Annotated in this window: 58 protein-coding genes (2 of these 58 cut by a window edge); 36 read left to right on the plus strand and 22 right to left on the minus strand. The window is 50.0% G+C overall.

All coding sequences use genetic code 11. The features are described 5' to 3' along the window. The 6 genes from QEH59_RS08950 to QEH59_RS08975 form a co-directional block, all read right to left on the minus strand. Positions 1-705 carry the 5' portion of a PfkB family carbohydrate kinase gene (locus QEH59_RS08950; RefSeq protein ID WP_308985023.1) on the minus strand. It extends 393 nt beyond the left edge of the window, so 705 of the gene's 1098 nt are visible here — the first part of the coding sequence; the start codon lies at positions 703-705; the stop codon falls past the left edge of the window. A 109-nt stretch (positions 706-814) separates the two neighbouring features. Next, positions 815-1423, minus strand: a complete 609-nt coding sequence (locus tag QEH59_RS08955) for a LutC/YkgG family protein (protein ID WP_308985024.1) — start codon at positions 1421-1423, stop codon at positions 815-817. A 7-nt stretch (positions 1424-1430) separates the two neighbouring features. Then, complete coding sequence (locus tag QEH59_RS08960; protein ID WP_308985025.1) at positions 1431-2822, minus strand: lactate utilization protein B; 1392 nt, start codon at positions 2820-2822, stop codon at positions 1431-1433. A gap of 3 nt (positions 2823-2825) precedes the next feature. Continuing rightward, complete coding sequence (locus QEH59_RS08965; RefSeq protein WP_308985026.1) at positions 2826-3599, minus strand: (Fe-S)-binding protein; 774 nt, start codon at positions 3597-3599, stop codon at positions 2826-2828. 35 nt (positions 3600-3634) lie between these two features. Further along, positions 3635-5107: a rhamnulokinase gene (locus tag QEH59_RS08970; RefSeq protein WP_308985027.1), complete on the minus strand. Its 1473-nt coding sequence runs from the start codon at positions 5105-5107 to the stop codon at positions 3635-3637. Between the two features lie 58 nt (positions 5108-5165). Continuing rightward, on the minus strand, positions 5166-5924 hold the full coding sequence (locus QEH59_RS08975; RefSeq protein WP_308985028.1) for a DeoR/GlpR family DNA-binding transcription regulator: 759 nt from the start codon (positions 5922-5924) through the stop codon (positions 5166-5168). A 105-nt stretch (positions 5925-6029) separates the two neighbouring features. Between QEH59_RS08975 and pduL the strand changes: the two genes are divergently transcribed. From pduL to QEH59_RS09035, 12 genes are all read left to right on the plus strand, one after another. Continuing rightward, complete coding sequence (gene pduL / locus QEH59_RS08980) at positions 6030-6701, plus strand: phosphate propanoyltransferase (RefSeq protein WP_308985029.1); 672 nt, start codon at positions 6030-6032, stop codon at positions 6699-6701. Positions 6702-6801: 100 nt separating this feature from the next. Continuing rightward, entirely contained in the window at positions 6802-7071 is a 270-nt protein-coding gene (locus tag QEH59_RS08985) for a BMC domain-containing protein (protein WP_308985030.1), read from the plus strand. Positions 7072-7097: 26 nt separating this feature from the next. Next, on the plus strand, positions 7098-7376 hold the full coding sequence (locus QEH59_RS08990) for a BMC domain-containing protein (RefSeq protein ID WP_308985031.1): 279 nt from the start codon (positions 7098-7100) through the stop codon (positions 7374-7376). A gap of 81 nt (positions 7377-7457) precedes the next feature. Next, on the plus strand, positions 7458-8642 hold the full coding sequence (locus QEH59_RS08995) for an acetate/propionate family kinase (RefSeq protein WP_308985032.1): 1185 nt from the start codon (positions 7458-7460) through the stop codon (positions 8640-8642). 64 nt (positions 8643-8706) lie between these two features. Further along, positions 8707-9012, plus strand: a complete 306-nt coding sequence (locus QEH59_RS09000; RefSeq protein WP_308950880.1) for a BMC domain-containing protein — start codon at positions 8707-8709, stop codon at positions 9010-9012. Positions 9013-9018: 6 nt separating this feature from the next. Further along, a complete protein-coding gene (locus QEH59_RS09005; protein WP_308985033.1) occupies positions 9019-9333 on the plus strand; it encodes a EutN/CcmL family microcompartment protein in 315 nt (104 codons plus the stop codon). Between the two features lie 19 nt (positions 9334-9352). Beyond that, a complete protein-coding gene (locus tag QEH59_RS09010; RefSeq protein WP_308985034.1) occupies positions 9353-10795 on the plus strand; it encodes an aldehyde dehydrogenase in 1443 nt (480 codons plus the stop codon). Between the two features lie 68 nt (positions 10796-10863). After that, entirely contained in the window at positions 10864-11127 is a 264-nt protein-coding gene (locus QEH59_RS09015) for a EutN/CcmL family microcompartment protein (protein ID WP_308985035.1), read from the plus strand. Continuing rightward, positions 11124-11429 carry a EutN/CcmL family microcompartment protein gene (locus QEH59_RS09020; RefSeq protein ID WP_308985036.1) on the plus strand — a complete coding sequence of 102 codons (306 nt, stop codon included), beginning with the start codon at positions 11124-11126 and terminating at the stop codon, positions 11427-11429. Before QEH59_RS09015 ends, QEH59_RS09020 begins: the two co-directional genes overlap by 4 nt. Before the next feature lie 121 nt (positions 11430-11550). Then, the gene (locus tag QEH59_RS09025) at positions 11551-12648 is read left to right on the plus strand and encodes a class II aldolase/adducin family protein (RefSeq protein WP_308985037.1); all 1098 of its coding nucleotides are present in this window, start codon (positions 11551-11553) and stop codon (positions 12646-12648) included. A gap of 104 nt (positions 12649-12752) precedes the next feature. After that, positions 12753-13751 carry a malate dehydrogenase gene (locus QEH59_RS09030; RefSeq protein WP_308985038.1) on the plus strand — a complete coding sequence of 333 codons (999 nt, stop codon included), beginning with the start codon at positions 12753-12755 and terminating at the stop codon, positions 13749-13751. A gap of 107 nt (positions 13752-13858) precedes the next feature. Continuing rightward, positions 13859-15082, plus strand: coding sequence for a zinc-dependent alcohol dehydrogenase (locus tag QEH59_RS09035; protein WP_308985039.1), 1224 nt, complete (start codon positions 13859-13861; stop codon positions 15080-15082). Positions 15083-15346: 264 nt separating this feature from the next. Here the strand turns inward: QEH59_RS09035 and QEH59_RS09040 are convergent, their stop codons facing one another. After that, positions 15347-16729, minus strand: coding sequence for an SGNH/GDSL hydrolase family protein (locus QEH59_RS09040; protein ID WP_308985040.1), 1383 nt, complete (start codon positions 16727-16729; stop codon positions 15347-15349). A 148-nt stretch (positions 16730-16877) separates the two neighbouring features. Between QEH59_RS09040 and QEH59_RS09045 the strand changes: the two genes are divergently transcribed. The 4 genes from QEH59_RS09045 to QEH59_RS09060 all read left to right on the plus strand — a co-directional run bounded on the left by QEH59_RS09045 (position 16878) and on the right by QEH59_RS09060 (position 20275). Then, a complete protein-coding gene (locus QEH59_RS09045) occupies positions 16878-17723 on the plus strand; it encodes an SCO family protein (protein WP_308985041.1) in 846 nt (281 codons plus the stop codon). A 203-nt stretch (positions 17724-17926) separates the two neighbouring features. Further along, on the plus strand, positions 17927-18835 hold the full coding sequence (locus tag QEH59_RS09050) for a hypothetical protein (RefSeq protein WP_308985042.1): 909 nt from the start codon (positions 17927-17929) through the stop codon (positions 18833-18835). Positions 18836-18854: 19 nt separating this feature from the next. Next, complete coding sequence (locus tag QEH59_RS09055) at positions 18855-19388, plus strand: hypothetical protein (protein WP_308985043.1); 534 nt, start codon at positions 18855-18857, stop codon at positions 19386-19388. A gap of 41 nt (positions 19389-19429) precedes the next feature. Further along, the gene (locus QEH59_RS09060) at positions 19430-20275 is read left to right on the plus strand and encodes a hypothetical protein (protein WP_308985044.1); all 846 of its coding nucleotides are present in this window, start codon (positions 19430-19432) and stop codon (positions 20273-20275) included. Here the strand turns inward: QEH59_RS09060 and QEH59_RS09065 are convergent. From QEH59_RS09065 to leuS, 4 genes are all read right to left on the minus strand, one after another. Beyond that, positions 20272-20766, minus strand: a complete 495-nt coding sequence (locus QEH59_RS09065; protein ID WP_308985045.1) for a type II secretion system protein — start codon at positions 20764-20766, stop codon at positions 20272-20274. The genes QEH59_RS09060 and QEH59_RS09065 overlap by 4 nt on opposite strands. A 39-nt stretch (positions 20767-20805) precedes the next feature. Beyond that, entirely contained in the window at positions 20806-21660 is an 855-nt protein-coding gene (locus QEH59_RS09070; protein ID WP_308985046.1) for an LpxI family protein, read from the minus strand. An 86-nt stretch (positions 21661-21746) separates the two neighbouring features. Beyond that, a complete protein-coding gene (locus tag QEH59_RS09075; RefSeq protein ID WP_308985047.1) occupies positions 21747-22559 on the minus strand; it encodes a hypothetical protein in 813 nt (270 codons plus the stop codon). Between the two features lie 115 nt (positions 22560-22674). Further along, positions 22675-25254 carry a leucine--tRNA ligase gene (leuS, locus tag QEH59_RS09080; protein ID WP_308985048.1) on the minus strand — a complete coding sequence of 860 codons (2580 nt, stop codon included), beginning with the start codon at positions 25252-25254 and terminating at the stop codon, positions 22675-22677. A 34-nt stretch (positions 25255-25288) separates the two neighbouring features. On the opposite strand from leuS, the gene QEH59_RS09085 reads away from it, so the two are divergent. From QEH59_RS09085 to QEH59_RS09140, 12 genes are all read left to right on the plus strand, one after another. Then, positions 25289-26071: a thioredoxin domain-containing protein gene (locus tag QEH59_RS09085; protein WP_308985049.1), complete on the plus strand. Its 783-nt coding sequence runs from the start codon at positions 25289-25291 to the stop codon at positions 26069-26071. Positions 26072-26093: 22 nt separating this feature from the next. Then, entirely contained in the window at positions 26094-28724 is a 2631-nt protein-coding gene (locus QEH59_RS09090; protein WP_308985050.1) for a hybrid sensor histidine kinase/response regulator, read from the plus strand. 95 nt (positions 28725-28819) lie between these two features. Next, complete coding sequence (locus tag QEH59_RS09095) at positions 28820-29365, plus strand: hypothetical protein (RefSeq protein ID WP_308985051.1); 546 nt, start codon at positions 28820-28822, stop codon at positions 29363-29365. Positions 29366-29455: 90 nt separating this feature from the next. Further along, positions 29456-31792 carry a putative monovalent cation/H+ antiporter subunit A gene (locus tag QEH59_RS09100; RefSeq protein ID WP_308985052.1) on the plus strand — a complete coding sequence of 779 codons (2337 nt, stop codon included), beginning with the start codon at positions 29456-29458 and terminating at the stop codon, positions 31790-31792. Further along, positions 31789-32235: an MnhB domain-containing protein gene (locus QEH59_RS09105; RefSeq protein ID WP_308985053.1), complete on the plus strand. Its 447-nt coding sequence runs from the start codon at positions 31789-31791 to the stop codon at positions 32233-32235. The genes QEH59_RS09100 and QEH59_RS09105 overlap by 4 nt, the downstream gene beginning before the upstream one ends. Continuing rightward, the gene (locus tag QEH59_RS09110; RefSeq protein WP_308985054.1) at positions 32235-32582 is read left to right on the plus strand and encodes an NADH-quinone oxidoreductase subunit K; all 348 of its coding nucleotides are present in this window, start codon (positions 32235-32237) and stop codon (positions 32580-32582) included. Before QEH59_RS09105 ends, QEH59_RS09110 begins: the two co-directional genes overlap by 1 nt. Next, complete coding sequence (locus QEH59_RS09115; protein ID WP_308985055.1) at positions 32579-34096, plus strand: proton-conducting transporter transmembrane domain-containing protein; 1518 nt, start codon at positions 32579-32581, stop codon at positions 34094-34096. Before QEH59_RS09110 ends, QEH59_RS09115 begins: the two co-directional genes overlap by 4 nt. A 50-nt stretch (positions 34097-34146) precedes the next feature. Next, positions 34147-34419 (plus strand): Na+/H+ antiporter subunit E, encoded by a 273-nt coding sequence (locus QEH59_RS09120; protein WP_308985056.1) that lies wholly within the window; start codon positions 34147-34149, stop codon positions 34417-34419. After that, positions 34409-34699 carry an MrpF/PhaF family protein gene (locus tag QEH59_RS09125; RefSeq protein ID WP_308985057.1) on the plus strand — a complete coding sequence of 97 codons (291 nt, stop codon included), beginning with the start codon at positions 34409-34411 and terminating at the stop codon, positions 34697-34699. Before QEH59_RS09120 ends, QEH59_RS09125 begins: the two co-directional genes overlap by 11 nt. Continuing rightward, positions 34696-35022, plus strand: a complete 327-nt coding sequence (gene mnhG, locus QEH59_RS09130) for a monovalent cation/H(+) antiporter subunit G (protein ID WP_308985058.1) — start codon at positions 34696-34698, stop codon at positions 35020-35022. Before QEH59_RS09125 ends, mnhG begins: the two co-directional genes overlap by 4 nt. A gap of 44 nt (positions 35023-35066) precedes the next feature. Next, positions 35067-36701 (plus strand): putative Na+/H+ antiporter, encoded by a 1635-nt coding sequence (locus tag QEH59_RS09135; protein WP_308985059.1) that lies wholly within the window; start codon positions 35067-35069, stop codon positions 36699-36701. Between the two features lie 6 nt (positions 36702-36707). Next, positions 36708-36905, plus strand: coding sequence for a hypothetical protein (locus QEH59_RS09140; RefSeq protein WP_308985060.1), 198 nt, complete (start codon positions 36708-36710; stop codon positions 36903-36905). A 108-nt stretch (positions 36906-37013) separates the two neighbouring features. Here QEH59_RS09140 and QEH59_RS09145 read toward each other — a convergent pair whose 3' ends face one another. The 3 genes from QEH59_RS09145 to metF all read right to left on the minus strand — a co-directional run bounded on the left by QEH59_RS09145 (position 37014) and on the right by metF (position 39189). Further along, the gene (locus QEH59_RS09145; protein ID WP_308985061.1) at positions 37014-37883 is read right to left on the minus strand and encodes a UDP-2,3-diacylglucosamine diphosphatase; all 870 of its coding nucleotides are present in this window, start codon (positions 37881-37883) and stop codon (positions 37014-37016) included. A 106-nt stretch (positions 37884-37989) separates the two neighbouring features. Beyond that, entirely contained in the window at positions 37990-38292 is a 303-nt protein-coding gene (locus QEH59_RS09150; RefSeq protein ID WP_308985062.1) for a gamma-butyrobetaine hydroxylase-like domain-containing protein, read from the minus strand. A gap of 3 nt (positions 38293-38295) precedes the next feature. After that, positions 38296-39189 (minus strand): methylenetetrahydrofolate reductase [NAD(P)H], encoded by an 894-nt coding sequence (gene metF, locus QEH59_RS09155; protein WP_308985063.1) that lies wholly within the window; start codon positions 39187-39189, stop codon positions 38296-38298. Between the two features lie 309 nt (positions 39190-39498). Between metF and QEH59_RS09160 the strand changes: the two genes are divergently transcribed. The 7 genes from QEH59_RS09160 (at position 39499) to mraY (ending at position 47630) form a co-directional block, all read left to right on the plus strand. After that, positions 39499-39960 carry a division/cell wall cluster transcriptional repressor MraZ gene (locus tag QEH59_RS09160; protein WP_308985064.1) on the plus strand — a complete coding sequence of 154 codons (462 nt, stop codon included), beginning with the start codon at positions 39499-39501 and terminating at the stop codon, positions 39958-39960. A gap of 48 nt (positions 39961-40008) precedes the next feature. Next, positions 40009-40968, plus strand: coding sequence for a 16S rRNA (cytosine(1402)-N(4))-methyltransferase RsmH (gene rsmH, locus QEH59_RS09165; protein ID WP_308985065.1), 960 nt, complete (start codon positions 40009-40011; stop codon positions 40966-40968). 12 nt (positions 40969-40980) lie between these two features. After that, positions 40981-41358, plus strand: coding sequence for a hypothetical protein (locus tag QEH59_RS09170; RefSeq protein ID WP_308985066.1), 378 nt, complete (start codon positions 40981-40983; stop codon positions 41356-41358). A gap of 240 nt (positions 41359-41598) precedes the next feature. Then, positions 41599-43413, plus strand: coding sequence for a peptidoglycan D,D-transpeptidase FtsI family protein (locus QEH59_RS09175; protein ID WP_308985067.1), 1815 nt, complete (start codon positions 41599-41601; stop codon positions 43411-43413). A gap of 46 nt (positions 43414-43459) precedes the next feature. Continuing rightward, positions 43460-44977, plus strand: coding sequence for a UDP-N-acetylmuramoyl-L-alanyl-D-glutamate--2,6-diaminopimelate ligase (locus QEH59_RS09180; RefSeq protein ID WP_308985068.1), 1518 nt, complete (start codon positions 43460-43462; stop codon positions 44975-44977). 99 nt (positions 44978-45076) lie between these two features. After that, complete coding sequence (locus tag QEH59_RS09185; RefSeq protein WP_308985069.1) at positions 45077-46450, plus strand: UDP-N-acetylmuramoyl-tripeptide--D-alanyl-D-alanine ligase; 1374 nt, start codon at positions 45077-45079, stop codon at positions 46448-46450. 79 nt (positions 46451-46529) lie between these two features. Beyond that, positions 46530-47630: a phospho-N-acetylmuramoyl-pentapeptide-transferase gene (gene mraY, locus QEH59_RS09190; RefSeq protein ID WP_308985070.1), complete on the plus strand. Its 1101-nt coding sequence runs from the start codon at positions 46530-46532 to the stop codon at positions 47628-47630. Positions 47631-47641: 11 nt separating this feature from the next. Here the strand turns inward: mraY and QEH59_RS09195 are convergent, their stop codons facing one another. The 8 genes from QEH59_RS09195 to QEH59_RS09230 all read right to left on the minus strand — a co-directional run bounded on the left by QEH59_RS09195 (position 47642) and on the right by QEH59_RS09230 (position 55963). Beyond that, a complete protein-coding gene (locus tag QEH59_RS09195) occupies positions 47642-49279 on the minus strand; it encodes a hypothetical protein (RefSeq protein WP_308985071.1) in 1638 nt (545 codons plus the stop codon). 107 nt (positions 49280-49386) lie between these two features. Next, complete coding sequence (locus QEH59_RS09200; RefSeq protein ID WP_308985072.1) at positions 49387-50658, minus strand: glutamate-5-semialdehyde dehydrogenase; 1272 nt, start codon at positions 50656-50658, stop codon at positions 49387-49389. Between the two features lie 30 nt (positions 50659-50688). Further along, positions 50689-51669, minus strand: coding sequence for an adenosine kinase (locus QEH59_RS09205; protein ID WP_308985073.1), 981 nt, complete (start codon positions 51667-51669; stop codon positions 50689-50691). Between the two features lie 125 nt (positions 51670-51794). Next, complete coding sequence (locus QEH59_RS09210) at positions 51795-52181, minus strand: DUF3568 family protein (RefSeq protein WP_308985074.1); 387 nt, start codon at positions 52179-52181, stop codon at positions 51795-51797. Positions 52182-52221: 40 nt separating this feature from the next. Continuing rightward, positions 52222-53397, minus strand: a complete 1176-nt coding sequence (locus QEH59_RS09215) for a hypothetical protein (RefSeq protein WP_308985075.1) — start codon at positions 53395-53397, stop codon at positions 52222-52224. A 170-nt stretch (positions 53398-53567) separates the two neighbouring features. After that, positions 53568-53873 carry a hypothetical protein gene (locus QEH59_RS09220; RefSeq protein ID WP_308985076.1) on the minus strand — a complete coding sequence of 102 codons (306 nt, stop codon included), beginning with the start codon at positions 53871-53873 and terminating at the stop codon, positions 53568-53570. A gap of 70 nt (positions 53874-53943) precedes the next feature. Continuing rightward, positions 53944-55290 (minus strand): exodeoxyribonuclease VII large subunit, encoded by a 1347-nt coding sequence (xseA, locus tag QEH59_RS09225; RefSeq protein WP_308985077.1) that lies wholly within the window; start codon positions 55288-55290, stop codon positions 53944-53946. Continuing rightward, positions 55280-55963 carry a TVP38/TMEM64 family protein gene (locus QEH59_RS09230; protein WP_308985078.1) on the minus strand — a complete coding sequence of 228 codons (684 nt, stop codon included), beginning with the start codon at positions 55961-55963 and terminating at the stop codon, positions 55280-55282. Before QEH59_RS09230 ends, xseA begins: the two co-directional genes overlap by 11 nt. Before the next feature lie 198 nt (positions 55964-56161). On the opposite strand from QEH59_RS09230, the gene QEH59_RS09235 reads away from it, so the two are divergent. Beyond that, a protein-coding gene (locus QEH59_RS09235) for a LysM peptidoglycan-binding domain-containing protein (protein WP_308985079.1) crosses the window boundary here: on the plus strand, positions 56162-56522 show its 5' portion. It continues 281 nt past the right edge of the window; 361 of the gene's 642 nt are visible here — the first part of the coding sequence; it begins with the start codon at positions 56162-56164; the stop codon falls past the right edge of the window.

Raw genomic sequence — 56522 nt, forward strand, 5'->3', positions numbered from 1 at the left:
AAAGGTCATGGGGATCTTGCTGTTATAGGACTCGATCAGTTTGAGTGACTTAACGAAGGACTCACTGGATTTTTTCTTGATATCAGCGAAGTCAAAAAACATGCGCCGCGGTGGCGTGAGTGTTTCATACTGCTTCATGAATCCTTGGAAGAATCCGTCAAAGTCGGCGGTGAGGGACCAGTAGCCGAGGCCTAAAAGATCTACGTCGGAGAATAATTCTTTGAGCTGTTCTTGGCTGAAGTGCTGTTCAAAGTCTGCCCAAGTGAGACTGGAGACCGCTTCGAGGTTGGTCATCAGTAATTTTCCATCGCCAAACTCGATGGCAATTGTCAATGCGGGGTCTCCGAGTGAGTGCAGTTCACAGATGGCTTCAAATTCTGCAAATGCCGGATCGATATTGGCTTTGCCATACAGGCCGGGCAGGCGAGGTTTGAGACCTAATATCGCAGCGATACGCCCTGAATTGATCCCGAATCCGCCTTCGCAGCGGCGTTTAGGGACGAGTTCGACGCCCACGCCTCCGTCGGCACGATCGACCAGCAGTTCGCCGAATTGTTTTAAATGTTCAATTGCAGTAAATTCGGTCAGACTTTTGCGCTCTTCGACGATCTCGTAGGTTTCGTCGACGAAACCGTCGCATCCGAGCAACACGTTTCCGCTGAGGTTGTTAAGATATTCGGCGTATTTCTGTATATCACTGTTCATAGTACTCTCCTGTTGGATGTTTAGTTACTTGTTTTCTATTGGTAGAAAAGGGGGATGGTTAGTAACTGGGCTGTGGTAGTCAGCAGAGGATGAGTCGAACCTGTGGTAGTCAGGGCAATACGAGCGCAATTTGAATGCCGGGCCCGTGTACACCTTCGATCAGGATGCCTTCTACGTCGGCTGTTTTGGAAGGGCCGGTCGCAAAGATGATCGACGGATCGTCGCCAAAGCGTTCGATGGCAGCGGGAATGTTGGGAACGATGTCAGCTTCCTTGAGCACGGCGATATGAATCCATGGTGCTAGAGCGCCGAGGCGAGCGGAGGTCTGCGTGTCCTTCAGCATGATGGTACCGCTTTCAGCGATGCCAGCACTGCCTTTAGTGATGCCAAAGGCATAATCATTGATCTTCGCATGGTCGAACTCGGTGTCGAATGCGATAGCTTCGCTGCCCTCGAAGAGAGCGGCGAGTGCAGGATCGCAATAGCCGTAAGTGCTGCCTTCTTTGACGAGGAATGCGATGAGGGCATCGACTTGGTCGAAAAAGCGGCTGCTGGCAAACGTAAGCTTGTCGGCAAACTGTGCAGTTAAACTATCAAACTCGCCGGAAGGATTACAGATTACCAGGGATGGGTCCCAATCAGGTTTGGCTGTGCGTTCGGGCAATGGATCGAGTGCCGCACGTATGGCGGAAAAGATTTTTTCTCTATCAGAACTCATGGTGAAATTACTTTCTATTTTTAAACCATTTACGGAATTCACCGCCTTGGAATTTAGGCAGTTTACGAGCGCCTTGCCAGGATTTAGCGGAAGGGTGGGGCACTAATTCGGTAGGAATATAGTTCATGGTATGCCCCATCGACAGTGCTGTTTTCCACATGGTTGGTTGCGAGCAGAGTGTCGCCCACATCACCAGTGAAGGGGTGCCCTTCATTGCTTCTTTGGCTCCTTCGCGCTTCGCTTTGTCGCGCAGGCGCAGTAACAGATCGGGAATGGGAATGTTGACTGGGCAGACTTCATTACACGCGCCGCAGAGACTGGAGGCTTTGGGCAAGTCGGCTAGTTCAGGGAAGCGATTACCAGCGAGTAATGGGCTGAGCACCGCGCCGACAGGACCTGGATAGACGCTGCGGTAGGCGTGTCCACCTGACTGACGATAGATGGGGCACACATTCAGGCAGGCTCCGCAGCGAATGCAGCGCAAGATTTCCCGACAGTCGCTGGCCAATACTTCGGTGCGACGATTGTCGACGAAGATGACGTGCATCTGTTCAGGACCATGAGGTTGACCGGGATGCTTGGGGCCTTTGATAAATTGATTATAAACAGTCAACTGTTGACCGGTGCCGGAGCGCCCGATCAGGTTCAAGAAAAGGCCAAGGTCACGGTCGGTAGGCACTAGCTTTTCAATGCCGATCACTGCGATGTGAATTTTGTTGGCCGCCATACAGAAGCGTGCGTTGCCTTCGTTTGTTACCAAGACAATGCGTCCACTTTCGGCGGAGACGAAATTGCCGCCAGTGAGGCCGACATCAGCGTCGATGTATTTTTGACGCAGGTGCTTGCGTGCGCGGCGTGTGATGGTTTCCGGATCGTCATTGTAGTCGCCGAGGCCTTCGCGCTCAAAGCTCTTGGCGATACCGCGGCGGTTCTTGTGCACGATGGGCGTGACAATGTGAGAAGGGTGGTCGTCGTCGATTTGTAGAATGAATTCGCCGAGGTCGGTTTCGATGACTTCTTTGCCATTCTTCTCGAGAAACTTCAGCATGTGCGTCTCTTCAGTCAGCATGCTCTTGGACTTTACCATGCTGTGTGCGCCTGCCTCGTTCATGATGCTGAGTACCTTGGCATTGACGGCATCGTCATCAACTGCGAAGTGTACCTGAGCTCCGTTGCGTTTGAACGAGGCTTCGGCTTGTTCTAGATAGGTGTCTAGATGTTCGAGTGTGTGTTGTTTGACCAAGCCTGCAGTCTCACGCAGCTTATCCGGATCGTCGTAGTCCCGTTGGAGCGTGGCATAGCGGCGTTCAGACTTGAGCTTTGCGCCCATGAAGTTGGAGTCGTGGACCTCGGAGTCGAGGTCGCGCGCGGTGCGGTCGATTTGTTGCTGAGTCTTCATGGCTTAGATTTTACCGGCGTTCTTTAAGGAGTCGCGGAGGATTTGAGCGACGTGCATACGCTTCTGTGGGAAGCCTTGTTTTTCCATCATACCACCGAAGTGCATCATGCAGCCCATGTCAGCTGCGGCGACGATATCGGGTTTGCAGGCGGTGAGTTTCTCAATTTTGAGCGTGCCCATGCTGTTGGAGATATTGGGAAAACTGACCGCGAAGGTGCCGCCGAAACCGCAGCACTGTTCGGTTTCGTCGATCGGTTCTACCGTGAGACCCTCGATGGTGTTCAAGAGCGTGGCCATCGCCTCAGGGCTACGTGAGCCGCGTAGGTGACAACTTCGGTGCACTGTAATCTTCGCGTCAAACTTGCCGGGCCATTCTGTGACGCCGAGGCCGAACACGATAAAGTCGAGCAGTTCCCAGGTGCGATTGGCGAGCGCTTGAATATCGGGGAGATCGGCTTCTTTTTCGAATTCAAGCGGGGCCCCATGGTAAATCATGGCGGCGCAAGAGCCCGATGGAATCACGATCGGTTTATCGCCGGCAAAGACTTTTGCGGTATGGCGAACGACCTTGCGAGAGCTAGCCCAATCCCCCGCATTGAATGCAGGTTGCCCACAGCAGGTCTGGCCATCCGGGAGCTCGATGTCGCATCCGAGGAACTCGAGCACTTCAACAGTGGCTTGTGCGACGTCTGCGTAAAAAGCATCGCACAGGCAGGTCGACATCAATTGAATCGACTTGCCCGTGGGGCGATTGGAGGGGGTGTGGAGCATGCTCATATTTCTATATAATGTTCAAACGTGGATATTGGGCACTAAAGTGCTGCAAATCTCTCTTTGGCGCCGTCCCAGGCGGCACTGTCTTCTGGCTGATAGATTTGGGTGGGGAAGGATTGGTCGACGATCGTACGTCCTTCATTAAGTGTGTTAATGGTGCCGTCTGCGAGCATTTGTGCCATTATATTGCCTAATCCGGTCGCTTCGACTGGGCCGGCTTTGACCGTCGCACCGATCGCACAGGCGGTGAATTGATTGAGTAGCTTATCTTGGCAGCCGCCTCCTACGATGTGTAGGCAATCGGGAGTTTCGTGGGCGTAGTGACTGAGCTTGCTCCATATTTCGGCGTAGCGCAGGGCGAGACTTTCGTAGATGCAGCGAATGACTTCGCCCGGTGTTTCGGGCACTTGCTGTTTGGTTTCGCGGCAAAATGCCTGAATCTTTTCTGGCATGCGGCCGGCTTCAGCGAAGCATGGGGCGTCGGGATTGATTAGGGAGCGAAAGGGGGTGACTTTTTCAGCGAGGCCTGCCATTTCGGCATAACCATAGTCGTGCCCGTTGTTGAGCCAATAGCGGCGTGATTCCTGAATGAGCCAGAGGCCACAGATGTTCTTCAAGAAGCGCACGGTGCCGTTGACTCCGATTTCATTGGTAAAGGCATCGGCGAAAGACTGTTCCGATATAATTGGCTCGGCCAATTCCAGCCCCATTAGTGACCACGTGCCACTACTGAGGAATGCGGGTGTCTTGGCTTGGCTGGGGACCGCCGCAACTGCGCTAGCAGTATCATGTCCACCGACGGTAACGACTTTGAGTTTTTTTAGACCAGTGTAATCTTGCACGCTGGTGCGTAACTGCCCGAGACTATCGCTTGCATCACTGATTTTCTTGAAGAGTTGCTTTGGTAAGTTGAGGCGTTCGATTAGTGAGTAATCCCAGTCTTTCTTGGTTGGGTTATATAGCTGTGTGGTGCTGACGATGCTACGCTCTTGCGTCTTTTGACCGGTCAGCCAGTAGCCGAGTAAGTCAGGGATAAATAGTAGGTCTTCGGCGATGTTGATGGCTGGATTCCGCTTTTCAACCTCAGAGAGTAATTGAAAGATGGAATTAAAAAACATGAATTGGATGCCGGTGGCTTCATAAATTTCTTTCTTCGATACCTTCTCAAAGGCGGACGCCATCATGCCGTCGGTGCGGTTGTCACGATATTGGTAAGGCGTTCCGATCAGGCGGCCGTCAGCGTCCAGAAGGCCATAATCGACGCCCCAAGTGTCAATGCCTACACTGATTGGTCGATTGCGGTATTTCTTTGCAGCTGCCTTCAGGCCATCAAGTATATTTTGGTAGAGGTCTGTAATGTTCCAATGCCAGCCGTCAGGTAACTCGATTGGTTTATTTTCGAAACGGTTTAGCTCGTGGAGTTCGATGCGTTGACCGTCAAATTCTCCAGCAAGGACGCGTCCGCTGCCGGCCCCGAGGTCGACGGCGAGATAGATTTTTTTCTCTGACATGTTAGTGTGATGTATCGTTTGGCAGTTGTGGGTAGCTTTGGACCGCAATTGTGAGTGTTTAGGCAATTGTAACAGTGCAACCTTGCGTACGAAGGGCTTGGATGAATTGCGGGTTGGCATCTCCATCGGTAATGATTTCGGAGATGTCATGTAGATTCGCGAAGAAATATTCGGAGCTCTTGTTGAGTTTAGTTGAATCAACGAGCAGTACGGTTTGCTGCGCCATTGTTATTAGGCTTTCTTTGAATACTGCTTGCTGTTCAAAGCCTTCGGATGGGCCGCGATTGATGTCGAGTCCAATGCAGGATACAAAGGCGCAGCTGATGTTATGTCGACGTAGCATATTATAACTGTCGCCGCTAATAAAGGTCTGTGTTTTTGAATGATAGTTGCCGCCTGTGGAGATTAGGTCGATTTGTTCCATCCCAACCAGCTGGTCGATCACAGCATAGGCATTCGTTAGTACGCGGTAGGGGAGGTCGGGGAGCATCGTTACTAGTTGAAAGCTAGTCGTGCTACTGTCGAAGGCGTAGGTCTGTCCTGGTTGAATTCGTTCCAGTGCCGCTTTGGCGATGGCATCCTTTTTCGCAACTTCCAGTAAGCGTCGTTCCGTAAAGGATTGAAGCTTCGGGCGGCCGTTGAGACTGCTGGCGCCGCCATGCACTCGGCTTAACTGCTGGTTCTCAGCCAGAACTTGCAGGTCGCGGCGGATTGTTTCGTCGGTCACTTGAAACTCTTCTGCCAAGTCGATTGTACGTACGGTGCCGCGTTCTTCTAGGAGCGTGAGTATTTGCTGTTGGCGTTCGGGGGCGAGCATGGTTGTTAATTTTTGTTTTATTTGGGAAAATGCAAGAAATATGTTGACTTATGTGGGTAAAAAGTGGATTTCTAGCTTAAATTCCAACTTTATAAAGATATTTGTATGAGTCAATCACCCCTAAATCGTGCTCAAGTTGAGCAATTGGTGCGTCAGAGCCTTGCCCGTTTTGTTGGTCAGGGTAGTTCCCAGTCGGGCCAAGGTCCGAATCCTTTAGTGGTTAATATTAGTGCGCGTCACTGTCATTTGTCGCAGAAGTCGGTTGAAGTTCTCTTTGGTAAAGGGCATCAACTTACACCTAAGAAATGGTTGTACCAGGAGGGGCAGTATGCCGCTGAGGAGTCTGTGACGTTGATAGGGCCGCGCAGTCGAGTGATCTCTAACCTTAGAATTCTCGGCCCTTGTCGGGACTTTGATCAGGTGGAATTGGCGGCAACGGATGCGATTTCACTTGGTTTCGATATCCCCGTTCGCAATTCTGGTGACATTGCTGGAACACCTGGCTGCATGTTAATGGGGCCTGCAGGTTTTCTTGAAATGAATGAGGGCGTGATTCGCGCTGCCCCGCACGTTCATATGGCGCCAGAGGATGCTGCGTATTACGGCGTCGAAAATAAGTCTTTCATGAAGCTGCGGATAGGCGGAGACCTGGGCCTAACATTTGATAAGATTTTTGTCCGGGTAGATCCTTCATTTAAGTTGGAGGTCCATATTGATACGGATGAAGGCAATGCATGTGGCTTTACGCAAAAAACTCCCTGTGAACTTATTAAATAAGTGCTTGTATCATGACTTTATTGGTCATGTGTCAGCATTTTCCCACTTTTCGCTTTTGTAGCGTTTAATTCAAACACAACACAACCAACCCACACATATTATGAGTGAATCCATCGGATTAGTAGAAACAAAAGGTCTCACCGGCTCAATCGAAGCCAGTGATGCTATGGCTAAGGCAGCTTCGGTTAGCCTTGTGAAGCAAATCTCTATCGGCGGCGGTTTTTTGACCGTTCTCGTTAAAGGAGATGTCGGCAGTGTAAAAGCAGCTGTTGAAGCGGGAGCCGAAGCGGCAAACCGCGTTGGCGAACTCGTCGCCTCCCATGTGATCGCGCGTCCGCACGATGACTTGATGAAATACTTTGAAGCTTAACCCTTAAAATCGGGAGATAAAATATTATGGCAAAACAAGCAATTGGAATGATCGAATGTAAAGGGCTCGTGAGCCTTATGGAAGCATGCGATGCCGCACTTAAATCAGCCGACGTCACTATGACAGGCTACGAAAAGATTGGTTCTGGCCTGGTTACTGGCTTTTTCACGGGCGATGTTGCTGCTGTTAAGGCTGCTGTTGAAGCCGGTGCAGATGCTGCTGGTAGTATTGGTGAAGTGGTCGCTGTGCAAGTGATCCCACGTCCACACGACGACCTTAGCAAGCTCGGCAACTGGATTGCCTAAGCTTCGCCGTTCTTCAGTGATCGGTTTTTAGTTTAACAACCGAAAACTTGTTAACTGGAAACTAGTAAACTCCTTCTCCTTATGAAGATTCTTATCGCAAACCTTGGTTCCACTTCATTCAAGTATCGTCTATTCGATATGGATGATAGTAACGCTGCGCAACTCGCCAGTGGTGGCTACGAACGCGTCACCGACTATACTAGCTGCATCGAAGCGATGCTGGAAACTTTAGTCGGGGAGGGACATCTTCAATCGGGTGAGGAAATCGATGCCGTCGGTTTTAAAACCGTTCTGGGCAAAGACCTCAGTGGTTGTGTTACAGCGGATGCGCGCGTCCTTGAAGCCCTTGAAGGTTTCAAGGAGGTCGCGCCCGCCCACAATCCTGCATATGCAGCAGGGATTCGTTGCTTTGCAGAAAAATTACCTTTGGTCCCGCGGGTCGCGCTCTTTGAGACGGCCTTTTATCAGTGGATGACTCCGGCCGCTTATAACTATGCCATCCCGCAAGCTTGGCGCGATTTGGGCATTCGTCGTTATGGTTTTCACGGAGCCAGTCACAAATTTGTGGCGGAGCGCTCGGCGGAAATGCTAGGTAACGAAGGTGTTGCCGACCGCGTGCGCCAGCTCTATGTAGACGGCCCCGGCCAATATGAGGGCGCTCCCTTGCGCGTGCTCTCTTGCCACCTTGGCGGTAGTAGCTCCGTAACCGGGATTCAGAATGGCGTCGCCATCGGAGCTAGCATGGGCTTTAGCCCACAAGGCGGCTTGCCACAGAATAATCGTGTCGGCGATCTTGATTCGATGGCCATCCCTTACGTTTGTAAGATGTTGGGCATCTCCGTCGAAGAAGCGGAACGTCAACTCAACAAAGAAAGTGGTTTGCTTGGGCTCTCAGGAGTGAGCAATGACGCTCGTGATATCTGCGAAGCGATTGAAGCGGGGAACGAGAATGCGCAACTTGCGATCGACGTCTTGATCGATAGCATTCGCCATTGGGCAGGTTCTTTCTTCTTCAAAATGGGCGGTGCCGAAGCGATTGTATTCACCGCAGGTATCGGTGAGAATGATGCCGATCTGCGTGCTTCGGTTTGTGCGGGGCTTGAAGATCTTGGCGTACGGATTGACCCGGTCGCCAATGCCGCAGCAATACGTGGTGCCGAGGGTATTATTAGCAGCCCGGATTCAAAAATTAAAGTGCTTGTGATTCCTGCCAACGAAGAACTCGTCATTGCACGGGAAGTTTTTCGCAAAGTAAAAGCCAGCTAACTTTATTACCTAAATTTTTTATCAATCTAAATTCAGACAATTAACATTAACCTACAAAAATATTATGGCAAAACAAGCAATTGGAATTCTCGAAACTAAAGGACTCATCGGTCTCGTTCAAGGCACAGACGCTATGCTCAAGTCAGCAAACGTCGAACTCGCTGGCCCTATGAAGGGTGTCGGTAGTGCACTGGTCAGTGCCGTCGTCACTGGCGATGTCGCTGCTGTAAATGCTGCGATCGAAGCAGGCGCCGAAGCGGCTGGCCGTTACGGTGAAGTCGTGAGCGCACACGTGATCGCTCGTCCTCACGAAGATGTTGAAAACGTCGTGCCTGCTCTTAAGTCCGCTCCTAAGCGCGCTGCTAAGTAAACTCCGATGTACCTCGGAAAAGTCATAGGATCCGTCGTCTCGACGAAAAAAGATGAGTCCATGCGGGGGCGTAAGCTCCTGATGGTTCGCCCCATGTTAGTCGATCCGGAAGATCCCTCTAAATTCAAGCCCGGTAGCAATACCATCATTGCGATCGATACGCTCGGCGCAGGTGAGGGGGAACTCGTCATGCTTGCGCAAGGCAGTTCGGCCCGTCAGGCAGAGGGTTTGAAGCAACTCCCCGTCGATGCTGCCATCGTCGGCCTTATCGATACGGTCAGCATCGGAGGTAAGAAGACTTACGAAGCCAAGAACAGTTAATAAATAGAAAGAATTTTATATGAGTCAGTTGAATGAAGCCGCAATACGCGATGTGGTGAGCGAAGTGCTCGCACAGCTCCAGTCTAAAGGATCGCTTGGAATGCCGACGATCCAAGTCCGTCCCGGAAAGCATGGTGTTTTCGATGATGCCGACCAAGCCGTATCCGCTGCTCGCAGCGGCTTTGAGCAGCTGCAGAAGAAGGGATGGGGTGCACGCACTCAAATCGTTAATATTGTTAAGAAGATGTGTGTCGACAACGCAGAGCGTTGGGGCGATATTGAGTATAACGAAACAAAGATTGGACGTCGTGCGCACAAGCCTTTGAAGTTGCAGGGCGTTCAGAATGTGCTGGGACCAGAGTATCTGGTGCCACAGGGCATGAGCGGTGATTTCGGTATCACGATGGATGAAGCGGCTCCTTGGGGCGTAATCGTAGGGGTGACACCCTTGACACACTCCGTGCCGACTATTGCGGGTAATATCATCAACATGGTGGCCGCAGGAAACTCGGTGGTCTTCAACCCACACCCGGGGGGCGCTGCGGTGGCTGCATTGGCAGTCAATGAAATCAACGAGGCGATCCAGGCAGAAACAGGTATTACCAATTTGGTTTGCACTATTGAAAAGCCGACGCTGGATTCTTTCAATGCACTGTGCTCGCATCAGGATGTTGACTTGCTCTGCATCACGGGGGGCCCTGGTGTGGTGGATGCGGCCATGAAAACTGGTAAACGCGCAATTTGTGCAGGCCCGGGCAATCCTCCGGTTGTTGTCGATGATTGCAGCGCACTTGATTTCGATCGTGTCGCGCGTGACATCATCACTGGCGGTGGCTTTGATAACAACCTTCTTTGTATTGCTGAGAAGCAAATCATCGCAGTGGCAGACTCTTATAAAAAGACGCTGGATGCAATGATTCGTCAAGGTGCGGTCTTACTGAATGCTCAGCAGCTCGAAGCTATCAAAAAAGAAGTCTTCGACTTCAAGGATGGTGTTGGCTGTGGCAGTGCGGTTCTGAACCGCAAGTGGGTGGGTGCGAATCCAGATGCATTAGCTCGCATTGCTGGTCTCAACCTAGATTCCAGTGTTGAGATGCTGATTGCGGAAACAGATGCCAACGACCCATTTGTTCAGGAAGAGCAAATGATGCCTTTGCTTCCAATTGTTCGTGCCAACGACTTCAGCCAAGCGCTGAGCATCGCTAAGCAATCCGAGCACGGTGATAAGCACTCTGCTATGATCCACTCTATGAATGTTGAGCGCTTGACACAGATGGGGCAGGAAATGGATACCACGATCTACGTGAAGAACGGCCCCTGTGTGGCCGGTCTCGGTATGGGCGGTGAAGGCTTTATTAGCTACTCCATCGCCACGACAACCGGTGAAGGTATCACGACACCACGCACCTTCACACGCTATCGTCGCTGCACATTGGTTAACAACCTCAACATTGTAAGATAAGGTCAGCTCTCCTTTCGCAAGTTTCCCTTCTCAAGTCTCAAGTCTCAGGTCTCTAAAATCTCTAAACTATGATACTCGCCCGCGTAGATGGCCATGCTGTGATCAGTATCGGTCACTCCAGCCTTAAGGCTCAGAAGATCGTGCTGTGTACGCCGATAGATGAGCACGGGGCGGACGCGGGATCGCCTTTCGCCGCACTCGATCCGATCGGAGCTGGGCAGCATACACGAGTTTTCATTACCACCGATGGTTCGTGGACGCAAAATTCTGTTCACGATGATACTTCACCCATACGCAACCAAGTCATGGGCTTGGTTGACGACGCAGAATGAAAGTAGGTAAAGTCATCGGTAATGTAACACTCAGCCATGCGGACTCTGGTCTACGTGGCGGACGTTATCTTGTGGTGATGCCTCAGGGGGCCAAAGAGTTGACTGGGCAAAACCCAAGCGGCCTTTCCGACGCCTGGGCGCTGGTTGCCTATGATAACCTTGGGGCCGGAGTCGGGGATGATATCCTCTATGTTGAAGGCGCCGAAGCTATGCAGCCTTTTGAGCATCGCACGCCGCTTGACGCGATCAGCGTCGCACTTCTCGACACTTATCGCTATGAGCCGCCGCAAAGCGGAGGATAGCAGCCCTTTCATGGCCAGCGCACGCATTCTCAATTCCAGCAAGTTATCCTGATAAATAATTAACTTTAACGATATTTAACCGAAAACCGACCAACTAAACACTGGTCAACCCATTATAATTATGAGCAAACTCTACACCGCAAAAGATCTCGAAAAAATGATCAAGCAAGGCCAGTGCCTCAGCACTGTTCCAGAAAATGCAAAGCTCACGCCGATGGCGCGCGACATTCTACGCAAAAATAAGGTAAAGCCGGGGGCCGTTGCAGCACCTTCAGCAGCACCAGTGGCGTCTGCTTCAGGTACGCCACGTATTCATAACCCGGAGTTGCCGATTGCCGAATATAACTGGAAGCCAGGCGGGGATCCCAAGACTGCGGCGGAGCTTGAGAAATTCTTCTACTCTCCGGAGATACAAGCGATTAAAGAGCGCATGTGTGGTATCGGTAAGCGGATTTGGAGTAAGGGCTATGTCGATGGCAATGGTGGTAACATCACTGTTCGCGTAGGCGATAATATGGTGCTTTGCACACCAACACTTATTTCCAAGGGCTTCATGACAGCTGATGATATCTGCATGGTCGATCTCGATGGAAATCAAATCGCAGGTACACGTCCACGTACTTCTGAGGTCAATACACACCTAGCAATTATGAAGGCTGAGCCTAAGGCAAAGTCTTGTGTGCATGCGCACCCAGTTTATGGCACTGCATTTGCAGTGGCTGGTGTGGTGCCTCCAGCTTGTTTGATTCCTGAGCCTGAAGTTTTCTTGGGTGTCATCGGTCTCGCTAGCTACCAAACTCCAGGTTCTCCCGAAAATGCTCGCGAAGTCGGCGCACTCGCAAAGAAACACCAGTCTATTCTCATGCAGAATCACGGTGTGATCTGCTGGGGGAAGGATGTGGAAGATGCCTACTGGAAGATGGAAAACACAGATGCCTTCTGCCAGACTGTTGCCATCACGATGCAAATCGGTGGTCCTAAGCAATACGGTCCCGATAAGTTGAAAGAGCTCATCGAAATCCGTAAGAAGTTGGGCATGCCAGATTCTCGCCTCGACGAGTTTAAGGAGTGCGAACTTTGTGACGCGGGTGAAATTACCGTGCACACTCAGCCTCAACCCTCTGCCTGTAGCTGCAACCCAGGCAGCGCTTCGACAGCAAATGCGGACGAGGCTTTGGTCCAGAAGATCACTGATATGATCATGCAAAAACTCGGTTAGAGGAGAGCGGTTCTATCTGTTACCGGTTGTTCTGTTCTCAATTATACAACCTGCTGGATTAACTGCCCCCTCATCAAGCGAAAACCACACAAATAATTCTTCTTATGAAATCAAAAGCACCTATTCGTGTCGCCGTTACCGGCGCGGCTGGTAATATCGGCTACGCACTTCTCTTCCGCATTGCATCTGGTCAAATGTTTGGTCCGGATCAACCTGTTGCGCTGAACTTGATTGAAATCGAACCTGGTATGGCTGCACTTAAAGGTGTTGCGATGGAATTGGATGATTGTGCATTTCCCTTGTTGACTGAAATTGTCCAGACCTCCGATCTTGCGGTAGGTTTTAAGGATGTCGATTGGGCGCTTCTAGTCGGCTCCGTGCCGCGTAAGCAGGGAATGGAACGTGCTGATCTACTTGGTATCAATGGCAAGGTCTTTGTCGGTCAGGGGAAAGCGATTAACGACAATGCCAAGCCAAGCGTGCGTGTGCTCGTGGTCGGTAATCCCTGCAATACCAACTGCCTGATTGCGATGAAGAGTGCGCCGGATATTCCAAACAATCAATTTTTTGCGATGACTCGATTAGACGAGAATCGTGCCAAGACACAGTTGGCACAAAAGGCGAGCGTGTCGGTTAAGGAAGTTTCCGAGCTTTGTGTTTGGGGCAATCATAGCCCCACAATGTTCCCCGACTTTTATAACGCCAAGATCGGTCGTCTCAAAGCCACTGATGTCATCACAGATAAGGCTTGGTTGACAGACACCTTTGTGCCTGTCGTTGGACAACGAGGTAAAGCGATTATTGAAGCACGTGGTGCATCGTCCGCTGCTTCGGCTGCGAATGCAGTGGTGGATACTGTGCGTGATTTGTGCACACCTACCCGTGGTGATTTTCACAGCGTCTGTGTGATTTCCAATGGTGAATATGGCACGCCTGCAGGTCTGATTACATCCATGCCCATCAAAGTCGATGCGATTGGTAAGTGGCGTGTTGTCGAAGGCGTTAACCTGACAGATTATGCGAAGGAGAAGATTGCCGCTTCCAATCAAGAGCTACTGGATGAGCGTGAGATGGCCTTTGGTCAACTTGGCCTCAGCATCTAGCGGTTTCGTGCATATAATTTGATACCAGGCACCTTTTATCAGGTGCCTGTTTTGTTTCCACCTGAATATTCAGTGTATATCAACTGAGCTAGCATAACTTTTTTTGTATGAATGTAAGTAAAGAGCAAATTGATCGCATTGTGCGTGATGTCATCGCAGGTGTTGGCGCGCAGAATAAAGCACCACAAGCTGCGCCCGTCGCATTGAGTTCCGCGGCTAAGACAGCCCGGGCTGCGGTGCTGGTCGAGCCGCGCAAATTTGAGATTAAGGAATTTCCGATTCGTGAGATCGGTGAAGATGAGATATTGGTCAAAGTCGAAGCATGTGGGGTATGCGGCACCGATGTACACTGTTATAAATCGGATCCCTTTGGTCTTACGCCGAACGTGCTCGGGCACGAAGGCACGGGAGAAGTCGTCAAGGTCGGTAGCGCCATCAAGATGGATAGCGTCGGCAAGCCGGTGAACCCTGGTGATAAGATTGTCACCAGTTTGTTGGAAACCTCGCCCGACTGCTTGGTGGCCAAATACAATCCTGCTAAAGCCAACTTAAGTGATGACCTCAAAGTCTATGGCTTGCTACTCGATGAGCCGGATAATCATTTGAACGGCTACTTTGCGGAGTATATGATTATACGTCCTGGTTCCTCCTTTTTCGTGGTCAATGATATGAGCGTTGAGCTACGTTGTCTGATTGAGCCTGCCGCTGTCGTCTGCCACGCCTTGGAGCGTGCTAAGAGCTGTGGCAACAATCGGTTGAATTTCCGCACCCGCGTGGTGGTGCAAGGCTGTGGGCCCATCGGTTTGTTGATGATTGCAGTGCTGCGTGCACATGGCGTGAATAATATTATCGCACTCGATGGAAATCCCGAGCGCCTCGAAATCGCTCGCAGCATGGGAGCCGACGAAGTGATCAACTATAAGGAGTATTCCGGCATCGACGAGATCGCTGAGAAGGTGAAGAGCCTGACTAAAGGACTCGGTGCACACTGGGGCTTTCAAGTTACTGGTGTGCCTGCGGCGCATGCGAATCTCTATAAGTTGATTCGTCGCGGCGGTGGTATCTGCGAGGTCGGTCACTTTGTGGATGGTGGCGAGTGTGCGATCAACCCGCACCGCGATATCTGTGCTAAGGAGATCTCACTGGTCGGTAGCTGGGTGTATAACAGTTTTGAATATCCCAATGCCTACCATTTTCTGCAGCGTGCCGAGCGTATCGGCTTGCCTGTTTCTACTTTGATCACTCACAAATTTCCGCTGGATCAAATAGACGAAGCGATTCAAGTGAACTTGCGCCAAGAAGGCATAAAGGTAATCGTTGAGGCGAAGTAATATAAATTCGCCATTTTCTCGGATATTACGCGCGGTATCTTTGGGGACTCCCGCAGTTCGGTCTCCGGGGGCAAAGGCAACTAGCGGAGGATTCGAGCCAAATACATTAAAAAAGCTAAAGGGAGCTGCTTAGGAAGAGCGTGTTTCGATATACATCCCGAAGGCACACGTGGGTGCGCTTCGCGATAGAGCAACTACAGCCAAAACTGGGAAGGTTCAACTTTGAATGTTGAATGATGAATGAAAGTGCACGCACGGCGCGATTTACTCGACTAGTTCGCCGACGATAAAAATCGCACCTGCATACCAATAATGAGGGGTATATTTTGCTGGATTCTTGTCGTAGTCAGCACGATTTCGTTCGAATAAAATGTCGCGTTTATCCAGTTCTGTGTCGAGCACTCGAATGGACACCGTGTGAATGCGGTCTTCGAGGTTATTGCCGACTGATAACCTGGCTAGGCGCTGGTAGGTGCAGTAGCCGTCCATACGAGTACGAATGCTTGTTTGACCATCGAGGGTGATTTCGATCTGGCTGCTATCGTAGCCAAGCCAGTCGTAGATGGCGACTTCTGTTCCCTTGAATTTGAAGGAGAGCGTGGCTCCGGGCGCTAGGCGATAGAGTTGCTTCATTTCCTTCTGGAAACGCTTGGAGCCTTCGCGGCGCATATCGGTGTAATCGCCTGAAAGATATTCAGAGATGAGTGGTATTTGCTGCGCGTTTTCTAAATTGTCTGCACGCATGGGAGTCATCAATTTGTGTTGAACTTTACCGGTAGTTTTTTGGATTTTTTTTAAGGATCGAATGAGTGCATCTGTGTAGAGTATATGGCCAGTTTCCACGTAGGGGTGCACGCCATCTTTTGAGAAAATGATGCGGCCTTCTTCATCGGTGGCGAGTTCGGCTGCCTCGTTGAGTTCGTCGCCGGAGACACGTGTCATCGGGGCATCTGTTTTCATGATTAGCTTACCTGCTTTTTCTAATAAAGCGGCTTGATAGCCCATGTGGACGCTGGGGATGTCGTAGTGATCGGCAATTTCTTCCATGACACTTGCAGAGCGTTTCATTGCGCCATCTGCCAGGGTGGTTGAATCCCGAAATGTCATAGTATATACGAAGCAGATGTCTGTTTGAGGGTTGGATTGCCAGGTTTTACGGACGATCCCTTCCATCGCTTGTATTATTTTTGTCGGCTCGGCATTCGCATCATTGACCGCAAACTCGATAAAAAGTAGGTCTGGCTTGTGGGCCAGTGCATCATTTTCGACACGGAATACGCCGAGATCGGAGCCGGTGCCACCGATGGCGGCGTGGATGCCCTTGATGTTGGCTTTGGGATATTCTTTTTCAAGCCACTGTTGGCTTAGAACGCGCCAGCCCGCCTGGGCAGTAATACTGCCGCCGAGATAGGCGATCGTGAGGTCTTCGCCTGCATCGAGTTTTTTAAAGAAATTGGGTAATCCACCACGCGCAGTAAACTCGGTTGAACTGCGTTGAGGATAGTCGGCTGCCAAGCTCATTTGAGGTTGTAATAAGGCTACGACTAGCAAGGTATAAATCCAAGTTTGGCAAGTATGCCAAGTCTGTGGAGTGAGTAACTGAAACAGTGATGATTGTGAGGTGGGGTGACAGTTGCGGCTGAACATAGTCGTGAATTTGTAATATATTTTTAATTTGTTCCAGCTAATAGACACTCAATTTATGAGTCTGGAGAACACATTGACAATTGCTGTTGGATGCGGGTTTCTTGTGTCTGAAGCTTGCATACTCGTAAGCTTTGTTCTCACTGAGGGGATGCGTATTCTGTTTATCACATCCGTGTTTTCCATACTGTTAGCTCTGTCTGCCGATGCGGCAGCCGTTCAAGGGCGTGTTCTTTCTGTATTATCGGACACGCGTTCAATTGAAGTCGAGCTGACTGAATCGGAGGACATAGAGCTCGTGACAGGAACGAAGCAGACTTTTCGTGTGGGTGCAGGAGATCTTACAATTGGTTATCAGGGGCGTCTGATTAAGGGTAATGCTGCTTATTATGGTAAGCAATGGCATCTGGAGCAGGTTTTCCCTCTGGATGGGCAAGGTGCCAAGGCCGCCCGTGATGTGAATCAGCAGTTGCATCAGGCTACAGCGAGTATGAGCCGTCGTAAATATGTGAAACAGGGAGATTACATTCCCAACTTTGCGATGATTGATCAACACGGGAACTTTCTTCAGGCACGTCAATTACAAGGGAAGCCTTTTATACTAAATTTTATTTTTACCCGTTGTACGGTGCCAACGATGTGCCCGGCATCGAGTACTCGTATGTCAGCGATGCAAGATGCCGCAGGTGAAGTCGGCCTCGATGAGCTTCAGTTTGTCACGATTACCTTTGATCCTGCTTTTGATTCTCCAGGTATTCTTAAGCAGTATGCAGCAGGCTATGGGATGGAGCCGGAAAACTTTTATCTTTTAACTGGTGAGCCCTTGGTGGTGGAGGATTTACTGCGCCAGTTTGGCATTCTGACTATGGATGAAGAGGGTACCATCAATCACACGATGGCGACCCTGCTAGTAGATGCCAACGGACGGGTTGCGTATCGTAAAGAAGGCGCTACTTGGAGCACTCAAGAATTCCTTGAAGCAGCGAAGAAGCTGTAGACAGGGACTATTCTATAGTTTCCACAGTTTCTCTCCTGGAGGTTTATTAGGGGATTTTATTGTTTACGATCGGTTTCATTTTCGCACTCGACGTGGATGTTTTGGGTGACGGTTTCATTGAACATTCCACTTGCGCCGAGTTGTTGTTTCGGCACATTGAAAGAGTATCGCTTATGCCCAAACCTACTACTCCATCGCTTTCTATGAATACCTGTCTCTCTGTGGGAGTTCTCAGCGTATTTTTTGTCGCGGCATATTTCGTTTTACGTGCTTTGCCTACTGCACAGTGCGGATTCTTGCACTATGAAGAGATTGTGAATGCGGAAGGCGAAATTGAGCTTTGTGCCACCAATCATGCAGGATTCATTGATCTGACACGTTTCACTTACCCACTGGTCGCACAGATCGGGATTGAATCTCCAATATCACTAGGATCTGAAACTCAGGTTCGGTTGAGCTTAGAGACCCCTGGTGGCATGGAAATCGCTCCGCATGAGTTAGCAGTGACACATACTGAGAAAATGCATGTGATGGTGATTGACCCCTCTCTCGAAGATTACCACCATCTGCACCCAGAGGCGGTTGGTATCGGTGGAGATTACCAATTTAATTTCAAGCCAACACGCTCTGGTAATTATCGTGTGTTTACCGAAATTGTGCCATTGAGGAGTCGCAGACAAGCGATTGCGCTCTCGCAACTTGAAGTTACAGGTGAGTCAGAGATGCCTGAGTTTGCGCGTTCGACTGAGAGTATCGTCCATGGCGTGCGCTTTGAGCTATTGGACGCGCCTGAGGTTTTACAGACGGGGCGTGATTATCGTTTGGAGTTACAGGTGACTGCTACGGCAGGAGACGAGATCGTGCTAGAGACTGTAATGGGGGCGAAGGGGCACATGGTGGCCTTTGATGGTGAGGGCAAAGGATTTGCTCATATGCATCCGATTGATAGCGTGGCATCGGTGCGTACGGCAGGTTTAGGAAGTGCAGCCGCAAAAAGCACTGGCTTAGCATTTTTATTTAATGTGCCGAACCCAGGCTGGTATCGGCTTTTTGCACAAATACAAGTGAAGGGGGAGCCAGTGTTCGGGCGTTTTGATCTCAAGGTAGAATGATCTCAAGGTAGAATGATTTATGGACGATTTTGATACATTCAAGGCTTCACGTGAGAAGATGGACCCGACTGCGCGAAAAATGTCAGAGCATCAGTGGGAGCAAGCTTATGTTGCCTATCGAAATGCGCGAGTAAGAGTGAGTGGAAGCGCCCGCAGTTCATCAGGCGAACGGACAAAGAAACGCCGTGATTCGAAATCGCAGTCTTTCCGTAGTGGAAGCGCGCGTGATACTTATGTGTCTACGCAATCCTCGGATATGAAAGCGCTGCGCCAGCAGGTGAGAGGACAGTCTGCTTACTCAGATGTTAGGTTGCTTATCGATGTTCTAGCTTGGATTGCGATTGCGGTGGTGGTCTTGGCTGGGGTGTTAACACTTTTTTATTACACTTCGGTACCGGCGACTCTGGCCTCGGTTATGGATACTTTGGCTCAGGTGATTGGTATTGTTGCAGCTCGGTTGCTGGTGCAAGTGTTAGTGGATATTCCTGATATTGCCCTGTTTCGTGCACAGCAAGAAACTGTAAGATCTAGTTCGTCAGAGGCTAATGGTTAGTCCCACAAATTGACTGCAGCGGACTTTTTTATCCCATAAGAATGGAATATTCAGTTACATTTAAGCACATCGACCGAAATTTCGGCTTTGATCAGTTAGATTCTGGTAACTGGAGTGAGGAGTTTGAAGACGAGGCGAGCTTTGCGCGTGCGCTTCATAAAATGGCTTTAGCGAGCTCTCAGCATACGGTAATTGATTTTCCGGAAGTTGAAATTCATAGTAAGCATGGGCGAGTCACAGTGCGGGCGATTAACGGTCAGTTATATTTTACCGACTTTCATTCACAGAACCGTAAAGACCTGAAAGTGGTGCCTCTCGAAGTGATTCGTTTACTCGGCGGTACCCCCATTGATGAGCTTACGGTTCCTGAGGAGTCAGTCGAAGCTGAGGCTGAACGCCCGAAATTAAAGCCTTATCGTAGCCATGGTAGTCGTGTGGTTCAGGTTTTATCATTATTATTCATGCTGTGTGTATTCTGTCTGTTTACGACTTTAATTTGGCGCGATATGGTGCACCAGCAACGGCTATATCCTATTCCGGAATTTGTTCCCAGCTTGAGTCAGGAGAGTTATGTCGTGCGAAAGTATGCAGACGTTTATGTGAGCGAATATCGCGAAGGTGCGATGCTCTTTAGTTTGACTCGCGATGGGGTGTTTTCGCGTTATGAAATGTGGAATTCGACAGCAGGTGAAGGCTATGAACTGATTCACATTGATACATACTCATTGCAGGTGGGCGAGCACGAGGGGACGCTTGCGATGTTGGCGGATGAGCATTACTTACTACAACCTGAGGGAGATGAAATGATCCGCTTACATGGAGTCGCCTATCACCGTCACCATGGAACTCTTGAGAGTATTGGCGAAGTTGTGAATGCTCAGGATTAAAGCGATAAGTAATACCTTAGATTTTCTCCGTGGATGCGGAAACTCCCCGAATCGGGATCACCGTTGTCGATTTGCTCGTCAATGGTTTGCAGGCGACTTTGATCAATAATAATGGGGTATAGGCTACTATGGACAATTTCTATGTAGCCGACACTATCCTCAGGCTCGTCAGCTATTGAGTAAACCCATCGGTAAGTACCTCCAATGGGTGATGGTAGTTTCCAGGCAGCACTCATGTCGCCCTCAAGTCCACTTGGGATCACCCCTGCGGAGGAGACAGAGCTGGGGTAATCGCCATTATCGAGCTTAAAGGTGTTGAATGTTTGTTCGTAAAGTCGTAGATCATTTTCTAGTGTGACGATACGTGCATTATCTCGAGATCCTTGAAAGGTGGGTATGGCGATTGCTGCCAGCAGGCCAACAATACCAGAAACGACGGCTAGCTCAACGACTGTGTAGCCGTGCTGATGGGCTGCATTAGTTTCTTTCATGGGGGGTGGCGACGTGGATAAATGAATAAAGAGAATGCTTTATTCCGATTGTGAATATCCGATTAGCTCTATCTTTAACTTCTCGGCCTTGTTTAGCAAGTAAGATTTGTCGAGCATGATGACACGATTGACTTCAAGTGCGGCAGTTCGAATGCCTGCTTGATGCATGACATCGAGTGTGCGTTCTCCGAAAACTGGCACATCGAAGCGGTAGTCCTGTTGGCGCTTGACCGTTTTGACAAAAATGAGTCCGTCAGTTTTGAACTCACCCGCACGCTTGAGCATCGGATCGGTGCCTTCGTAGGCTTCCACTGCAAGCACAGTACCTTTACGTACGACGGCCCCTTGTCCGATATCGAGTTCGGTGATACCTTTTGCTATGAAGATGCCATGTTCGAGATATTCTTGAGGTGCATTTTGTTTGCCTGCGGTCATTAGCCCTTTGCTGGCTAATTGATCATCCAAGAAACTGCGAGAATCAAGCATGCGTATGTCGATGGCTTCAATTTCGGAAGAAATCGCACCAAAGATGGTCTCCGCATTTTTTATTTTGAGGCGATTGAGTATTGCGAGCGCCTTGAGGTCAGGGTGTAGGCCGTGAAATAGGCGCTTGGGTGTTATTTGTCCGGCCATGATGGCATAGCGGCAGCCTAGTTTTTTCAGTGATTTCAGTAGCTTCCCGAGCTGTCCCACCTTGATTTGCAGGTGTTGCTCTCTTGGTATTGAATCAATTAGGCTCTGTTCGGTTTCACCGGAAAACGAGATTAGCCGTAAGGGCAGCTCAGCCGCACGAATGCGCTCAGCCATAAGAATCGGATAAAGACCTTTACCGGCGATCAGGCCTATGGGCTGACGGACAAAATCAGTTGGTAGGTATTTCGAAAGCGATTCCATGTATGATTTGATTGTCTGTAGATTTCAGAAACAAGTGGTGACGGGGGCATCGGTGTTCTGTTCAGGCGTTGAGTCGCTGGAGCGAATTAATGCTTAAATTGGTAAGGGCGGAAGTCTGGTTGCGTGAAATACTCGGATGGGACTATTAGCATTGGTTCTGGAGCCGTGTTTATTGTGTCGTTGGGTAAGAATGTCACACGTTTACTTGCGTGTTGAGCGGCTTGACTGAGTTTCAAGTCATGTGTGTCGAGTGATTCTATGGTAGTGGATTCAGCGATCTGCTGACGTGCCATGCTTTGTGTGCTGATCCGCACGCTGCTTGGGGCCGCAATAAACTCCCGTTCCTGTGAATTAGGATAATAGTAGGTCAAGTTGCCTTCAATAGAGGTAATGGTCAGTCCAGTGGTGTTGATTTTGATTAAGCAGGTACCTTTATGTAGCTGCAGCTCACCCTCCGGTAGTTGAAGTCGAAGTTCTGAAAGCGGGGAGAGGCGATTGCTAGCGACCGCGAGTTGCCCTTCTAAGAGTTGCAGGTTAAGTTTGGATATTGAAGGTTCTGGACCTAAGTCTTGTGCGGCTTTATCGAAGGGGCGTTGAGTATAATGGAGGCATTTTAGTGTAGTCTGAGCATCCAGTGCTAAGGCGACTCCGTTGGACAGAGTTAGAATGAAGTGGGCATTGGCCTGAGTACTGATTTGAATGCCTGTGGGGGCCAATGTATCACGTGCCTTGGCGGAGATACGCTGACCTGCGCTACTGGTTACAGTTACCTGACCGCTGCGACTGGTGATGAGTGCGCTGCCATCTAGCATGTCCTGTGCCCACAGGCTCGAGAGTAGATATGGGCTGATCCAGCATAGCAGACCAAATCTCTTGAGCCCACTTCTGAGTTTGATCATTATGGAGCTCAGCGTGCGCTTGATAAGGGGGACGTTTTGCCAGCAACGATGCCAGGGGCCAGTGATTGTATTGGCCGGCTCCTGGCGTGCGTGTTGCGTAGTTAAGCGTATCATTTTAAACAGCGACAATATTGACGATCTTACCAGGCACGTAGATTTCTTTCTTAATCGTCTTGCCGTCGATGAAGCCCTGCACGCGTTCGTTGGCCTTGGCGGCCGCGATGGCATCGTCCTTGGATACATCGGCGGGCAGTTGTGCGTCGCCGCGATACTTGCCGTTGACTTGGAAGATGATTTTGACGCTGTCCTCGACGAGCTTGCTTTCATCGTATTTCGGCCAGCCGGCTTCGACGATGCTACCTTCGTGCCCGAGGCGTTGCCAGAGTTCTTCGGCGATGTGTGGTGCCAGCGGGGCGAGCAGTTTGATGAAGTCTTCGACTGCTTCGCGGGGCAAGGCCTCCGTCTTGGCGAGTTGATTGATACAGATCATCATTTGCGAGATCGCCGTGTTGAAGCCTAAGCTGCTGTAGTCTTCGGTGACTTTCTTGATGGTGGCGTGCAATACGCGCTCCGTTTCGGGATCGAGTGCGTCGCTTTGACCGATCTTGAGCTGGAGCTCGCCATCATCGGCTACCACCAGGCGCCATGTCTTGCGCAGGAAGCGGGCGATGCCTTCGATGCCCTTGGTGTTCCAAGGCTTCATCGCTTCAAGAGGACCGAGGAACATCAAGTAAAGACGTAGCGCATCGGCTCCGTAGCTTTCGATGATGGTTTCAGGGTTGACCACATTACCGCGGCTCTTGGACATCTTCTCACCATCTTCGCCGAGGATAATGCCTTGGTGGAAGAGCTTCTTAAAGGGCTCGGGATCGCTGACAACACCGATGTCGTATAGAATGTGGTGCCAGAAGCGAGCGTAGAGCAGGTGGAGCACCGCGTGCTCGGCCCCGCCGATGTAGAGATCCGGGGTGCCCCAATACTTTTCTTTTTCAGGGTCGATTAGAGCCTCGGTGTTTTTCGGGTCGACGTAGCGCAGGTAATACCAGCAAGAACCCGCCCATTGCGGCATGGTATTGGTTTCGCGGATCGCGGGGACCCAGCCGTCCTGGGCCTCTGTGGAAGTGGCGCCGCTCGCGGGGTCGATGAAGACATGTAGCCAAGTTTCGGCCTTAGAGAGCGGGCTTTGTCCGTCCGGAGAGGGGGTGTAGCTCTCGACTTCGGGCAGTTCCAGTGGCAGCTCGGCTTCGGGCAGGATGATGGCGTAGAGCAGCTCGCCGTCGACTTCACAAGTGACGGGGCGCTCCACAGACTTGAGAGAGTCATCGACCAAGTCGTAGTTGCTTTGACTGAGCCATAGCACTGGGAAAGGTTCGCCCCAGTAGCGTTGACGTGAGAAGAGCCAGTCGCGCAGTTTGAAATTGATGGTCGCCTCACCGCGATTATCGGCGGCGAGTTGTTCGATCACCGCATTTTTGGCCGATTCAGAGTCCTTGTTGCTTTGTTCGCCAGAATTGATCAGCTTGCCAGGACCGGTGTAAGCTTCGATGAGTCCTCCGTCCGCGTCCTTCTCAGCTTTGCCGCCGTCGTCGATGACTTGAATGATTTCGAGTCCAAACTCTTTGGCGAATTCAAAGTCACGCACATCGTGTGCGGGCACGGCCATGATCGCACCCGTGCCATAGGTCATGAGTACATAGTCGGCGACCCAGATGGGGATTTCCTTGCCGTTCACCGGGTTGATCGCTGTGGCACCGGTCCAAACACCGGTTTTGTCCTTGGAGAGTTCGGCGCGTTCGAGGTCGGATTTGCTCTTGGCCTTTTCGACGTAGGCGGCGACCGCTGCTTGATTTTCAGCGGTGGTGATGGAGGCGACCAGCGGGTGCTCTGGAGCGATGACCATGTAGGTGGCTCCATAGAGCGTGTCGGGGCGTGTGGTGAACACCGTCAACTGTGAGTCGTGCCCTGCGACATCGAATGTGATTTCTGCCCCTTCCGAGCGGCCGATCCAGTTCTCCTGTAGGCGCTTCGTGGAATCGGGCCAGTCGAGGTCTTTAAGCCCGGCGATCAGGCGTTCGGCGTATTCAGTGATGCGCAGCACCCATTGGCGGATCGGGCGACGTTCGACGGGGAAATTGCCACGTTCAGAGCGAGGGCCTTCGGGGGTGTTGAGCACTTCCTCATTGGCGAGCACGGTGCCGAGTTCCGGGCAGAACCAGACCGGCTTTTCGTCCACGTAGGCGAGCCCCTTTTTGAAGAGCTGCATGAAGATCCACTGGGTCCATTTAAAGTAGCCAGGGTCGGTGGTATTGACTTCGCGGCTCCAGTCGTAGGCGAAGCCGAGTTGGCTCAGCTGCTTGGTGAAGTTGGCCACATTCTGCTTGGTGGTGATGGCCGGGTGGGTGCCCGTCTTGATGGCATACTGCTCTGTTGGCAGGCCAAAGGCGTCCCAGCCCATGGGGTGCAGCACATTAAAGCCCTGTGCCTTTTTGAAGCGCTTGAGCGCATCACTGGCAGTGTAGCCCTCGGGGTGGCCTATGTGTAGCCCTGCGCCCGAAGGGTAGGGAAACATATCCAGCACATAGAATGTGGGTTTGTCTTCGAAGTCTTTAGCTTCGTAGGTGTGGTTCTCTGCCCAGTATGCCTGCCACTTGGGCTCGATGCTGGAAAAGTCGTATTCTTTGGTCGTTGTAGCCATTTTTAGAAAACGGCGAATTAAGAAGGCCGCTTCGGTGTCCGTCAACGCCGGAAGACAAATGTGGGCGGATACGGTAAACTCCAATTTTATCGCTGTATTTGTGGGCGATGCTTTTTATGTAGATATAAGCGTTTGCTTTCAAGCTTATGATTGTTTTTACTGCTGTGAGTCCACGGTGGTGGATTTGTCGATTATTATGCTTCAAGTCTTGAGAAAAAATGTAGCTGGAGTGATCTGGCTCATTTGTGTTATGCTAGGCATTGCCGTACTTTGGCGTTATAGTCAGAAGGCAGGTGGCTTTGGCGAAGTCGCTCCACTGTGGCCAGAGCAGAGCTCGTTGGCGTTCGTTGATGGCGTTGATGGCGGTTTGCAGTTAATTATGTTTGTGCATCCGCATTGCCCGTGTTCACGAGCGAGTTTGGGGGAGTTGGCGGTATTGATTCGAAATAGTCGGCAAGCCCTGTCGGCACGCGTACTGTTTGTAAGTCCCTCCCAACAATCACAGTCATGGGTACGCAGTGGTTTGTGGCAACAGGCAGAGTTGATTCCTAATGTCCAGCTTGAGGTTGATCGGGATGGGGTGGAGGCAGCGCGGTTTGGAGCTGAAACTTCTGGGGCAACGCTTGTTTATTCAGCTTCAGGCCAGCTTTTATTCCATGGAGGGATCACGTCGGCTCGTGGCCATTATGGGGATAATGTCGGCCGTTTGGCGATTCAGGGGTTGACGAAAGGCCAGCATACGGAGACGCAGACGGCTGTGTTTGGTTGTGCGCTCAGGAGTGATTTGGATGAAATAGAGGCCTTGCCTGCTATGTAGATGAGACTTGAAGATGAGTGCAATGCATCATAGTGAATGGTCGCAACGTACGCAGGCTCTTTATAATGAGCAAGCGCAGCGGATCTATGTGCACACGGATCGACTTTTTTTGAAATTGATGTGCTTCCAATGGTTGGCTGGTGTGTTGGCTGCATTGGTTATTTCTCCGCGAACTTGGGCCGGGAGTCAGGATGCGGTGCATATTCACGTGTGGGCAGCAGTGTTTTTGGGCGCATTGATTTCGGGGTATCCTTGTTGGTGCGCATGGCAGCGACCTGGCGCTGTGATGACGCGGCATGTCATTGCGGCAGGGCAGATGCTGATGGGGGCACTTTTAATTCATTTAAGTGGTGGGCGTATTGAAACTCACTTTCACATATTTGGTTCTTTGGCCTTCATCGCGTTTTATCGTGATCCTAAAGTGTTGGCGACCGGTGCTATGGTGGTCTACTTGGATCACTTAATCCGTGGCATATTTTGGCCTGAGTCGATTTTTGGTGTACTGACGTCACCAATATGGCGTCCGCTGGAGCACGCTGGTTGGGTTGTATTCGAATGTTGGTTTTTGATTCGTTCTATGCGTGAGAATCAGCATGAAATGTATGTGTCCGCGGAGCGACAGGCGGAGCTTGAGCAGACAAATCAGGAAATTGAATCCAGAGTGGCTCAGAGAACTTTGGAATTAAGAAAGAGTCAGGAACTAGTGGGGCAGTCCGAGCGTTTATTGCGTACCATACTTAATATTTTGCCACAAGGCATTGCCTGGACCAGTCGTGAGGGGGTGGTTCAAGGCTCGAATCAGCATTTTATTGATGACATGCAAATTTCGAAAGCTGTGAGTGCGAGGGCAGTCCTGAATGATTTGCCACTCGCGCGAGGGCATCGTGAGCATTTTAAGCAGCTGCAAGCAACGGTTTTGAGTGAAGGCAGAGAGTTGGCTAATATCATTAAGCAAGTGAATGCGACTACTGGAGAAGATCGGTGGATTACTTTAAGTCTGGCACCTTTACGCGGGGAGAATGATACGGTTGAAGGTATTTTATATAGTTATTTGGATGTGACGAACCTGAAGCAAGCAGAGGCCGCTGCGCTCGAATCTGCTCGTTTGAAATCAGAGTTCTTAGCTAATATGAGTCATGAGATCCGAACGCCTATGAATGGCGTGATTGGAATGATTCATCATCTTTTAGATACGGAATTGAGTGTAGAGCAGCGTGAGTATTCTGAGACTGTGAAGCAAAGTGCAGAATCGCTTTTGACTATTTTAAACGATATTCTGGATTTTTCAAAAATTGAAGCTGGCAGACTGGAGATTGAATCTTTGGGAATTGATATTCGGGAATTGGTGGAAGAAACCTTGGGATTGATGGCGGAAGCTGCACAAGCCAAAGGCTTGGAACTAGTTGGCGTGATGGAACCTAGCACGCCAAAATATATGAGTGGAGATCCGGGGCGTTTGCGACAGGTGCTAATCAATCTGCTGGGAAATGCTATTAAATTTACCAGCGAGGGTGAGGTCGTTTTGAAGGTGACGTACTCTAAGCTAGAGGAGAGCGAAACATTGCGTTTTGAGGTGAACGATACCGGGATTGGTATTACGCCGCAGGTGCAGAGCCGACTATTTCAAGCATTTGTCCAAGCTGACGGCTCAACGACGCGTGAGTATGGGGGCACTGGTTTAGGTCTGGCGATCAGTCAGCGTTTGGTTCAGTTGATGGGGGGCGAAATTGGGCTTAATAGCCATCTCGGGGTGGGAACCTCGATCTGGTTTGAAATACCATGGCATGATGGACAAGTTGCAGCATCGGTGTCCACCCTGCAGCGTGATGATTTACGTGGTTTGCGGATGTTGGTTGTAGATGATAATAAAACCAATCGTGATGTTCTATGTATACAGTTAAAGAACTGGGGGGTGGATGTCGTGGCCACTGCTTCTGCGAGCGAAGCTTTGGATGTGTTGAGCGCTGACGATTTATTGCCGTTTCAAGTTGGGATTTTAGATATGCACATGCCTGATTTGGACGGACTTTCGTTGGCCAAGATTTTATCGAAGAAAGAGACTTTATCACACATGAAGCTAATTTTGCTGACGTCTTTGGTGTCGTTGGTGCCTCGTGGAGAGCTTCGGGCGGTTGGTGTGCATGAATGCTTGCAGAAGCCGGTGCGCCAGGATCGTTTTTATAATTGCTTGCGCGGACTCACTGGTAGCATGGATACGATGGAGGCTGCTGGGGGCAAGTTGCAGGAGCGGGCACTCGTTCCGCAGTTTGGTTTTCATGTTTTAGTGGCGGAGGACAATCAGGTGAATCAGCGGGTAACAGAGTTACAGCTGAAGAAGTTGGGTTGTGTTGTGGAGATTGTTGAAAATGGTATTCAGGCAGTTGAGGCAGTATTTAAAAGACATTATGATTTAGTTCTGATGGATTGTCAGATGCCGGTTATGGAAGGCTATGAAGCGACACGAGTGATTCGAGCCCGGGAAAAGAAAGTTGGGCAAGAGCCTGTATATATTATTGCGGTGACAGCACATGCAATGGAGGCTGATCGAGAACGTTGTTTTTTGGCGGGGATGAATGATTATTTAAGTAAGCCGCTGCTGGGGCCTGCTTTGATGCAAGCCTTGCAACGTTTTATTGCAAGTCGTCGAAATTGATTGGCTTAATCTTTGACAAACTCGCTTTCTGTGGGCTTAGCACTTGATTTGATGGTGTTGATTAAGTATTAATCTCGTCTTTACTTACCCCCGAGATGAATATTCGAGTTCCTATATTACTGTGTTGCACCCTGGCGTTGTCTGTGTCGATCGTCGATGCGAGTAGTCGTTCCCGTTCTGCAGGTTTTGGTAGCCGTCGTGCTAACAATGTCGAAGATCAGCGCGTAAAGAAGCAAATGTGGGCGCAGCCGCAGGCAAATTCCATGATGGATAAGAGCTTCCCGATTGAGCAATGGGATAAGCATTTTTCGCCAGTGGGGAGTAAGCGTGCCGGGATCGCGTTAACCGAGGATAAAGATAAGCAAATGTTTCAGACCAAAACATTGGACCGCAAACAGGTTGATTACGATATGTCGCGTTGGAACGATCGTATGGCAGATCTACATCAAAAAGCTGGAATCGAAATGGATGATCGGGCAAGTCTTGTTGCGGATAGAAAGTTATACTATATGATGCTGCAGGACTCTGAGGAATTTCGGGATATGGCAGAAGAACTTTCGTTGCGTGATTTGAATCGCTATCAATTTAGACGCAATCGTTCGGATAGTGATATTCCGGTGGAGAAAGCCGGGGGCGGATAGTCGCTTTCTCATTTTTCTTCAAAAAAAAGTCCGCTTAGGCTTGAACCTAAGTGAGTTGTTTGGATGGTAGGCGCAAATTCCTACTCGAATATGCCTACCATTCTCATTCTGAGCTTAGCCATTATCTTTTTAACGGCCTGCCTCGCACCGACCTTGGTGCGTTATTTAGGTGATCGTGCCGGGTGGTTGCTCGCATTCGCGCCATTTTCTGCCTTTATCATGTTAGTCGCTCAGGCGGGGATGATTGAGGCGGGGGAGGCTTTAGTTTATCAAGTCGATTGGTTTTCGGTCTTGGATACGTCTTTTAGCCTACGGCTGGATGGCTTGTCGTTGTTGATGGCTTTACTGGTTACCGGGATCGGTGGCTTTATCGTTATTTACGCGGGTGGTTACATGCATGGGCACCCGCAATTAGGGCGGTTTTATCTCTATTTATTGGCCTTTATGGGCGCGATGCTGGGGCTGGTTGTTTCAGATGACCTAATCTTAGTATTTGTGTTCTGGGAGTTGACCAGTATCAGTTCCTACCTGTTAATTGGTTTCAATCACGAACAAAAAGAAACCCGTTGGAAGGCATTGCAGGCCTTATTGGTGACGGGACTGGGAGCCATGGCGATGTTGGTCGGCTTCATTTTGATTGGCACTGTGACGGGGAGCTATTCGCTAGCAGAGATTACCCGTATGGGCGATCTGCTGCAAGGCAGCCCTTGGTTCACGGCGATCGTTATTTTGATTTTAGGCGGCGCTTTTACGAAGAGTGCGCAGGTGCCTTTTCACTTTTGGTTGCCTAATGCGATGGCAGGGCCGACTCCAGTCAGTGCTTATTTGCACTCGGCGACTATGGTCAAGGCTGGCATTTATTTAATGGCTCGCCTCAATCCATCCTTCGCTGGCAGTGGGCTGTGGGAGTATACCTTGGCCATTTTTGGTAGCTTAACGCTATTGTTAGCGATGTTTCTGGGGCTTTTCCAGAAGGATGTGAAATCCATTTTGGCTTACACCACACTCGGGGTGCTCGGTGTTTTGACCATGCTGCTTGGGATTGGATCGGAATACGCGATTAAAGCGATGGTGGTCTTTTTAATCGGGCACGCATTGTATAAGGCGACACTCTTTATGGTGGTGGGATCGATCGACCACGAGACGGGCACCCGTGATGTCACACTCTTGCGCGGCTTGAGAAAACTGATGCCAATCTCGGCATTAGCTGGGGGCCTTGCGGCGCTGTCGATGTCGGGGCTGCCGCCTTTTTTCGGTTTCATTGGTAAGGAGTTGATCTATAAAGCCGGGGTCAAACTCAATGGTGCTGAGCTGATCTTCCTCGTCGTGGCATTAGTGGGGAATCTAATTATGATGGGCTTGGCCCTGAAGGCTGGGGTGGGGCCCTTTTTCGGTAAGCCGAATCACGCTGTCTTACCTAAGAAGCCCCATGAGGCTCCATTGGCTATGTGGCTTGGGCCTATTGTGCTTTCGGTCGCTGGTTTGGTGATTGGAATCATTCCGTTCTGGGTGACAGAATTTATGGTGGCTCCAGCACTGGCGGCAATTCGCGGTGCTGAAATCGCGCACCTGGACCTGGCACTGTGGAACCTCGTGCGGCCTAATTTGCCATTACTGTTGAGTGGGGTGACTGTGCTGGGTGGTTTTTTTGTCTTTTTAAACCGCGCACGCTTCTGGGCGGTGGCGGATCGTGTGTTGACTACGATTCAACCTTATGGAGCCGAGGCTATGTATGGGCGCATTTTTAATGCCACGATTTGGTTTTCGAAGGCACAGACCCGCTGGTTACAAACAGGACGTTTACACGACTATGTTTTCCTGATCGTTATGACGACGGTTGGTTTCCTGACGTGGGCCATTGTCAGTTTCGGTGGCCTTAATTTTAGCGTCGATTGGGCGGCCTATGATTTGCTGATTATCTGCCTGGTAATCATTATGATCATTGCGGCTTTGGTGGCTGTCACTGGACGCTCTTATATCACGGTGCTGGTTGCCCTCGGAGTGGTTGGATTTGGTGTGGCCTTGATTTTTGCCTATTATGGTGCGCCGGATTTGGCGATTACCCAGTTGCTGGTGGAGACGCTGACGGTGGTGCTGTTTATGTTTGTTGTGCTGCGTTTGCCACCACTGAAGACCATTTCCGGCCGATTCACCCGATTGCGAGATGGCATTATGGCGACGGCTTTTGGTGGTTTGATCACCATACTGCTATTAAAGGCGGTGAATATACAGTTTGATCATGCGATCTCCGATCAGCTAGCCGCAATGAGCTACCCGGAGGCCAAGGGCAAGAATGTCGTGAATGTCATTCTAGTCGATTTTCGAGCTCTGGATACTATGGGCGAGATTGTGGTGGTCACCGTTGCCGCTCTCGGAATTGCTGCACTGGTGAAGTCAGGTCTTAAGGGGAAGGGCAAGCGCTCATGAAATACTTTATTTTAAATCAAGCGAGTCGCTTGTTGTTTCCAGCACTCTTGGTACTGTCTTTGATCGTGCTCTATCGTGGGCATAATTTGCCTGGTGGGGGCTTCATTGGTGGACTCTTGGCGGCAACCGCGTTTATTTTAGTCGGGCTGGGGGATTCGATGGAACGCGCCAAAGAATTACTACGAATCGAGCCAGTCAAGCTGATGGCGCTTGGGTTGTTGGTGGCAGTTGTGAGTGGTATGCCCAGTTTGTTGCGAGGCGCACCATTCATGACGGGTGAATGGTTGCCCGGCTTTTCGCTACCATTGATTGGTAAGGTGCACTTGGGCACACCACTGGTTTTTGATGTCGGCGTCTATATGGTGGTCATCGGTTTCGCACTACATACCACCTTTTGCCTGGCGGAACTTGCTTACACTGAAATAAAGGAGCACGAAGAATAATGGAAAGTTTGATCGCAGTTTTAGTCGGCGTTCTCTTTGCGACTGGCACGTATTGCTTGATGCGTCGCAGCATTGTGAAGCTGGTTATCGGCGTGGTGCTGATTTCACAGGGAGCCAATTTACTGGTCTTTACTACCGGTGGCTTGCTGGCGGGACGTCCTGCTCTGGTGCCAGCCGACGGTGTCGCGCCACCGGCACCTTTCGGAGATCCCTTGCCGCAGGCGATGGTCTTGACCGCAATCGTCATCGGTTTCGGTTTGACTGCTTTTTTGCTGGCATTGGTCACGCGCGCTCACGAGGCCGTAGGTGACGACGATATTAACGCCTTTAACAACACGGATACGTGAACGAATACAGCTTACTCCTTACATTGCTTTTGCCGCTAGTCGGGGCTGTCAGCCTCTTGCTGGGACATCGCTCTCTCGCCTTTCAGCGAGCGGGCGGAATTGTGTTCTCCAGTGTGACTTTTGCGCTCTCCCTCTATCTGGTCTACGTGGTGGATCGCGCAGGTTTCGTTGTGATTCAAGTGGGCGATTGGCAGGCACCCTTTGGGATCAGTCTGGTTGCGGATCGCTTTAGTGCGGTGATGGTTGCGGTCTCCTCGTTTATGGGAGCTGCCGTGGCGATCTATGCGCTGGCTGAAATCGACGAAGCGCGGCTTAGGAAATTCTTTTTTCCTTTGTATCTAATTTTGCTCTTCGGGGTCAATGGCGCCTTTTTGACCGGGGACTTGTTCAATCTCTATGTTTGGTTTGAGATCATGCTGATTGCTTCCTTTGTGCTGATCTCCATGGGGGGAGAGAAAGGTGAGCTGGAAGGTGGCCTTAAATATGTCTGTTTGAATTTGCTCTCTTCGGTCATGTTCCTCGCGGGGGCCGGTATTATCTATGGCAAGACGGGTACGCTTAATATGGCCGACTTGGCGTATAATTTGAGTGTGGCCGAAGATGTGAATTGGGTGATTAGTAGTTCCATGCTTTTGCTGGTGTCCTTCGGACTCAAGGCAGGTATCTTTCCTTTCTTTTTCTGGTTGCCCGCTTCGTATCATACGCCGCCTTCAGCTGTTTCCGCAGTCTTTGCGGGTCTGTTGACCAAGGTGGGTGTCTATGCGTTGTTTCGCTCGTATACGCTCATGTTTGCGCCGATTTTTCCCGAGGTGCAGCCGTTAATCCTCGTATTGGCGGTGCTGACGATGGTGACTGGAGTCTTCGGTGCGGCGTCGCACTTCGACATGCGGCGGATCTTGTCGTTTCACATTGTCAGTCAGATCGGTTACATGGTGCTGGGGCTAGCTTTTATGACGCCTCTTGCGCTGGCTGCTGCAATCTTTTATCTTGTGCACCATATTATCGTGAAGACAAACCTCTTCCTGGTCAGTGGTGTGGTGATTCGGCTCAAGGGGAGTTGTGATCTGGCAAAAGTCGGTGGTCTGTGTAAGTCGGCTCCGTGGCTGGCGATCCTCTTTTTTATACCTGCCTTTTCGCTCGGTGGTATTCCGCCGTTGTCAGGTTTTTGGGCGAAATTCGCTCTGGTGAAATCAGGTATTGAGATCGAAAGTTGGTGGGCCGTGACGGCGGCGTTACTGGTCGGGGTACTTACTCTGTATTCGATGACAAAAATTTGGGGCGAGGCCTTTTGGAAGCAACAGCCCGAGAATGTCGGAGCGGGCCCTTTGCCGAACCCAGTGGGGCGTCTGGCTTATATGTTGGCACCGATTACTGTCTTAGCTGTAACGACAGTTTGGATCGGACTCTTTGGAGAGCCTCTATTTAGTTTCGCTGAACGAGCCGCTGCACAATTACTGAACCCGCAAGAATATATTTCAGCGGTTTTACAACCTAACACGGAGGTGCTGCCATGAGGCGCATATTACACTTTATAGGCTTTATAGCCTTCTATATTGGGGAAGTTGTGAAATCCAATCTCCGCGTTGCCTACGACGTGCTTACGCCGACGCATCATATGAAACCAGGCATTATTGCTGTGGATGTCGCCGGTATGAGTGATCGCCAGCTTCTTTTTATGGCGAATTTCATTACGATGACACCTGGCACGCTAGGCATTTGCTTTTCTGAAAATCAGGATAAGCTCTATTTACATGCCATGTACCTCGAGGAAGATTTAGCTGTGCTCAGTGCTGAACTTTCAGATACTTACGGAAAGCGAGTGCGCAATGTATTTTGAAGAATTGGGAATGCCGCTTGCGTTGGCTAGTTTGGTGGCGTCGATTTTGTTGGTCGCTGCGCTGGCACTGGCATTATTGCGTATCGTGAAGGGGCCGACACCATTTGATCGTGTGGTGGCATTGGATTTGATTGGAGGGATTTGCCTCTGTATCATTGTGATGTTCGCGATACATTTTGATCAGCAGGTGCTTTTGGATGCTGCATTCGTTATTGCGATTGTTAGTTTCATTGGAACGGTTGCCTTTGCGCGATACTTAGGAAAGGGAGGAGATCAATGAGTTGGTTGGTTGCACTATTACTCATATTGGGTGCTTTTTTCGCTTTTGTGGCGGCATTAGGTGTCCTTCGGTTTCCGGATTTTTATGCACGTATGCATGCGGCGACTAAGGCAGGGGCCTTCGGTGCCGCCTTACTTTTGCTGGCGGCAGCTATCCATTTTGGAAGTCTGCGGGCCATCATTACGGTTGGTTTAATTATTGTGTTCTTTTATTTGACCACGCCTGTGGCAGCGCAAACCATTGCACAGGCGGCTTATCGTAGGGGCGTTGCTCTCTGGTCCAAGACTGTGCACGATCAATTAGCTGAGGATGAAGCCGAGTAAATAGTGCTTGCCTCAGGTCTCGGCGCACATTGTTTCTGTGGTCGATGAAAGCTACCACTGCCGTCTCTTACTTCCGAGTATTGCTATTACTATTGCTTGGGGCCTGTGCCACTAGCCAGCTACATGCGAGCGGCGGTGGGGGGGGCTCACATGGGGAGGAGATCGTTTTCCCGATCCCCGAATCCGCATATGCTGAGATGGAAGCGCATCATGCGGAGGAAGTAGGGCATGAATTGGGACTGATGGATCAATTAAAGATTCGTGCAGAAGCGGATCCTTTTAACCTAGTCGCGACTATTATTTTCTTTCTCGCGGTGATTCATACCTTCTTGGCGACTACGTTTAATAAAATGGCACACAAGTTCGAGGTGGAGCACCGCGCGAATATGAGCTCGCATAACAAGGTGTATGTCGAGGGCAAAGAGCCGGTTAGCTTTAAGGCCACACTCTTTCATTTCTTGGGCGAAGTTGAGGCCATTTTTGGTATCTGGTTGATTCCGCTCTTTGTGTCGCTTGCGCTGATGGAGCATAATGGTTTGAGTGTGGCGGCGTTCTATGTGGATACGCGAAATTACACCGAGCCAGTATTTGTGGTCATTATCATGGCAATTGCGTCGAGTCGTCCTGTTATTCAGATTGCAGAGACGGCCATGCGTGGAGTGGCCTCCATCGGTAAACAAAGTCCCGCGGCGTGGTGGCTCTCGATTCTTATAGTCGCGCCTTTGTTGGGCTCATTTATTACTGAACCCGCTGCGATGACGATTGCAGCGCTACTGCTGGGGCAACAGTTTTATGCCTTGAACCCTTCGCCAACATTTAAGTATGCAACGCTTGGTTTGCTGTTCGTAAACATTTCAGTCGGTGGCACTCTAACTCACTTCGCGGCTCCCCCGGTGCTGATGGTCGCCGACACTTGGCATTGGAATCTGCCTTATATGTTTACGCATTTTGGATGGCGTGCGGTGCTTGGTGTGGCCATGGCCACCACGGTTTACTTTTTGATCTTTAGGAAGAATTTTGCAGAAATGAAGGAGCGTGCGAATGAGATCGCCGCGTCACAGGCTTCAGAGCCCAAGCCGGAACCTGCGCCTTTATGGATTGTTTTGGTGCATCTGGGCTTTGTCGCCTGGACTGTGCTGACGCTTCATCATCCGGCTTTCTTCATTGGTGGCTTTTTGTTCTTCCTCGCCTTTACGATGGCGACGCACCATCACCAATATGATATTCAGTTAAAGTCGCCCTTGTTAGTGGGCTTTTTTCTCGCGGGCCTCGTGACGCATGGTGGTTTGCAAGGCTGGTGGATTTCGCCAGTGCTGAGTTCTCTGGCGGAAGTGCCACTCTTTATTGGTGCGACCATTTTGACTGCTTTTAATGATAATGCCGCGATTACTTTTCTAGCCTCGCAGGTGCCGGCCTTTAGCCCTGATATGATGGTGGCGGATCACTGGGTGACTAAGGCAGGTAATGCGCTTTCCAATGCGCAAGGATTGGAATATGCGGTGGTCGCAGGGGCGGTTACCGGTGGTGGATTGACTGTGATTGCCAATGCGCCGAACCCAGCAGGACAGAGTATTTTGAATAAGCATTTTAAGGGCGGCGTGTCTCCATTGAAGTTGCTGCTTGCGGCACTTTTCCCCACATTGGTGATGGCAATTATGTTTATGGTCTTGCCCCACTAATTATCTATGCATGAGAGGGACCGCTATGCCGGGTTTTGGTGCCGTTTTCTGGCGATGTTTCCTTTCTTTGTGATCGGAGGTCTGATCTTTCCCAATTCTGTACTGGTGGAGGATCCTTACGGCTTGTTTTCAACGGAGCGTGTGATCGAAGAAAGTGTGGAGACGGTCAATCATCCGGACGGATCCTATTCGTCGGATGATTGATGGTAGTTGGACGAACCGAAAGCAGGGCCTTCACGATAAAATGGCCCGCTGTATACGCATTCGACGTTAAGCTCTATTCGCCTTCTCAGGAGTCGCGGGCGCATCCTTTTAGGAGGCAAATGGCAGTGGCATGTTTATTTCGAGGTCGTCTTCTTCAACCGGGGCGAGGTCGGCTTCTCCAGCAGCGAGCTTCTTTAGCGCTTTGAGCTGTGTTTTTTCATCCAAGCGGCGGCAAAATTCCGGATAGCCGATCACCTCGAAGCGTCCATCTTCGTATTCGACGAGTGCAGTCAATGATTCCACCCAGTCGCCGGAATTCAGATAGTGGGTGTTGCCGATCATTTTGTTGTCGGGGGTATGAATGTGGCCGCAAATGATGCCTGCGCAATTGCGCTTCTCTGCGAAGCTTTGTAGTTGTTCCTCGTATTTGCCCACAAAGCTGACGGCTGATTTGACGCGTGCCTTGATCGCCTTACTTAAAGAGAAGTACTCTTTGCCGCGCCATGCGCGGTATTTATTATACACTCGATTGAGCTTAAGCAGGCTTTGGTAGCCGATGTCGCCTAGCACCGCCAGCCATTTATGATTCATGGTGACAGCGTCGAAACCATCGCCATGTACGACCAAATAGTTCCCCTTGGTGCCTTCGTGGATGTGCTCGTTGACGATGCGCAGCTTGCCGAAAAAGAGTGGAAGGAAGCGAGTGAGGATGTCGTCATGATTGCCTCGCAAGTAAATGACCTCGGTGTTGCGCTTTTCCAGTTTTTTGAGCACTAAGCGAATGAAGCGTGTGTGCTTTTCATTCCAACCGCCATGGCGGGCAAGGCTCCAGCCATCGATGATGTCGCCATTGAGCACCAACTTCTCGCAGTGGGTGTGCTTGAGGAAGTGGTTGACCTCGTCGATCTTGCAATCCTCGGTGCCTAAATGCACATCTGAGAGGATGATCGTTTTGTAGGAGAGGGTTGTTTTTTTCATAGCGATTGTTATTAAATCGCCTGACTTTGTTGATTCTACAAGCCCTTGTAGTCAAAGAAATTACATAGTAAACGGGAGATGTTACGCGCCCGTTGCTTTTGTTGCACTACTGTAACTTGGATTCCAGTTCTTTGAGGTAATCCCAGCTGAAGAGGCCGCTGCTGTGTCCGTCGCTGAATATCGGTCGAAAGGCGTAATTGCCTTGGAAATCCCAGCCAGTGATAGTGACGCCCGGAAATTCCTTGGGGCCGTCGCCTCCATATTGGTTACCTAGAATATCAACTTCGCCAATGTTTTGTGCGCTGGGAGAGTGCTTACGCAAAAACTCAGCTGGGAAATAGCTTTCACTGCCGTCTTCCCACAAAATTGCGAGTTCAGTGCCAATCAGTTGGATGTCCTTAGGTTTCATGGCTTATGCTTGATAATACCCCGCGTTCTTTAATTGTTTCATTAGCTCAACAGCAGGTCCTTTGCGATTTAGTATGTAGAGATGAATGCCCGGGGCACCGCGGTCAAGGAGTTCGCGGGCTTGCTCAAATACCCAACTCGTGCCGACTGCTTCTACGGCCTTGGCGTCGTTAGCGGCACTTAGTAGTCGTTGCTCGAGTTCGCTGGGTATCGTGGTGCCGCACATATCGCAGAAGCGCAGCGCTTGCTCGCGTGAGGAAATACACATGAGTCCAGGGAGAATGGGAATTTTGATTCCGGCTTCGCGGGCACGTTTAACGAATGAAAAATACTTTTCATTATCAAAAAAGAGCTGGGTGGTTACGAAATGTGCGCCACTATCAACCTTGCGTTTTAAATTAACCAGATCGGCATCCGCAGTGGGGGCTTCTGGGTGCATCTCGGGATAGCCAGCGACTCCCACTGTGCATTCAGGGTACGTTTCGTGGATTAAATTCACGAGTTCATTGGCGTAATGCAAGCCGTCTGGGTGAGGCTTGAAGTTGCTCTCCCCCTTGGGAGGATCGCCGCGTAGAGCCATAATTTGTCCTAGGCCTGCATCGCGAAATTCTGCAATGATACCACGTAGCTCATCGCGAGAATGCCCGACGCAGGTCAGGTGAGGCATTACTGCGTAGCCATAATCCTCCCGTAGGTGGCGTGCGTATTTGAGTGTACGACTGCGTGTGCTTCCTCCGGCTCCGTAGGTAATTGAAGCGAAATCTGGTGCGTACGCCTTTAGTGCTTCTGCGGTTCGTAATAGTTGCTCGGCAGATGCATCCGTTTTCGGCGGGAAAAATTCAATTGAGAATAGGGGGCTGCCCGAAAGTAAGCGTTGTTTAAGAGAAATGTCTGACATAAACGCATCAAGTTATGCTGATATGATGATATGTAAAGGATATTGCTGAACCTGCGGCGAAATCTTTTTCGAGGTACTGTGAGCCTTGGGAGGGTTGGATGGCAATGCTTACTGAGTGGGCGCCAAGTGGGGCGCTGTGGGGGCTTGGTTGGGGGAATGTTGAATGTTGATTGGTGGTGTTGGGATTCGGCTTGGAAGTTACTTAACTCATTTATTTACAGCCGTTTTTAAGAGAAAATCAAATAAAAGTGACTTGACGTGTGGGGCAAAATGGGGCGAAATGGAGTGAAATGGTTTACTGAGGCATAAATGAGCGCGCACAACACAGGGAAGTTTTTCGGCGAATATCGTCATAGTGTGGACGACAAAGGTCGTCTGACTATCCCGTCGCAGTGGCGTCCCAAGGTGGATTCTGAGGATAATAACTTTCTTGCATTGCCGAGTTTAACTGAGAAATCGGTTACGGTGTATCCTCCCAAGATGATTGAGCAGCTGTATGAGCGTTTCTCGCAAATCAGCATGGGAAATAAGGACGGTCAGCGTGCGATACGTCGTATCATGTCCATGGCGCATAATTTTTCATGTGATAAGCAGGGGCGCATTAATTTGAACGATAAGCTTATTAAGCACGCTGGTATCGCTAAGTCAGTAGTGTTACTCGGGGAGGCCTCCAAGTTTATGATCTACGACGAAGTCTTCTATGATCAGTTGATGGCCGATGATGAGGCCGGCGAAGATTTGGCTGAAATTGCGAAAGATTTCGGTTTCTAACCCATTCCTACACTTAAAACAGAATTTTTACGCTACCGCACCCAATCAATGTCTTTCTCCTCCGATGATGTCGTCACAGCTGGCACAAACAGTGGCCATGTTCCCGTCTTACTTAAAGAGACGTTAGAGCTGTTGGCTCCGAGTGCAGGTGTCAAGCTACTGGATGGAACCTTTGGGGGGGGCGGCCATACCCGTGCGATGTTGCAAGCTGCAGAGGATGTTACAGTCGTGGCTTTGGATCGTGACCCAGCCGCATTGCCACGAGCTGCTGCGCTCAAAGCAGAATTTGGTGAACGCTTTCGCCTGCATCATATTAATTTTGGTGATCTGGGAGATTTGGATGAATCTGGTTTTCACGGTATTCTGTTTGATTTTGGATTGTCTTCCTTTCAACTGGACACAGAAGAGCGTGGTTTTTCCTTTCGTTATGATGCCCCGGTTGATATGCGCATGAACCCGGAGGAGGGGATTAGTGCTGCCGAATTTTTGGAAACTGCGGAGGAGGCAGCATTGGTTCGCGCTGTGCGTAATTATGGAGAAGAGCCGCGTGTACGCCGTGTGGTTAAAGCCATTATGGACGCGCGCGGCACTGGTGCACTACAACGCACGCAGTCGTTGGCTGCATTGATTAGTGACGCAGTGGGGCCAACCCCGCGTGGGCGTAAGGCGGTGCACCCGGCCACCCGTACTTTTCAAGGTATTCGAGTTGAGATCAATGATGAGTTGAGTGCGATCGAACGTGGCCTGCCAGCTGCGTTCGATCGCCTTTTGCCCGGAGGCGTCTTAGCGGCGATCAGCTTTCATTCTCTGGAAGACCGTATTGTTAAGCGCTTTTGTCGTAAAATGGCTGGACGCCCAGAGCATGCCCATGACAACCGTACTCAAGATGAGCGCGAAGTGCGGGCGACTATGGTTTCCACACGCCCCATTAGTCCGGGTAAATCTGAAATTGAGAATAATCCACGGAGCCGCAGTGCGCGTCTACGTGCCGTTCGTAAACTTTCCTAATTCTTTTATTATATGTTAAAATTATCTTCTAGAGCACGCAGGCACGTCATCGTGCTGATTTTCTCCATGGTTGCTGTCACTGTAGGAAGTGCCTTTGCCATTGTTTGGATGCAGCAGCAGATTTCTCGTACGGCCCAAAACAGTAAACAACTCGAGTCGCAACTTGCAGAAACCTCGCGCAAACTGCGCTACTTGGATGAACGGATCGCCGGTTACCATCAGCCGGTAGTTTTACAGGGGAAAGTTGCTGGTATCTTACGTCCTTCTGTTGAGGATCAAGTTGTTTTCGTGCAAGAGCGTCAGCTGGCAGAAGGGCGCACTTATGCAGTTTCACAACCTTACGAAGTTTCTATGGATTTAGCTTTGCTTGATTTTGACAGTAGCCGCTAATCCTTCGCTACCAACTGTATACGAACCATGCATGTTACCTCAGACTACTTTCGTTGCCGTGCCCAACGTGCCACGTATATGCCAGAGCCATCGACTCTGTTTGCACAGTCTTCTTGTGCCGCTGATAACATATCCGCCTCCAATCCGCCAGTACCGTTGATTCCATCGCGCAGAACCTTACGTGATTTGGAGAACCTGTATAAAAACGATCGTCAGAATCGCATTGCTTGAATTAATCTAATGAGTAAGGCCTTCGTATCCAGTGGACGATCATCGCTGATATCACTAGCAGTGGCATGCGCTTTTTGTGTATTACTCGGGCGTTTATTCTACTTGCATGTGTGGGATCAGGATACCCTTCTGGAATATGTCGAAGGCAACCGTAAGATGGTGAACGTTGTTGAGGCGCGACGTGGGAACATTGTAGATACACGGGGGAATTTATTAGCGACGACACGAACCAGTTATAACATTGGAGTGGATCCGCAGGCGGTTCTTGACAGTGACCTGGAGAAACTTCCTGAATTAGCGCGGATTTTAGGTAAACCATTGTCTGAAATTGAAGAGAAAATTGCGCGTAAGACACGAAAGGTTTCTGAAGATAGTAAAGAGGTGCGTTTGATTCGTTGGGCGGTACTCGCGAAGGAGGTGGATGAAGCGACACATGATGCAATCAAGGCACTTGGGTTTCGTGCTGTGTATGGGAATCAAAGTCATTCGCGTGCGTATCCAGCGGGACAACTCGCTGCACACGTACTTGGCTATGTGAATAAGGAGGAGACTCCAGTGACTGGGGTCGAGCGCTTCTTTGACTATTATTTGCGTGGGCAAGATGGTTGGCGGGAGACTGAGCGTGATGGCAAGCGTCATGAGCTTGCACAATACCGAGAGCGTGAAGTGGAGCCGACCGATGGATTGAATCTAGAGCTTAGCATCGATCAGATGGTACAACACATTGTGGAAGCTGAGATCACTCGTCTTGCTCAGGAGTATGAGCCCAAGGGAATTAGTGTGATTGTCAGTCAGCCCACCACAGGTGCGGTGCTCGCAATGGCTAACTATCCCAGCTACGACCCGAATGAATTTTATAACACTAAAAAGTACCCTATCGGTTCGCAGCGCAATCGTGCTTTGACAGATGTTTTCGAACCGGGCTCTACTTTTAAAATCGTACCCGCTGCTGCTGCTTTGAATGAGGGATTGGTTCATGCGGATGATATGTTTCAAACAGGTGTGAAGCGTGTCAGTTATAAGGGCCGTACACTGTCTTTACCTGATGATCATCGTATATATGAGAGTTTATCTGTGCATGACATCGTTATGAAATCCAGTAATCGCGGAGCAGCTCATTTAGGCTTGTTACTTGGTGAGCAGCGACTTCATGACTATGCAGCTGCTTTTGGTTTTGGTGAGACCACCGGCTGTGATTTGGGCGGTGAGATCACAGGAACCCTGCACGCTCCCCGCAACTGGGATGGTCTGACTATTACGCGTTTACCAATGGGGCACGCGGTGAGTGCGACTCCGATGCAAGTACATTCGGCAATGTCTGTGATTGCAAATCATGGTGTTTTGATGGAACCGATGATGGCTAAGCGCGTTTTTGATGCAAATGGGCAGGATGTGATTCGTTTTAAGCCAAAAGCTAAACGTCGGGTCATATCGACAGAAGTGGCGCACAGCGTTGCTTCCATGTTGGCCGATGTTGTCGGGGACCAGGGTACCGCTCGTCGCGCCGCGATCGATAATTACGATGTGGCGGGTAAAACGGGCACCACGCAGAAGATCGTGAATGGTAGATATTCCAGACAGCATCATGTCGCTTCGTTTAGTGGATTTTTCCCTGCGGAGAATCCTTCACTGGTCATCACCGTGGTTGTGGATGACCCACAGTCGAATGGAGTGGGTTACGGTGGAGCGGTTGCGGCTCCAGCTTTTCGTAACATTGCTGAAGCCTGCATCGCGTATTTAGGCATTCGTCCCGCTCGTTCGGATGCTTCTTTTGTTAATTTACAACCTTCTATCTATGATAGGTCTAGCAGAATTTCAAATTAGCACTTTGCTTTCTGCTAATGGCGCTCGCCAATCTTACTCACGTCACATGGCACTTGTGACGAACAATGATCTTCAGACTCCAGCTATGAATCCACGCGTCAGCCAATTGCTTACAGGTATGGAAACCATTCGCCAAAAAATACGCGAAGATAGTCCAGTTGCCTGCCTTATTACTGATAGTCGTCGTGTGGTGCCGGGTGCTTTATTCTTTGCGATTGGTGGTCTACGGACCGATGGTAATTTATACGTGGAGGAAGCTGTCGATCGTGGTGCGGTCGCTATTATTACTGAGGAGAATCTTGGTCAGCATTTTCCGATTGATTACATTCAGGTTTCAGATGTGCGGAAGACATTGGCATTGGTGTCACGTCAATTTTATGATGCACCAGACGCGAAGTTAGGTGTGACCGGAATCACTGGCACGAATGGAAAAACCACTGTATCCATGTTGACCCAACATTTGATTGGTGGTCAGGATCAGGTGGGATTGCTTGGTACCATACGCTACGATTTGGGGAAACGCACTTTGCCTTCCTTTCGTACCACTCCTGAGTCGGTGGATGTCTATGCATTGCTCTCCCAAATGGTGGACCACGGGTGTAGTGAAGCAGTGATGGAGGTGAGTTCGCATGGTATTGACCAGAAACGCACCTATGGTGTGGATGTGGAAGTCGCGGTGTTTCTCAATCTTACGCAAGATCACATCGACTATCACAAATCGATGGAAGGCTATTACAAGGTCAAGAAGAGGCTCTTTACCGGGGAGACTGGGCGTCGCCCACGGGCGGCTGTGATTAATGTCGATTGCGCATATGGTCGTCGTCTTCTTAGTGAGTTGCCAGATGGGGTAGGTGCAATCAGTTTTGGTATTGAAGCTGACTCGGCTATTATTCGTGCAGATGATGTGGCTTTATTCGCAGATCGCACTGAATTTCGCCTGACTTGGCCGGAAGGACAGATTCAGGTGTGTGCGCCATTACTGGGCCGCTATAACGTGAGTAATTTACTTGCAGCGCTAGCGATTGCGCGTGCGAAGGGACATGAGATCGAGCCGATTTTACAGCGGGTGATGACATTTCCCGGTGTGCCAGGGCGGATGGAGCGTATGGATGAAGGTCAGCCATTCAATGTGTTAGTCGATTATGCGCATACGGATGATGCGTTGATTCACGCGTGCTCCATGCTGCGCGAAATTACCGCGGGGCGTCTAATTGTCGTCTTTGGATGCGGTGGTGACCGCGATCGTAGTAAGCGTGCACCGATGTTGCGAGCTGCACTCGCTGGTTCAGATGAAGTTTTTGTCACTTCGGATAATCCGCGTACAGAGTCAATCGATCAAATTTTCTCTGATATGCGTGAAGCTACTGACAGTGAGCGAGCGCATTATGTTAGCGATCGCAAGCATGCAATATCACTAGCTTTGGATTGTGCGCAGGCTGGGGATTGCGTGCTGATCGCCGGGAAGGGACATGAGGCATTTCAGGAGTTTGACGGAACGGTTATTCCCTTTGACGATCGCCAAGTTGCACGGGAGCTGATCCGATTGAAAGAGGGCGCATTCTGATGCTGAGTGTGTTTACGGGCAAAGTGAGCTTAATAATTGTAATTTGGCTGAGTCATGGAATGAGCTTTTACAGATGTTAATTGATTTTCAAGTTGATGGATGATGCCTAGTTTTGAAGCACAGCGAATCGCCGATTGGACGGGTGGGACTTGGTTGAATCCTTCGAAATTAGACATTGAGGGATTTTGTTTTGATGCGCGTCAAATTAAGCCTGGTCAGTGTTTCGTGGCCCTGAGTGGGGGGGGGCGTGATGGGCATGACTTTGTTCAGCAAGCTGCAAAAGGAGGTGCCGTGGCCGCCTTGGTCGAGCGTATTCAGCCTATTGCACTGCCTCAGCTTCAGGTTGCTGATACACTTGTTGCGCTCGCAGCCATTGCAGCAGCTGTACGCTCACAGTATAGTCATCCAGTGGTGGGGATCACGGGGAGTTGTGGAAAAACCTCAACCAAAGAGATGCTGCGGCTAGTACTTGGTTCAGCACGCACTCATGCGACCGCAGGCAATTGGAATAATCGTATTGGGGTACCTATGACGCTCTTTGGTCTCGATAGTAGGCTACAAGACTTTGCAGTCATAGAAGCAGGAATAAATCAACCGGATGAAATGTTACAGTTGGGACAGATGATCCAGGCGGATCTCTGTGTGGTGACTAATATTGGTCATGCTCATCTGGAGCTGCTGGGAAGCATGGACAATGTCGCGACTGAAAAGTCATTTTTAGTACAGTGTGCAAAGCCGGATTCACCGGTCGTTTTACCAGCAGCAGCTTTAGCTTTTCCCGCTTATGCTAAGTTGGCGAATCGTGTGATTGCTCTCTTGAAAGACGGTCAAGCAGAACCTGCTGTCGTCCCGAATGAACTCGTTCGTTATTCCACAGTGATGGAAGATGGTTACCAACTGTTAAATATGCAGAATCATACTTATCGCATCGCCAGTTTGAGTCATGGCATGGCTAGTAATGCTGCTTTAGCGATTGTCAGTGCCAAGCAATTAGGCATTTCCGAAAGTGAAATTGAGCAACGTATTGCTAGCTGGCGTCCCGCGGGGAATCGTGGGCGTATCGAAACCTTAGCCGCGCAGACGTTTTATATAGATTGTTATAATGCTAATCCCTCGTCGATGATCGATGCCTTGGGTGCGTTTATACAGAGTGTTTCGCCCGATCTTGCGCGGATCTATGTTATGGGAGCAATGAATGAACTGGGAGTCACAGCACTGTCTGAGCATGAACGGCTAGGTCGTTTGCTTTCATTGCGCGAGTGTGATCGAGCGTTGTTTGTTGGCCCTGAACCGCTGACTTCGGCCTATCAATTAGGGGCACTCTCTGGGGGGGCTGCACCGCAGCAAATACAATGCTTCGAGAATATCGAAAAAATTAAATCAATGGTTGCGCCTTTTGAGGGAGCGATCTTTCTCAAAGGTAGCCGTAGCTATCGGCTCGAAGAGTTATTGCCTCCGGGGATTTCGAGTTAATCGCGACTATCGGGCGGCGGTGTGATGGCATAATTGTCTGTCCCGCCGCTCTCACCTTTCATTTTTACTACACCTTCACATGCTCTCCTATCTTGCTGAATTCGAAAATATCTTTGGTCCACTTCGTTTGTTCCGTTACTTGACGCTGCGCGCGGCATTCGCCGGCCTCACGGCGATGAGTATTGGTTTTATTCTCGGTCCCTGGCTTTTTGCCAAATTGCGTGCGCTAAGTGCGAAGCAGGCCTTTCGTGGGAAAGAGGAGGTAGGAGCATTAGCCGATTTGCATGCGAGTAAGGCGCAAACACCTACAATGGGGGGCCTGATGATTTGTGTTTCGGTCGTCGGTAGTGCGGTGCTTTGGGCTAAGCCAAATGTGTATGTCTATACGGCACTCATTATATACCTTGGGCTTACAGTCATTGGCTTTCTGGATGATTATCTGAAGGTTTCGAAAGCAAACAGCAAAGGCTTATCTGGGCGTTGGAAGATGTTGGGACAGGCGATACTGACTGTGATCGCTCTATTGTGTTTGCTAAGTATGCCTGAGTCGGCAGCTAAAATGCGTGAACTTTGGGTGCCCTTTTATAAGGATATGCTCTTATCGGAAATGCCACTTTTTTTATTAGTGCCATTTCTCTTTTTAATTCTATCAGGTTCCAGCAATGCGATTAATTTAACCGATGGTGTGGATGGTTTGGCAATCGGGTGCACAGTGACAGTGGCACTGGCATATGCGATTATGGCCTATGCTGCGGGGAATATGATTATATCTGACTATTTATATGTGAGTTACATACCAGGCGTTGGTGAGTTGACGGTGGTTTGTGCTGCCTTACTTGGGGCGAGTCTTGCATTTTTATGGTACAATTCACACCCAGCCGAAATCTTTATGGGAGATACTGGCTCACTTGCTCTTGGAGGGCTCATTGGCATTATTGCCTTTATGGTACATCAACCGCTTACGCTTATCATTGTGGGGGGGATTTTCGTGATGGAAGCGGGGTCAGTGATTCTGCAAGTCGGCTCCTTTAAACTGAGGGGGAAGCGTATTTTCCGGATGTCGCCGATTCACCATCATTTTGAGCTGAAGGGATGGCATGAGAATAAAGTGGTGATTCGTTTCTGGATTCTCTCGCTTATTTTTGCGATGGCTGGTTTGGCTACGCTCAAATTACGCTAGCGTATTTTTCGCTAGTAAGCGAATCCGAGCATGTTATCGAGTTGTTTCTCAATATTGGTGTACTCAAGTGCGTTGCGGTTGACAGTTGCCGCGGATCGTAACAGTGCATGGTAGCGCTGTCCTGCATAGGCATTTAGGTCTGCTGCAGTGATTGAATTGATTGTGCCAGTCCAGTATAAGCAGAGTTTAGCGAGGGCGCATTCGTCGCTGAGGCTTTGCCAAACGGCTTGTGCAGATTCTACTTGGTGCAGCTTGTATTGGTAGATTGCACTGATGGTTTGGGTAGTTGAGGTGCCTTTGATAGTTTGGATTGCATTAAGATAATTTTGTGTCTGCTCGATGGGGAGTGTACGTTGCCGACTACCCGTAGCCCAGTCATTGAATTGGGCGATCACAAGTAATTGTTGCATGTCGTCGCGTTCCGGATTGAGTTCGAGTGCTTTTTCAGCCCAGATTGCGGCGCGTTCATTATGGCCGGCTTGAATGTTAGCTTCAGCTAAATAAGAGTAATCACGTTCCCAGGATTTCGGGTGCCTCTCTAGCCAATGACCTGAATAGCTGAAGAGGCATAGCAGGACTCCGAGAGCGACTATCTTTCGTCGTCTTTGCCTGCTGCTATGTTGCCAGATTTTGGGAAATAAAGTGATGCCTGCCGCTAGTATGGCAAGTAGAGGAATTAGGGAGCTGCGAGCTTGAGTGCCGCTCTGATTGAGTGTACAGCTGATGGCGAAGATGATGAGTGTGGCAATTGCTAGGCATACGCTGTGCCAGCGATGACCGTCTCTTAGGCGTATGTGAATTCCGATGCCAGCGAGTGCCAATAGGCCTCCCCAATGGATGGGGTTTAAAAATAAAATTAGATGTAGCTGGCGGTAGAGTCCAAAGCTTTTTTCATCATAATTGTCCGTACTGCTTAGGGAGGCATAGATCCCTTGTGTAAAGTGGTCGAAATTCCACAGTATGGGAGACTGGAGTTGTAATTTGAATAGAATCAGAGCGCTGCACATGAGCAGTGCCGGTACTAAGGCAGCGATCAAATGGGGGATTTTGTTACGCTGTGGGTAACTACAAGCAAGCAGTGGCCACAAGATGATAAATGGGTATAAGCTTGTTTCAAACGCTGTCGCGAGCGTTAGGCTGAATGCGATACTGAAGCTATTTAGGGGATGGGGGCGTCGAAGCCAAAAGGTGATTCGCCATAGGGCAAAACTTATACAGGCTGTCGTCAGTAGAGTCGGTGTGAGTTCGCCTGCCCAGAAAACTAATAAGGGATTCAGTCCAATCAGTAGTCCAGCTAGCCAGACTGTTCGATTGCGACGCCAATAATGACCTGCCGCTGATGCAGTGAAACCTGCACTTAGCATGAGTGCACAGGCATTGAGCACGCGTGCGGCTGTAGTCAGATTTTCACTTCCTGTAAAAATACGAGCTAGGATAGAAAGTAGGTACGTATAGAGTGAGTGGCTTGTTGTGATACTGTTGCCTCCGTTGGCGAGTAACTGAGCCGCGTCTAATGTAGCACGTGTCGTCTCGCCGGGGTATTGACCTGCAGGTATTTGACTGTAATATGCAAACCAGGCAATGATATGTACGAGCGTTATGGAAAGAATCAATCGAAGGTGTCCAGGTAGGTAGGCGTGATTGCTCATAGTACTTTGTTTGTAGGTACTAGAATGGAACGTGTCGATTCGTTAGTTCTTCGGGGGGCCGTTAGCTTGACTACGCTTAAACATGGAGGTTCCCGTCTTGAGCAACTTTAGCGGATTTCCCCTGTGCCGTGAATTACATACTTATAAGTACAGAGTTCGTTTAGCCCCATGGGACCCCGTGCATGTAAGCGGTCGGTCGAGATGCCGATTTCAGCTCCTAGTCCAAACTCAAAACCGTCTGAGAAGCGTGTTGAGGCGTTGTGAAAAACGGCGGCTGAGTCTACTTCAGTAAGGAAGCGTTGCGCTGCAGACGTGTCTTCGGTTACGATGCTCTCAGTATGACCTGAACTGTTTGCATTGATGAGAGCGATGGCTGCTTGGATGTCAGGAACGACTGCAATAGAAATGATTAAATCAGTGTATTCGGTGGCAAAGTCGGCGTCCGTGGCATTGACTAAGGGTAAGCCGCTTGCATTGAGCAGAGCTTTGGCGTGCGTATCAACACGTAGTTCGACTCCGTGATCATGGAGTGCTTTGGCCAGTCGTGGAAGTTGTGCACTCGCGTCCTGATGAATGATTAGGTTCTCTGCTGAGTTACAGACGCTTGGACGCTGGCATTTAGAATTGATCAATATACTCTCGGCCATGTCTGCATCCGCGGAGGCATCCACGTAAATTGAGCAAACACCAGTGTAGTGCTTGATCACTGGAATGCGACTATTCTCAACTGTAAAGCGTATGAGACTTTCGCCTCCGCGGGGAATTATACAGTGGATGGTGTCATCTTGTTTGAGTAGTACCGTGAGTGCTGCCCGATCTGTCGTTGGTATAAATTGCACCGCATCTTCATGAATTCCGTTGGCGCGCAATGCTTCCTGAATGATTGCTGCGAGCTTCATGTTGCTATGGAAGGCTTCCTTGCCGCCACGTAGAATGGAGGCGTTACCAGATTTTAGGCAGAGGATCGCGCAATCAATGGTGACATTGGGACGGGATTCATAGATGATACCGATCACGCCCATTGGTACGCGAATCTTACGTAGGTCAAAACCTTTTGGTGGAGAGAGGCGTTCAATTTCGACGCCGACAGGGTCGGGCAGGGCGGCGACTTGCTTGACCCCTTCAGCCATGCTTTGAATGCGCTCGGGCGTAAAAGTCAGGCGTTCCGTCATGGGTAGAGAGAGGCCTGACTCTTTGGCATTATTCAGATCCTGTGCATTGGCCTGTATGATGGCGTCAGTTTCGTTGACCAAACGCTGCGCCAAATCCAGGAGAAAGCGGTTTTTAGTTTCGGTACTTAAGGCCGCCAGTTCCAAGGATGCACGGCGGGCCCGCTTAGCAATGTCGACGACAAGTTCGGTGATGGAGTCAGTACTCATATTGGAAACGTGATTTTTAGGGGCAAGGGATTAGATATTTGAAAGAATATCCTGCCAGACATGCTCGGGCAGGACGCTGCCTTGTTCTTGTACGACTGCGGCGCCTAAAGTGGAACCTATTTGCCCACATTCTGACAGTGGGCGCTTTTGAGACCAGCCATAGAGGAAACCTGCCGCCCATAAGTCGCCCGCGCCGGTGGTATCGATCACTTTGGCTGCATGCATGGGAGCGATTTGTTCTATTTTATCTGCTTGCGCGATATAGGAACCATGGGCACCCACCTTGACGACTGCGATTTCACAGAGCTTGGCTAATTCGAGTGCCATGGCTGGGTAGTCTTTTTTGATTCCAGTATAGGCAGTTCCCTCTTCTTCGTTGGCAAAAATGATATCGACGTAATCACGTAATAAATCTGGCAATATGTCCTTGGTGGCATTGACAACCTCGAAGCTCGCTAGGTCGAGACTTATCGTGCAGCCTGCTTCTTTGGCTGATGTGAGCACGCGGCGCATCAGGGCCTCGTTAAAGAGTAGATAACCTTCGATGTGTGCGTGCGCACAGCCTTTGAAATCTGCGACCGATATTTCTTCGGGGCTTAGGGTCATGGCAGCACCGAGGTCAGTGCGCATAGTGCGTTCACCATCGGGGGTGACCAGCGAGAGACAGCGTCCATTGGCGATGTTTCCAATTTTGAATCGAGATGCATCGCCGCCAAGTTGAGCAAAGCAGTCACGGTAGAAGGCACCCTCGTTGCAGTTGCCGGTTTTCCCTAGAAAACTGGTAGATGCGCCCATGCGGGCTAGCGCGAAGAGAGTGTTGCCAGCTGAGCCGCCAGGCGCAGCTATCGCAGCTTGTGGTAAGCCTTCGATAAGCTTCTTGATAGTTGGGGTGTCAACGAGTACCATGCCGCCTTTCTCTCCGTCGATAGTTGAGACGAAAGATTCAGTGACTTGTGCGATTGCGTCGACAATGGGACTGCCGATGCCGATAATGGTAAATGGTTCCTGCATGAATGAGGCGGGGGGTTGAGAGGGAGTTAATTCAGGAGAGTCGAGTGTTGTCGATGTGACTTGAAAAAGAAAAAAACCGCCGCTCCTATTGGAGAGGCGGTTTGTTTGCGCGTTATAGTTCGCGATTAAAGAGCGTCGCGGATTTTTGCGTAGATGTTTTGCGACTCCGCCAAGTTGCCAAGTTTGCCTACACGGATACGAATTTCAGACTGGCCTTCAGCTTCTTGACTGATGCGTAGTGTGATCTTTTCATCACCAATTTTACGACCGTAGATGGTGATTGCTGTGTCTTTGTGCAGTTCTCCAGTTCGGAAGTAGCCCATGCTGTCGATTTCGCGAATCGCTGTTTTGAAAATTTGGCCAATCGGTGCATTCAAGGGAGCATAGAAGTAACCTGCGCGGTATTTGGCGAGTTGCTCCTGCCCAGTTTGAGGGTCGATGGCGACCGGAGTTGTGCAGCCAGCGAAAAGCAGAGCGCAAATTGTGAGGAGTGTAATGAGTGTTGCTTTCATAATTTATTGAAGTTTGTAAGTGATTTTACGGAGAGTGCAATCAGAAGCTTTTAAGATATACGATTCCGTGCTGATCGCGAAAGGCAAGTCGCCCGTTGCGAAGTCCGTCAAATTTTAGGCCAGTTTCAGCCTGAACCAAATCACCGACCTGAAATCGTTCGCCTTGGATTATAATCATCGGGCGATCGCCTTGACGCAAGCCGTCGATATGGATTCCCGAGAGATACTGTGAGATCATTTGCTTATTGGAATCAATCGTATTATTTGTCGCCACTGACACCGCTGCGGTTGCTGCTAGTGTGGTGCCCGCATCGTCAGCTGTGTTTGCTTGGAGGACTTGAGCCTTGGTTTGAATGCTTGCTTGAGGTGCTGACGCTGTTTTTTCGCTGTTGGTGGTGGCAGTGTTGCTAGGCTTGTTTGCCGGTTCACTCGGGATGCCTATTTCTTCGATATCGGCAACCGGCACCTGTGCGATGGTGGCCTTAGCTTTTTCTATCGGATTTAGCGAGTTGTGCTCTTGGGAGCTCTGGGCTTGATTGTTAGCTTTAAGCTGAGGGCCCGAGGCCTGGGGATCTTCTAAAATCATCCACAAACCATAACTGGCACCGAGTAATACCAGTAGCAGTAAGAGAATGGTCGCTATGCATGGGATAATTGTGTGCGTTTTGTTATTCGGGGTGTGCGTTGGGTGTAATTGGTTGATCGTCTTTTCAAGTTCATGTCCAGAATCTATATTCGCGCTAGCTGCTTGGGCTGCTTGCTGTCCAGCTTGAGCGGCCGTTTGGGGAATGTCGGCTGGTGGCTTGTTGCTGAAGAGTTCACTTTCTTGGGTGGATTTGCCAAACGGGTTCTTTGGATCAAAGACAGGTGCGGCTTCGGTCGTCTTGTCGGTCGTCTTGCCGCGAGCGATCTCCGGCGCTGGAGCTGCTGTCTCCGGGCTTGAGCTAGGCTTGGTAGCTGTCGGGCTGATTTCGGGCCTTTGCTTGAGCGCCGAAGTGTGATCGCTGGAGTCAGCTGCGGTGTCAGAAGCCGTATTGGAGGAGGTTGATGTGAGCGATTGATCGTGCTTACGCTTAAGCTTCATCACGGAGGGTTTAGGGCTTGGCTGTGCCGCATCTGGTTGGGCTGCCTCCTGCGCGCGTGTGTCCACTTCAGTCTTCAGGTGGCGGGAGAGTGTTAGTTTTACGGGCAGTTTGGCCTTGGAATCTTCGCTCATGGTAAAGGGTTGCAGCTTTTACAGTGCAGCTTTTAGGTGCTAGGCAAAGCCTAATTTTATCGGCGCTGCTGCTTTTACAAAAAGATTGAGGCTCGCCCCCAAATCATGGAAGCGAGCCTATTACTAACCTAATTAACCCCTAACTCACTGAAAAATACAACAGTGATGAGTTAAGAACACGCAACTTGAGGGATTGTTCCCAAATTCTGAGAAAATTTCCAATTAGCTATATTGTGCACTCGCCGCGGAAGTTCTTGCGGAGCGAGTTGATCCCATTCTGAGCAGCCTGTTTGTTGTTGTACGACTGCTGCCACAGCATCGGTAATGGAACAATATTGCCCCAGCAGTAGGGGCTCCCGGTTGCCGGTGCGGAAGCTGAGATTAAAAATATTCTCTAATTGATTGTCTGATTCCACGTAAAAACTTCCGACTTCGGACTCGAAGCCAATGCTTAATTTACTGTGTGATGAAGCCATCACGCTATACTAGATGATTCTGCCTGATTAAGCTATCGAGTGATTATCGTATATTCTGAAGGAGGCATTCCTATTTTTCTGTTTTTAGGTGCAGTTCTCCGTCATGGAAGCTGGCTTTGAGTCGTGATTCCTGTCGGGCGAGCGCGGCGCTATCAATAAGGGTGCCCTCCGTGTTTTGCAGCACAGCGAAACCGCGTCGCATAGTGGCTTGTAGGCTGCCGTTATTGAGTCGGTGTTGGAGGGCGTTGATTCTGTCTTTGTTTTGGACTAGACTGAATTTCGTGGCGCGTTCCAGGCGTCTGGAATAGTCTGATAAGTGTTGTGCAGCGATTCCGAGTCTTGTTTTGGGGTGTTGTTCCGTGATCCGTTGTGCGCAACGCGCTAAGGACTGTTGCTCGTTGGCTATCCGGCGTGATAAATTCTGACTGAGTCGATTTTCTAAATCGTCAAGTCGCATGCCTAAATGCTGCACGCTGCGCTCTGGCGCAATAATACGCATTCTGGCGTCTAGATCTCTTAGCTGTGTATGTGTGTGAGTGAGGGCGTCTGCAATGTATGCATTTAGATCTTGTTGTGCATCTTCATAGCGAGCTTGAGCTTCTAGATAAAGTGACGAAATTAATTCAGCGGCGCCGGATGGGGTCTCTGCGCGTTTGTCAGCTGCATAGTCGGTGAGTACGGTGTCGATTTCGTGACCGATGGCTGAGATGACAGGCAGTGGACAGTTCGCGACTGCACGCGCTAGTATTTCTTCATTAAATGCCCAGAGGTCTTCGATGCTGCCCCCACCGCGGGTTAGAACCACAAGGTCAAAGCCGTTGCTGGCACCTGCGTATTGTAACATCGAGGCCACTTCTTCGGCGGCCCCTTGACCTTGTACTTTTGCTGGGAAAATGACGACCTCGCCTAAATAATGACGACGACGTAGTATTCGTAGAAAATCGCGCACCGCCGCGCCGGTGGGCGAGGTTATCACGGCTATTTTTTTCGGCAAGGTTGGGAGCGGTTGCTTGCGCTCGGCTGCGAAGAGTCCTTCAGCAGCTAGCTTTCGTTTGAGGCGCTCGAATTCCAATTGTAGACGGCCTTCACCACTTTGTATGGCGACTTTTGCGATCAATTGATAGCGTCCGTGCGGTTCAAATACTGAAATGTCTCCATGTAGTAACACTTCCATTCCGTCCTTGAGGTCAAAGGATTGGCGCGCAGCATCACGGGCGAATAGGGCACAAGGTAATTGGCTACCAGAATCTTTGAGAGAAAAGTAGAGGTGCCCGGAGTTTTGTTTACGGAGGTTGGAGATTTCACCTTTGACCCATACGCGTGCGAAATTTTCTTCCAATTGTCCTTTAATTAGACGTGTGAGCGCGGTGACCTTGAGTATTTGCTCGGGGGAGGGTGTGAGTCTATTATTCAGCATTCTTTACATTTTTTCGATTCCACATACGGGTGGCAAGTATGAGCACAATGATAACAATGACGCCTGTAATGGCCCAACCAATTTGCCCCTCAAAAATAGCGCCGCCAGTGATGACGTAGCCTGCTGTCCAGATACTGGTGGTTGGGATCGATACCAGTAGATAGAGGCGAAAGGGCATACCTAGAATTCCTAAAACGATGTTCTGTATTGCGTAGGGGATGCCTGGAGTTAAGCGCAAAATGAGGCAAAGTCGCAGAGCATTGCCTTCACTCATATCGGGTAATTCACGATGGCGTAAAATGTAGCGAGTTAATAGGCCGCGTAGTGGACCCGCCGCCAGTGCATAGGTCCATACTGTACATAGGCCCTGTGCAGCAATCGCAAGGGCTAGAGTGGATGGGATCCCATAGCGAGGGACGAGTACGACTCCAAATAGTAGGATCACAGGAGTGATGGGAAAGCCCATTCCTGGGAGTGTCGCTAATGCGGCGATGAGTGCCCAAGGGTTCTCTTCTAATAATGTGCGGCCTCGGTCTAGCAGTTGCAGCCAATAGTCCAATTCTGGATGACGTTGCCAGAGTAGAAAGACTGTCATTGCTGAAATCAGCGCAGGAATCAGTAGTAGGGCTAGGTTACGCAAAAATCTTGGTCTTGGCTCTGAGGTCGTTGTCATTGCGCGCACGTTGGAGTGTTTCGCTGTTGCTGGCTAGATTTTTTGTTCGATGTGTTCGAATGGTGGTTTGGACGGATTGTGTTCTAGTGGATTTGGGAAATGCACGCATGATCGGGGGGCTTGAGATCGTAAATATGGTGGAATTCGGCCGTAACGCTGGCTTGCCACTCGCTGGAAAGCACTTAGCCTGCGTGTTTTATGGAAGAAGATATTGAATCCTCGGGCACCTCTTTGGTGCCGCTCGCACTTGCCTTACTCGCCATTGTTCTGGGAGGGGCTGGACTTTATTTTGGACTGAATGCCAATCAGCGTATTACGCCTTTAACGGAATCAGTTGATGAGGGCTCCAGTTCTACAGCTCGTATTGATAAAGAGCTCGCAGCCTTGGATGCACGTATTGATGAGTTGACGACTCAAAATCGTCAGTTGAAAGAGACCATTCAACGACTTGGTCGTGAGAGTTCGCAAACACTACGCGTCGCTAATCAAGCAGGATCCGGAGTGGAGTCGAATCGTGGTGAATTAATTAAACTAGCCAAAAAAATGTCTGAATTAGCTA

Source organism: Thalassobacterium sedimentorum (genome assembly GCF_031127905.1).
GTDB classification, from domain to species: Bacteria; Verrucomicrobiota; Verrucomicrobiia; order Opitutales; family Coraliomargaritaceae; genus Thalassobacterium; species Thalassobacterium sedimentorum.

Coding starts and splice junctions, on each gene's coding strand:
- QEH59_RS09070 (WP_308985046.1), bottom strand. CDS start 21,660: ATGGAATCGCTTTCGAAATACCTACCAACTGATTTTGTCCGTCAGCCC.
- QEH59_RS09015 (WP_308985035.1), top strand. CDS start 10,864: ATGATACTCGCCCGCGTAGATGGCCATGCTGTGATCAGTATCGGTCAC.
- QEH59_RS09200 (WP_308985072.1), bottom strand. CDS start 50,658: ATGAGTACTGACTCCATCACCGAACTTGTCGTCGACATTGCTAAGCGG.
- QEH59_RS08955 (WP_308985024.1), bottom strand. CDS start 1,423: ATGAGTTCTGATAGAGAAAAAATCTTTTCCGCCATACGTGCGGCACTC.
- mnhG (WP_308985058.1), top strand. CDS start 34,696: ATGAGTTGGTTGGTTGCACTATTACTCATATTGGGTGCTTTTTTCGCT.
- QEH59_RS09110 (WP_308985054.1), top strand. CDS start 32,235: ATGGAAAGTTTGATCGCAGTTTTAGTCGGCGTTCTCTTTGCGACTGGC.
- QEH59_RS09135 (WP_308985059.1), top strand. CDS start 35,067: ATGAAAGCTACCACTGCCGTCTCTTACTTCCGAGTATTGCTATTACTA.
- QEH59_RS09035 (WP_308985039.1), top strand. CDS start 13,859: ATGAATGTAAGTAAAGAGCAAATTGATCGCATTGTGCGTGATGTCATC.
- QEH59_RS08960 (WP_308985025.1), bottom strand. CDS start 2,822: ATGAAGACTCAGCAACAAATCGACCGCACCGCGCGCGACCTCGACTCC.
- QEH59_RS09180 (WP_308985068.1), top strand. CDS start 43,460: ATGGCACTTGTGACGAACAATGATCTTCAGACTCCAGCTATGAATCCA.
- QEH59_RS09060 (WP_308985044.1), top strand. CDS start 19,430: ATGGAATATTCAGTTACATTTAAGCACATCGACCGAAATTTCGGCTTT.
- QEH59_RS09210 (WP_308985074.1), bottom strand. CDS start 52,181: ATGAAAGCAACACTCATTACACTCCTCACAATTTGCGCTCTGCTTTTC.
- QEH59_RS09195 (WP_308985071.1), bottom strand. CDS start 49,279: ATGAGCAATCACGCCTACCTACCTGGACACCTTCGATTGATTCTTTCC.
- QEH59_RS09145 (WP_308985061.1), bottom strand. CDS start 37,883: ATGAAAAAAACAACCCTCTCCTACAAAACGATCATCCTCTCAGATGTG.
- QEH59_RS09045 (WP_308985041.1), top strand. CDS start 16,878: ATGCGTATTCTGTTTATCACATCCGTGTTTTCCATACTGTTAGCTCTG.
- QEH59_RS09220 (WP_308985076.1), bottom strand. CDS start 53,873: ATGGCTTCATCACACAGTAAATTAAGCATTGGCTTCGAGTCCGAAGTC.
- QEH59_RS08965 (WP_308985026.1), bottom strand. CDS start 3,599: ATGAGCATGCTCCACACCCCCTCCAATCGCCCCACGGGCAAGTCGATT.
- QEH59_RS08995 (WP_308985032.1), top strand. CDS start 7,458: ATGAAGATTCTTATCGCAAACCTTGGTTCCACTTCATTCAAGTATCGT.
- QEH59_RS09030 (WP_308985038.1), top strand. CDS start 12,753: ATGAAATCAAAAGCACCTATTCGTGTCGCCGTTACCGGCGCGGCTGGT.
- QEH59_RS09205 (WP_308985073.1), bottom strand. CDS start 51,669: ATGCAGGAACCATTTACCATTATCGGCATCGGCAGTCCCATTGTCGAC.
- QEH59_RS09095 (WP_308985051.1), top strand. CDS start 28,820: ATGAATATTCGAGTTCCTATATTACTGTGTTGCACCCTGGCGTTGTCT.
- metF (WP_308985063.1), bottom strand. CDS start 39,189: ATGTCAGACATTTCTCTTAAACAACGCTTACTTTCGGGCAGCCCCCTA.
- QEH59_RS09000 (WP_308950880.1), top strand. CDS start 8,707: ATGGCAAAACAAGCAATTGGAATTCTCGAAACTAAAGGACTCATCGGT.
- QEH59_RS09170 (WP_308985066.1), top strand. CDS start 40,981: ATGTTAAAATTATCTTCTAGAGCACGCAGGCACGTCATCGTGCTGATT.
- rsmH (WP_308985065.1), top strand. CDS start 40,009: ATGTCTTTCTCCTCCGATGATGTCGTCACAGCTGGCACAAACAGTGGC.
- QEH59_RS08990 (WP_308985031.1), top strand. CDS start 7,098: ATGGCAAAACAAGCAATTGGAATGATCGAATGTAAAGGGCTCGTGAGC.
- QEH59_RS09175 (WP_308985067.1), top strand. CDS start 41,599: ATGAGTAAGGCCTTCGTATCCAGTGGACGATCATCGCTGATATCACTA.
- QEH59_RS08975 (WP_308985028.1), bottom strand. CDS start 5,924: ATGCTCGCCCCCGAACGCCAACAGCAAATACTCACGCTCCTAGAAGAA.
- QEH59_RS09160 (WP_308985064.1), top strand. CDS start 39,499: ATGAGCGCGCACAACACAGGGAAGTTTTTCGGCGAATATCGTCATAGT.
- QEH59_RS09025 (WP_308985037.1), top strand. CDS start 11,551: ATGAGCAAACTCTACACCGCAAAAGATCTCGAAAAAATGATCAAGCAA.
- QEH59_RS09150 (WP_308985062.1), bottom strand. CDS start 38,292: ATGAAACCTAAGGACATCCAACTGATTGGCACTGAACTCGCAATTTTG.
- QEH59_RS09055 (WP_308985043.1), top strand. CDS start 18,855: ATGGACGATTTTGATACATTCAAGGCTTCACGTGAGAAGATGGACCCG.
- QEH59_RS09105 (WP_308985053.1), top strand. CDS start 31,789: ATGAAATACTTTATTTTAAATCAAGCGAGTCGCTTGTTGTTTCCAGCA.
- QEH59_RS09040 (WP_308985040.1), bottom strand. CDS start 16,729: ATGTTCAGCCGCAACTGTCACCCCACCTCACAATCATCACTGTTTCAG.
- QEH59_RS09020 (WP_308985036.1), top strand. CDS start 11,124: ATGAAAGTAGGTAAAGTCATCGGTAATGTAACACTCAGCCATGCGGAC.
- QEH59_RS09100 (WP_308985052.1), top strand. CDS start 29,456: ATGCCTACCATTCTCATTCTGAGCTTAGCCATTATCTTTTTAACGGCC.
- pduL (WP_308985029.1), top strand. CDS start 6,030: ATGAGTCAATCACCCCTAAATCGTGCTCAAGTTGAGCAATTGGTGCGT.
- QEH59_RS09090 (WP_308985050.1), top strand. CDS start 26,094: ATGCATCATAGTGAATGGTCGCAACGTACGCAGGCTCTTTATAATGAG.
- QEH59_RS09125 (WP_308985057.1), top strand. CDS start 34,409: ATGTATTTTGAAGAATTGGGAATGCCGCTTGCGTTGGCTAGTTTGGTG.
- QEH59_RS08970 (WP_308985027.1), bottom strand. CDS start 5,107: ATGTCAGAGAAAAAAATCTATCTCGCCGTCGACCTCGGGGCCGGCAGC.
- QEH59_RS09010 (WP_308985034.1), top strand. CDS start 9,353: ATGAGTCAGTTGAATGAAGCCGCAATACGCGATGTGGTGAGCGAAGTG.
- QEH59_RS09185 (WP_308985069.1), top strand. CDS start 45,077: ATGATGCCTAGTTTTGAAGCACAGCGAATCGCCGATTGGACGGGTGGG.
- QEH59_RS09230 (WP_308985078.1), bottom strand. CDS start 55,963: ATGACAACGACCTCAGAGCCAAGACCAAGATTTTTGCGTAACCTAGCC.
- QEH59_RS09065 (WP_308985045.1), bottom strand. CDS start 20,766: ATGAAAGAAACTAATGCAGCCCATCAGCACGGCTACACAGTCGTTGAG.
- QEH59_RS09075 (WP_308985047.1), bottom strand. CDS start 22,559: ATGATCAAACTCAGAAGTGGGCTCAAGAGATTTGGTCTGCTATGCTGG.
- mraY (WP_308985070.1), top strand. CDS start 46,530: ATGCTCTCCTATCTTGCTGAATTCGAAAATATCTTTGGTCCACTTCGT.
- leuS (WP_308985048.1), bottom strand. CDS start 25,254: ATGGCTACAACGACCAAAGAATACGACTTTTCCAGCATCGAGCCCAAG.
- QEH59_RS08985 (WP_308985030.1), top strand. CDS start 6,802: ATGAGTGAATCCATCGGATTAGTAGAAACAAAAGGTCTCACCGGCTCA.
- QEH59_RS09140 (WP_308985060.1), top strand. CDS start 36,708: ATGCATGAGAGGGACCGCTATGCCGGGTTTTGGTGCCGTTTTCTGGCG.
- QEH59_RS09050 (WP_308985042.1), top strand. CDS start 17,927: ATGAATACCTGTCTCTCTGTGGGAGTTCTCAGCGTATTTTTTGTCGCG.
- xseA (WP_308985077.1), bottom strand. CDS start 55,290: ATGCTGAATAATAGACTCACACCCTCCCCCGAGCAAATACTCAAGGTC.
- QEH59_RS09215 (WP_308985075.1), bottom strand. CDS start 53,397: ATGAGCGAAGATTCCAAGGCCAAACTGCCCGTAAAACTAACACTCTCC.
- QEH59_RS09005 (WP_308985033.1), top strand. CDS start 9,019: ATGTACCTCGGAAAAGTCATAGGATCCGTCGTCTCGACGAAAAAAGAT.